The 57671-nt window shown below is 32.6% G+C and carries 51 protein-coding genes (2 of these 51 running past the window's edge); 12 read left to right on the top strand and 39 right to left on the bottom strand.

Annotated elements, in window-relative coordinates; genetic code table 11:
- The 13 genes from thrS to PYW35_RS05460 form a co-directional block, all read right to left on the bottom strand.
- A protein-coding gene (gene thrS, locus PYW35_RS05520) for a threonine--tRNA ligase (RefSeq protein ID WP_016910910.1) crosses the window boundary here: on the bottom strand, positions 1-1815 show its 5' portion. Its footprint begins 114 nt before the window's first position; only the first 1815 of its 1929 coding nucleotides appear in the window; it begins with the start codon at positions 1813-1815; its stop codon lies beyond the left edge, outside the window.
- Positions 1816-2128: 313 nt separating this feature from the next.
- Positions 2129-3049, bottom strand: a complete 921-nt coding sequence (gene dnaI / locus PYW35_RS05515; RefSeq protein WP_016910911.1) for a primosomal protein DnaI — start codon at positions 3047-3049, stop codon at positions 2129-2131.
- Positions 3049-4428, bottom strand: coding sequence for a replicative helicase loading/DNA remodeling protein DnaB (locus PYW35_RS05510; protein WP_103322807.1), 1380 nt, complete (start codon positions 4426-4428; stop codon positions 3049-3051). The genes dnaI and PYW35_RS05510 overlap by 1 nt, the downstream gene beginning before the upstream one ends.
- An 11-nt stretch (positions 4429-4439) precedes the next feature.
- Entirely contained in the window at positions 4440-4898 is a 459-nt protein-coding gene (gene nrdR, locus PYW35_RS05505; RefSeq protein WP_016910913.1) for a transcriptional regulator NrdR, read from the bottom strand.
- Between the two features lie 192 nt (positions 4899-5090).
- On the bottom strand, positions 5091-6125 hold the full coding sequence (locus tag PYW35_RS05500; protein WP_103322806.1) for a glyceraldehyde-3-phosphate dehydrogenase: 1035 nt from the start codon (positions 6123-6125) through the stop codon (positions 5091-5093).
- A gap of 231 nt (positions 6126-6356) precedes the next feature.
- Positions 6357-6947: a dephospho-CoA kinase gene (gene coaE, locus PYW35_RS05495; RefSeq protein WP_103322805.1), complete on the bottom strand. Its 591-nt coding sequence runs from the start codon at positions 6945-6947 to the stop codon at positions 6357-6359.
- Between the two features lie 8 nt (positions 6948-6955).
- Positions 6956-7828 carry a bifunctional DNA-formamidopyrimidine glycosylase/DNA-(apurinic or apyrimidinic site) lyase gene (gene mutM, locus PYW35_RS05490; RefSeq protein WP_103322804.1) on the bottom strand — a complete coding sequence of 291 codons (873 nt, stop codon included), beginning with the start codon at positions 7826-7828 and terminating at the stop codon, positions 6956-6958.
- Between the two features lie 21 nt (positions 7829-7849).
- Entirely contained in the window at positions 7850-10471 is a 2622-nt protein-coding gene (gene polA / locus PYW35_RS05485) for a DNA polymerase I (RefSeq protein WP_103322803.1), read from the bottom strand.
- Positions 10472-10662: 191 nt separating this feature from the next.
- Entirely contained in the window at positions 10663-12369 is a 1707-nt protein-coding gene (pnpS, locus tag PYW35_RS05480) for a two-component system histidine kinase PnpS (protein ID WP_103322802.1), read from the bottom strand.
- Positions 12362-13072: a response regulator transcription factor gene (locus PYW35_RS05475; RefSeq protein ID WP_103322801.1), complete on the bottom strand. Its 711-nt coding sequence runs from the start codon at positions 13070-13072 to the stop codon at positions 12362-12364. The genes pnpS and PYW35_RS05475 overlap by 8 nt, the downstream gene beginning before the upstream one ends.
- A gap of 142 nt (positions 13073-13214) precedes the next feature.
- Positions 13215-14147, bottom strand: coding sequence for a malate dehydrogenase (gene mdh / locus PYW35_RS05470; RefSeq protein ID WP_016910920.1), 933 nt, complete (start codon positions 14145-14147; stop codon positions 13215-13217).
- 61 nt (positions 14148-14208) lie between these two features.
- On the bottom strand, positions 14209-15477 hold the full coding sequence (gene icd / locus PYW35_RS05465) for an NADP-dependent isocitrate dehydrogenase (protein ID WP_016910921.1): 1269 nt from the start codon (positions 15475-15477) through the stop codon (positions 14209-14211).
- Positions 15478-15525: 48 nt separating this feature from the next.
- Positions 15526-16644, bottom strand: a complete 1119-nt coding sequence (locus PYW35_RS05460) for a citrate synthase (protein ID WP_103322800.1) — start codon at positions 16642-16644, stop codon at positions 15526-15528.
- Positions 16645-17072: 428 nt separating this feature from the next.
- Between PYW35_RS05460 and PYW35_RS05455 the strand changes: the two genes are divergently transcribed.
- Positions 17073-18434, top strand: a complete 1362-nt coding sequence (locus PYW35_RS05455; RefSeq protein ID WP_016910923.1) for an amino acid permease — start codon at positions 17073-17075, stop codon at positions 18432-18434.
- 230 nt (positions 18435-18664) lie between these two features.
- Here the strand turns inward: PYW35_RS05455 and pyk are convergent, their stop codons facing one another.
- The 8 genes from pyk to PYW35_RS05415 form a co-directional block, all read right to left on the bottom strand.
- Positions 18665-20425 (bottom strand): pyruvate kinase, encoded by a 1761-nt coding sequence (gene pyk, locus PYW35_RS05450; RefSeq protein ID WP_016910924.1) that lies wholly within the window; start codon positions 20423-20425, stop codon positions 18665-18667.
- A gap of 30 nt (positions 20426-20455) precedes the next feature.
- Entirely contained in the window at positions 20456-21421 is a 966-nt protein-coding gene (pfkA, locus tag PYW35_RS05445; RefSeq protein WP_016910925.1) for a 6-phosphofructokinase, read from the bottom strand.
- Positions 21422-21660: 239 nt separating this feature from the next.
- A complete protein-coding gene (locus PYW35_RS05440) occupies positions 21661-22605 on the bottom strand; it encodes an acetyl-CoA carboxylase carboxyltransferase subunit alpha (protein ID WP_016910926.1) in 945 nt (314 codons plus the stop codon).
- The gene (gene accD, locus PYW35_RS05435; protein ID WP_016910927.1) at positions 22598-23467 is read right to left on the bottom strand and encodes an acetyl-CoA carboxylase, carboxyltransferase subunit beta; all 870 of its coding nucleotides are present in this window, start codon (positions 23465-23467) and stop codon (positions 22598-22600) included. The genes PYW35_RS05440 and accD overlap by 8 nt, the downstream gene beginning before the upstream one ends.
- Before the next feature lie 18 nt (positions 23468-23485).
- On the bottom strand, positions 23486-23941 hold the full coding sequence (locus tag PYW35_RS05430; protein WP_016910928.1) for a FadR/GntR family transcriptional regulator: 456 nt from the start codon (positions 23939-23941) through the stop codon (positions 23486-23488).
- 20 nt (positions 23942-23961) lie between these two features.
- Positions 23962-25191 carry an NADP-dependent malic enzyme gene (gene ystJ, locus PYW35_RS05425; protein WP_103322727.1) on the bottom strand — a complete coding sequence of 410 codons (1230 nt, stop codon included), beginning with the start codon at positions 25189-25191 and terminating at the stop codon, positions 23962-23964.
- A gap of 134 nt (positions 25192-25325) precedes the next feature.
- Positions 25326-28517, bottom strand: coding sequence for a DNA polymerase III subunit alpha (locus PYW35_RS05420; RefSeq protein ID WP_103322684.1), 3192 nt, complete (start codon positions 28515-28517; stop codon positions 25326-25328).
- A 12-nt stretch (positions 28518-28529) separates the two neighbouring features.
- Positions 28530-29456, bottom strand: coding sequence for a DHH family phosphoesterase (locus PYW35_RS05415; protein ID WP_103322685.1), 927 nt, complete (start codon positions 29454-29456; stop codon positions 28530-28532).
- 74 nt (positions 29457-29530) lie between these two features.
- Between PYW35_RS05415 and PYW35_RS05410 the strand changes: the two genes are divergently transcribed.
- On the top strand, positions 29531-29881 hold the full coding sequence (locus tag PYW35_RS05410) for a YtpI family protein (RefSeq protein WP_016910931.1): 351 nt from the start codon (positions 29531-29533) through the stop codon (positions 29879-29881).
- Between the two features lie 30 nt (positions 29882-29911).
- Here the strand turns inward: PYW35_RS05410 and PYW35_RS05405 are convergent, their stop codons facing one another.
- Both PYW35_RS05405 and PYW35_RS05400 read right to left on the bottom strand, forming a co-directional pair.
- Complete coding sequence (locus PYW35_RS05405) at positions 29912-31207, bottom strand: DRTGG domain-containing protein (RefSeq protein WP_103322686.1); 1296 nt, start codon at positions 31205-31207, stop codon at positions 29912-29914.
- 607 nt (positions 31208-31814) lie between these two features.
- Complete coding sequence (locus tag PYW35_RS05400) at positions 31815-32504, bottom strand: metal-dependent hydrolase (RefSeq protein WP_103322687.1); 690 nt, start codon at positions 32502-32504, stop codon at positions 31815-31817.
- Positions 32505-32615: 111 nt separating this feature from the next.
- Here PYW35_RS05400 and PYW35_RS05395 point away from each other — a divergent pair, with 111 nt between their 5' ends.
- Together PYW35_RS05395 and PYW35_RS05390 are read left to right on the top strand one after the other, a co-directional pair.
- Positions 32616-33671, top strand: coding sequence for a M24 family metallopeptidase (locus tag PYW35_RS05395; protein WP_103322688.1), 1056 nt, complete (start codon positions 32616-32618; stop codon positions 33669-33671).
- The gene (locus PYW35_RS05390) at positions 33668-34297 is read left to right on the top strand and encodes a copper homeostasis protein CutC (protein WP_103322689.1); all 630 of its coding nucleotides are present in this window, start codon (positions 33668-33670) and stop codon (positions 34295-34297) included. The genes PYW35_RS05395 and PYW35_RS05390 overlap by 4 nt, the downstream gene beginning before the upstream one ends.
- Positions 34298-34622: 325 nt before the next feature.
- Here PYW35_RS05390 and ald read toward each other — a convergent pair whose 3' ends face one another.
- Positions 34623-35735 carry an alanine dehydrogenase gene (ald, locus tag PYW35_RS05385; protein WP_016912736.1) on the bottom strand — a complete coding sequence of 371 codons (1113 nt, stop codon included), beginning with the start codon at positions 35733-35735 and terminating at the stop codon, positions 34623-34625.
- Positions 35736-35968: 233 nt separating this feature from the next.
- Here ald and PYW35_RS05380 point away from each other — a divergent pair, with 233 nt between their 5' ends.
- Complete coding sequence (locus PYW35_RS05380; protein WP_016912737.1) at positions 35969-36475, top strand: universal stress protein; 507 nt, start codon at positions 35969-35971, stop codon at positions 36473-36475.
- Between the two features lie 63 nt (positions 36476-36538).
- Here the strand turns inward: PYW35_RS05380 and PYW35_RS05375 are convergent, their stop codons facing one another.
- The 6 genes from PYW35_RS05375 to sppA form a co-directional block, all read right to left on the bottom strand.
- Entirely contained in the window at positions 36539-36667 is a 129-nt protein-coding gene (locus PYW35_RS05375) for a hypothetical protein (RefSeq protein WP_016912738.1), read from the bottom strand.
- A 99-nt stretch (positions 36668-36766) separates the two neighbouring features.
- The gene (locus PYW35_RS05370; RefSeq protein WP_016912739.1) at positions 36767-37963 is read right to left on the bottom strand and encodes an acetate kinase; all 1197 of its coding nucleotides are present in this window, start codon (positions 37961-37963) and stop codon (positions 36767-36769) included.
- A gap of 75 nt (positions 37964-38038) precedes the next feature.
- Positions 38039-38983, bottom strand: coding sequence for a class I SAM-dependent methyltransferase (locus PYW35_RS05365; RefSeq protein ID WP_016912740.1), 945 nt, complete (start codon positions 38981-38983; stop codon positions 38039-38041).
- A 61-nt stretch (positions 38984-39044) separates the two neighbouring features.
- A complete protein-coding gene (tpx, locus tag PYW35_RS05360; RefSeq protein WP_103322690.1) occupies positions 39045-39545 on the bottom strand; it encodes a thiol peroxidase in 501 nt (166 codons plus the stop codon).
- An 80-nt stretch (positions 39546-39625) separates the two neighbouring features.
- A complete protein-coding gene (locus tag PYW35_RS05355; RefSeq protein WP_016912742.1) occupies positions 39626-40177 on the bottom strand; it encodes an RDD family protein in 552 nt (183 codons plus the stop codon).
- Positions 40178-40190: 13 nt separating this feature from the next.
- Positions 40191-41186, bottom strand: coding sequence for a signal peptide peptidase SppA (gene sppA, locus PYW35_RS05350; protein ID WP_016912743.1), 996 nt, complete (start codon positions 41184-41186; stop codon positions 40191-40193).
- A gap of 85 nt (positions 41187-41271) precedes the next feature.
- Here sppA and PYW35_RS05345 point away from each other — a divergent pair, with 85 nt between their 5' ends.
- On the top strand, positions 41272-42075 hold the full coding sequence (locus tag PYW35_RS05345; protein ID WP_016912744.1) for an NAD kinase: 804 nt from the start codon (positions 41272-41274) through the stop codon (positions 42073-42075).
- 218 nt (positions 42076-42293) lie between these two features.
- Here PYW35_RS05345 and PYW35_RS05340 read toward each other — a convergent pair whose 3' ends face one another.
- The 4 genes from PYW35_RS05340 to ezrA all read right to left on the bottom strand — a co-directional run bounded on the left by PYW35_RS05340 (position 42294) and on the right by ezrA (position 47461).
- Positions 42294-43067: a sulfite exporter TauE/SafE family protein gene (locus PYW35_RS05340; protein WP_103322691.1), complete on the bottom strand. Its 774-nt coding sequence runs from the start codon at positions 43065-43067 to the stop codon at positions 42294-42296.
- 46 nt (positions 43068-43113) lie between these two features.
- Positions 43114-44331 carry a tRNA uracil 4-sulfurtransferase ThiI gene (thiI, locus tag PYW35_RS05335; RefSeq protein ID WP_103322692.1) on the bottom strand — a complete coding sequence of 406 codons (1218 nt, stop codon included), beginning with the start codon at positions 44329-44331 and terminating at the stop codon, positions 43114-43116.
- Positions 44321-45466 carry a cysteine desulfurase family protein gene (locus PYW35_RS05330; RefSeq protein WP_103322693.1) on the bottom strand — a complete coding sequence of 382 codons (1146 nt, stop codon included), beginning with the start codon at positions 45464-45466 and terminating at the stop codon, positions 44321-44323. Before PYW35_RS05330 ends, thiI begins: the two co-directional genes overlap by 11 nt.
- A 300-nt stretch (positions 45467-45766) precedes the next feature.
- The gene (gene ezrA, locus PYW35_RS05325; RefSeq protein ID WP_016912206.1) at positions 45767-47461 is read right to left on the bottom strand and encodes a septation ring formation regulator EzrA; all 1695 of its coding nucleotides are present in this window, start codon (positions 47459-47461) and stop codon (positions 45767-45769) included.
- A gap of 137 nt (positions 47462-47598) precedes the next feature.
- Here ezrA and PYW35_RS05320 point away from each other — a divergent pair, with 137 nt between their 5' ends.
- Positions 47599-48063 (top strand): GAF domain-containing protein, encoded by a 465-nt coding sequence (locus PYW35_RS05320; RefSeq protein WP_103322694.1) that lies wholly within the window; start codon positions 47599-47601, stop codon positions 48061-48063.
- A gap of 225 nt (positions 48064-48288) precedes the next feature.
- The gene (gene rpsD / locus PYW35_RS05315; RefSeq protein WP_016912204.1) at positions 48289-48891 is read left to right on the top strand and encodes a 30S ribosomal protein S4; all 603 of its coding nucleotides are present in this window, start codon (positions 48289-48291) and stop codon (positions 48889-48891) included.
- Between the two features lie 108 nt (positions 48892-48999).
- Here rpsD and PYW35_RS05310 read toward each other — a convergent pair whose 3' ends face one another.
- Positions 49000-49752 (bottom strand): glycerophosphodiester phosphodiesterase, encoded by a 753-nt coding sequence (locus PYW35_RS05310; RefSeq protein ID WP_103322695.1) that lies wholly within the window; start codon positions 49750-49752, stop codon positions 49000-49002.
- Between the two features lie 73 nt (positions 49753-49825).
- Between PYW35_RS05310 and PYW35_RS05305 the strand changes: the two genes are divergently transcribed.
- The 3 genes from PYW35_RS05305 (at position 49826) to serA (ending at position 53126) form a co-directional block, all read left to right on the top strand.
- Positions 49826-50269, top strand: a complete 444-nt coding sequence (locus tag PYW35_RS05305; RefSeq protein ID WP_103322696.1) for an SACOL1771 family peroxiredoxin — start codon at positions 49826-49828, stop codon at positions 50267-50269.
- 111 nt (positions 50270-50380) lie between these two features.
- On the top strand, positions 50381-51538 hold the full coding sequence (locus tag PYW35_RS05300; protein WP_103322697.1) for a pyridoxal-phosphate-dependent aminotransferase family protein: 1158 nt from the start codon (positions 50381-50383) through the stop codon (positions 51536-51538).
- The gene (gene serA, locus PYW35_RS05295; protein WP_016912200.1) at positions 51531-53126 is read left to right on the top strand and encodes a phosphoglycerate dehydrogenase; all 1596 of its coding nucleotides are present in this window, start codon (positions 51531-51533) and stop codon (positions 53124-53126) included. The genes PYW35_RS05300 and serA overlap by 8 nt, the downstream gene beginning before the upstream one ends.
- A gap of 175 nt (positions 53127-53301) precedes the next feature.
- Here the strand turns inward: serA and PYW35_RS05290 are convergent, their stop codons facing one another.
- Together PYW35_RS05290 and PYW35_RS05285 are read right to left on the bottom strand one after the other, a co-directional pair.
- The gene (locus tag PYW35_RS05290) at positions 53302-54417 is read right to left on the bottom strand and encodes an HAD family hydrolase (RefSeq protein WP_016912199.1); all 1116 of its coding nucleotides are present in this window, start codon (positions 54415-54417) and stop codon (positions 53302-53304) included.
- A gap of 166 nt (positions 54418-54583) precedes the next feature.
- Positions 54584-55222 (bottom strand): lysophospholipid acyltransferase family protein, encoded by a 639-nt coding sequence (locus tag PYW35_RS05285; protein WP_103322698.1) that lies wholly within the window; start codon positions 55220-55222, stop codon positions 54584-54586.
- A gap of 167 nt (positions 55223-55389) precedes the next feature.
- Between PYW35_RS05285 and PYW35_RS05280 the strand changes: the two genes are divergently transcribed.
- A complete protein-coding gene (locus tag PYW35_RS05280) occupies positions 55390-56643 on the top strand; it encodes a S1C family serine protease (RefSeq protein WP_103322699.1) in 1254 nt (417 codons plus the stop codon).
- A 114-nt stretch (positions 56644-56757) separates the two neighbouring features.
- On the opposite strand, the gene PYW35_RS05275 is transcribed toward PYW35_RS05280, so the two are convergent.
- Both PYW35_RS05275 and PYW35_RS05270 read right to left on the bottom strand, forming a co-directional pair.
- Positions 56758-57600 carry a TPM domain-containing protein gene (locus PYW35_RS05275; protein ID WP_016912196.1) on the bottom strand — a complete coding sequence of 281 codons (843 nt, stop codon included), beginning with the start codon at positions 57598-57600 and terminating at the stop codon, positions 56758-56760.
- Positions 57600-57671, bottom strand: partial view of a LemA family protein gene (locus PYW35_RS05270; RefSeq protein WP_016912195.1) — the 3' portion only. Its footprint extends 507 nt past the window's final position; 72 of the gene's 579 nt are visible here — the last part of the coding sequence; the start codon falls outside the window, past its right edge — the gene reads right to left on this strand; it ends in the stop codon at positions 57600-57602. The genes PYW35_RS05275 and PYW35_RS05270 overlap by 1 nt, the downstream gene beginning before the upstream one ends.

Genomic DNA, 57671 nt, shown 5'->3' with positions numbered 1-57671 from the left:
TTTGTCACCAACAACGAGTTGATATGGAACTTTTTTCATTTGAGCTTCGCGTATTTTATAACCCATCTTTTCATTACGATCATCGATGTGAACACGTACGCCTTGAGATTTCAATTCATCATGTAATGTTCTAGCGTAATCATAATGTAAATCAGCATTAACAGGAATAATTTCTACTTGTTTCGGCGCTAACCAAATTGGGAACACGCCTTTTGTTTCTTCTATTAAAAATGCAGTGAATCTTTCCATAGTTGAAATAACACCTCTATGGATGACAACAGGACGATGTTCTTCACCGTCATTACCGATATAAGTTAAATCAAATTTTTCTGGTAATAAGAAATCAAGTTGCGCAGTAGATAAAGTTTCTTCTTTACCCATTGCTGTTTTCACTTGAACATCTAATTTAGGACCGTAGAATGCCGCTTCACCAATTGCTTCTTCATATGGTAACTCCATTTCGTCAATAACTTCTTTAAGAACAGCTTGCGCTCTATTCCACATATCATCATCGTCAAAATATTTCTCTTTATCTTCTGGGTCACGTAAACTTAATCTAAATGTATAATCTTCGAATCCGAAATCATCATATACATCAAGAATCATGTTTACAACGCGTTTGAATTCTTCTTTGATTTGATCAGGTCTAACAAAGATATGCGCATCATTTAAAGTCATACCGCGGACACGTTGCAAACCAGATACTGCTCCACTCGCTTCATATCTATGCATCATACCTAATTCTGCAATTCGAATTGGTAATTCTCTATATGAATGACGGCTATTTTTATAAATCATCATATGGTGAGGACAGTTCATCGGTCTAAGAACAAGTTCTTCGTTTCCTAAGTCCATTGTAGGGAACATATCTTCATGATAATGATCCCAGTGACCAGATTTTTTATAAAAATCAACATTTGCCATAATTGGTGTATAAACATGGTCATAACCCATTGCGACTTCCTTGTCCACGATATAACGCTCTAATTCACGTCGAATTGTTGCACCGTTTGGTAACCATAATGGTAAACCAGCACCAATATCTTGATTCGTAGTAAATAACTCTAACTCTTTACCAATTTTTCTATGGTCACGTTCTTTTCTTTCTTCTAATACTTTTAGATAAGCTTTTAATTCTTTTTTATCGAAGAAAGCAGTACCATAAATACGTTGTAGCATTTTGTTATTAGAGTCGCCTCTCCAGTAAGCACCTGCAGTTGATAAAAGTTTAAATTCTTTAATTTTTGAAGTTGAAGGTACGTGAACGCCTCGACATAAATCAGTAAATTCACCTTGAGAATAAAGTGTTACGTTCTCATCTTCAGGAATTGCATCTATTAATTCTAATTTGTACTCATCATTTGTAAAGAAATCTTTTGCTTCATCACGACTTACAACTTTACGCGCAATCTTAAAGTTTTCATTCACGATTTGTTTCATTTCTTTTTCAATTGTTTCGAAGTCGTCACTAGATATTTTATGTTCAGTGTCTACGTCATAATAGAATCCACCTTCAATAACAGGACCCACACCAAACTTCACGTCACCATACAATCTTTGTAAAGCTTGAGCCATTAAATGTGCAGTAGAGTGTCTTAATACTTCTAATGCCTCATTGCTACCTGGTGTAACAATTTCTAATTCTCCATCATTTTCTAAAGGTCTTGTTAAATCTACTAATTGGTTATTAAATTTACCGGCAACAGCTTTTTTTCTTAAACCTGGACTAATAGATTGGGCTATTTCTTCTGTAGTTGTGCCTTGCTCGAACCCTTTCACACTACCATCTGGAAATTTAATGTTTATTTCACTCATAACGACTTCCTCCTCATTTTTTCTATTAAAGAACATAAAAAAGAGACCTCATCCAAAGGGACGAAATCTCTCGCGGTACCACCCTCATTAACGCGCTTATTTAAGCACGATAACTCTACATAAGATAACGGTCTTGAGCCGAATGCGGATTAACGCATCATGTATGAGGGAGTAACCATTTATATTGCATTATCTCAATTCCAGCGATATGAGACTCTCTGTGAATGCTTTATAGACGTCATGTCCTCTAAATTTTTATATTCATTTAAGATAACTCAATTATACAACTCTAATCTAAAATATCAAGCTAAAATTAAGCTCTATAGTTTTTGCCTTCTAGTTCATAATCTTCAGTAATGGTTTTGATTCTTTCCATAATACGACTCGCTTTCGTAATTTCAGCACCTTGTCTTGTTTTACTAAGGTGAAACTCTAATTCGTCGAAGTTAAAATTAGAACTGAAAAATGTAGGAAGTTTATGAACCATCCTATAGTGTAATATAGGTCCTAAAATTTCATCTCTTACCCACGGTGTTAATTCTTCTGCCCCGATATCATCTAGCATGAGCACTTTCGCTTCACGAGCGGACTCAAATCGTTCACTAAACGAACCGTCATTAAAACCATTTTTCAACACTCTTATAAATTCAGGTAAGTAAATAATTGTAGAAGCTTGCTTTTTCAACTTAAGCTGGTTAGATATCGCTCCTAAAATATATGATTTACCCGATCCAAATGGTCCATGAATATAGAGGCCTTTAGTGTCTTCGCCTGAAACGATTTTATTACATATTTCCATAGCTTTTTTAATAATAACCATTCTAGATTCATTATCAACGTATATATCTTTAATCGTTGCCTTCAACGTTTCTTCAGGCATTTGGAATGATGTCACAAGATTTGATTCAAATTTACGTTCATCATATTCAATTTTGTTCGGACAAGGTAAATACCTTGTCTTTATGTGATCATTTTGAATATATAATTCCGGGACATGCCCTTTAACAAAATTAATGCAATTACGGTAACTACTGCATTTTTCGCAGCATTTTGATTGGTCTTTATAGGCTTGTAACTGATCTAAATCTGTTTCAATTATTTCATTCGTTAATTCTGATCGATGCTCATCTAAAAATGCTTTAACTTCTTTATGCGTTAACGTTTCTCTTTTTATTTTTTCTAGTCTCTTTTGAAAATCTTTATTTTGTTTCAAATGTTGGCCTAGTGGTTCCATTAATGATCACCTTCTTTCCAAAAAGCTTCCATTTCTTTTTGAAGCTCTTGTTTTCGTTTTTCAAAAGCAGCATCAGATTCATTATTTTTCTGTTCTTCTTTTGGCGTTTCAGCTGACTTTTGTTTTAATAACCATTCAGGTGTTTTTTCAATTGATTTCAATTTAAATGTGTTATTTGCTTTATTATTTCGTTCTTTTTTCTTTTCAGCTGTTTGTTTATCAAGATTTTTAATATAATGATACGCTTCTTCAGCAGATGTTAGTTTTAACTTCTTCCAATTTGAAGCAATTTCTTCAATGTATGCTTTAGGTAATTGCATATTATTTTTAAACATTACATACTGCAATAATATGTTCATGACACCATATGGCAATTTTTCTCTCGTTACAACGTCTTCTACAACTCTTTTTTGTGAAATAGTTGGTTCTGACTTTGTAAATGACGCCAACATCTCAATTGGACTTGTAGTGTCTAACAGCTCAAACCACGATAATAAAGAATCTACTTCTTGTTTAGCATCATTTTGTTTAGCTTTCACGCTCTCTTTTTTCAAATCTAATGTTGGAAGTTCTCCCTCATGTTCAATTTGATAAATGGAGCGTGCGTGCTTTCTTAAATCTTGTAACGAAATGGTTTGGTTTTCCGTAATAGATTTTAGAATAATTGATTTCATTTCTACAGGCGTAATGCCATATAAAGTTGCAATTTGAATAATGACTTCTTTCGTTTGTTTATTCAATATTTCTTTAGATATCAAATGATTGTTTAATAACAGCTCTAACATTTCAAAGTCAAATCGCACATCTGATAAATCTAGTCCTTTATTTTTCACATCCGGTTTGATTTGAATATCATCTTGCTGTTCTATTTCTGATAGTTTAGGCACTTTAAACACATCTGTAAAACTTTTTGTAACTTCATGATATGCAGATGTTGAAATACTGCTATCCTTATATCTATTTTTCAGTGAAAGATATCTAGATTTGCCAATTTGTTGATATAAAAATACAGATAGCAAAGGATCATTGAAGAATTGCTCAGTAGTTGCAGGTTGTTCCAACATATATATAAATGTTTGCTCTTCTTGATTAGTCTTAAAGTAAGTCTTGAGCAAACCAATACCCTCTAATAAATCTAATGAATCTCTAAAGCTAGATAAATTTATTTTCAAATCATTCATTATTGTGTAATGATTATATGCTTCTGTCTCATTATGAAAATTAAACTGTGATAAATATAAATAAACACCAATCGCATCTGTCCCAATTAATGGCGTGTATAAGCTGATTAATATATCTTGATGGACATGTGTATAATTATAATTTGATTTAACGTAAAATCCATCGCTAGGTTTTACGCCATTAAAATATTCCGCCATTAATACTCACCTTACTTTCGGTCTTTCAATATTCCTTGCATCGATTTTAATAATTGATCTACATCTTTAAATTCTCTATATACTGAAGCGAACCTTACATATGAAACTTGATCCACTTCCATTAAGTGTTCCATTACTTTTTCACCTATATCGTTAGAAGATACTTCTGTTATACCTTCAGATCTCAATTCTTTTTCTACTTGATTTGTAATTTCTTCAAGCTTTTGGTAAGCCACAGGTCTTTTTTCACATGAACGAACGAGTCCGTTCAATATTTTATCTCTATTAAAAGTTTGTCTAGCACCATCTTTTTTAACAACAATTAAAGGTGTTAGTTCTACTCTTTCAAAAGTTGTGAAACGAAATCCACATGATTCACATTCTCTTCTTCTTCTAATCGCAGTTAAATCATCAGCGTGTCTAGAGTCTACTACTTTAGAATTTTCATATTTACAATTAGGACACCTCATTCGTTTCACCTCTTATATACTTTTATTATTCATATACAAATTATACAGTAGTTTCGTATTTTTTTAAATGCTCACTATTTTACATATGGTATACATTAATACATTTACGCTACAAAAGATAATTTTTAAGCAAAAAGAACGTAACGTGGCATTAAATTTACCACATTACGTTCTTTGCACAATCTATATTCATTATGAAATTTTTTGTTCTTTAACTTCTGATAGTATATTAGCAACTTGTTCAGCTAATTCAACAACTCTCATTGAGTAGCCCCACTCGTTATCATACCAAGCTAACACTTTAACTTTATTTGAGCCAATAACCATTGTAGATTGTTCATCAACAATTGCTGAATGAGGATTTGTGTTGAAGTCTATAGAAACAAGTGGTTCATCACTCACATCCATAATACCTTTTAATGCACCTTTACTTGAACGACGTAAAGCATCATTTACATCTTCGACAGTTACATCTGTTTTCAAATCTACAACTAAATCTACTAGAGAGACATTCGAAGTTGGTACTCTTAATGCCATACCATGCATCTTGCCTTCCAATTCAGGAAGTACTAATGATAAAGCTTTCGCTGCGCCTGTCGATGTAGGTATGATACTATCTGCACAAGAACGTGCTCTTCTTAAATCTTTATGAGGATTATCTAGATTTTTTTGATCATTCGTGAAAGCGTGCACTGTTGTCATCAATCCATTTTCAATACCAAATGAATCATTAAGAACTTTTGCAACTGGGCTTAAACAATTTGTCGTACATGACGCATTAGAAATAATGTCATACTCTTTTAAATCAAGCGAATCATCATTCACCCCTCTAACGATTGTTTGAACTTGTCCACCTTTAGAAGGTCCAGTTAGTATAACCTTTTTAGCACCAGCATCAATATGAGAGATAGCTTTATCTCCATGATTAAACTTGCCAGTCGCTTCAATAACAATATCAATACCTAAAGTTCTCCATGGTAATAATTTAGGATCTCTTTCAGAAACAAGTAATATTTTATGACCATTTATAACAATACCATCTTCAACCGCTTCAATATCGCCATCTAATTTACCATGTGTTGAATCATATTTTATTAAATGTGCAATTGTTTCAGGTGGGTAAGAAGCATTAATAGCCACAATGTTTAAATAATCTGATTTAAGTGAACCTCTTAATACCATTCTTCCAATTCTTCCTAAACCATTAATTGCAATATTTTTCTTCATAGTCGAGAACCCCTTTTAATGTGATATACTATTTATTGCAATTAGTATATCACATTAAAAGTTTATTGAAAACGTTTTCTATTATGTTTTTGAGAAAATTTTTAAATAGCTTATCTATGTATACATAAAGCAGCATCTCTACATATACACTACAAAATCCACAACATAAAAACGCCTAATCCGTATGATAATTCAAACAGATTAGGCGTTCTATTTTTTAACAAAAGTGCATCATAAATGCTTGCTTTCAATTAATGTTTCTATATTTTGTGCTAATTCTTCTAATGTTCCATTATTATCTATTATTTCATCTGCTAATTGTTTTTTTTCTTCAATTGGCATTTGTGATTGTATTCTAGAAGTTGCTTCGTCGTCACTCAATTGGTTGCGTTGTTTCAGACGAGAAATTTGCGTTTCTTCTGTAGTATAAACTAACCACGTTTCATCTACTGTATCTTGTAATTTGTTTTCGAACAGTAAAGGTATATCCATAATTACCTTTTTACCTTTTTCTAATCCGAATTTCTTTTCTGCATCCATAATGTCTCTAACAATTGGATGGATGATATTATTGAGCTTTAGTCGCATCGCTTCGTCTTTAAAAACTACCGATCCTACATATTGCCTATTCATTTCTCCATCTATTATTGCTTGATCACCGAATACTTCTTGTACTTGTTTAAGTCCTGTACTACCTTTTGCGACAGCTTTTCGACTTGCGATATCTGCATCTACTATATAAAATCCACGCTCTTTTAATATGTTTGAAGCGGTCGATTTTCCAGTGGCAATTCCACCTGTTAACCCTATTACACTCGCCATTGTTTCACCTACTTTTGACAATTTGGACAATAATGCGTATTTCTAGTTGCGATCACTTTTTGTTCTACTGGGCCTCCACATTGACCACAAACCTTTTTACCGTATATATTATGCTTATCTTGCATCGTTCCTTTTTCACCATCAGCATTATAATAATCCGATATACTCGATCCACCGTTTTCTATACCTTCTTGTAAAACATTGACCACTTCATCAAATACATTTTTTCGCTCTTCTTGACTTAAATCTTTTACCGTTCTCGTTGGTAACACACCTGCTCTTAGCAAAGCTTCACAAGCATAAATATTTCCACAACCAGCAATAACTGTATGGTCTAAAATAGCAACTTTGATTGGCTTGTTCATAAATTTCTTTGATGTGATTTTGTCGAGATAATGTTCATACGCCTCTTGAACAAAAGGCTCTGGTGCGATTTTAAGTACAGATGGATATTCAGTTAACTCATCCAATGCTCTTAACTCACCAAATCTGCGTATATCTGTATAAATAAGTTGTAAACCATTATCTAGTTCAAAAATGACATGCCAATGCTTTCTATGATTATCTATTTCAATATTAGATAAGTCAGGAACGGTAAAGAAAGCGCCAGTCATACCAAAATGACACATAATAATTTTGTTATCTTGTTCATTCTCAATTTCTATAAAAATATATTTACTTCTTCTATATACACTGGCAATTTTATAATGTTCAGTTCTTTCTTTAAATAATTCTAAAGAAGTTCCCTTAACAATTGTTTCTTTACCGATTTCTTTTCCAATTTTAACTTTATCTGAAAAAGTTACTTTTTGTATCGTCGCACCTAATATTTTAGGTGTGATGACTCTTTTAACACTTTCAACTTCTGGTAATTCTGGCATATTCAGTCTTCCTTCTATTACTTATTTTGCATCGTACCAAGTTTCACCATAACTAGACTCTACACTTAAAGGTACAGATAATTCGAGAGCATTATCCATGATGTCTTCTACAAATGGTTTAAATGCTTCTAGTTCCTCTTCAGGTACTTCAAAAATTAATTCATCGTGCACTTGTAATAATAATTTAGCATTAAAGGCAGTTTCTTTCATTTTATTAGAAAATTGAACCATAGCTAATTTGATAATATCAGCTGCACTACCTTGAATAGGTGTATTCATTGCTGTTCTTTCAGCAAAACTTCTTAAATTAAAGTTTCTATTCGTAATATCTGGCGTATATCTACGTCTATGAAGCAATGTTTCAACATAACCTTTTTGTTTAGCATCTTGAACAATAGTATCCATATATTCTTTTACTTTAGGAAAACTATCTAAATAATCATCTATAAACTTCTTAGCAGCTTTTCTCGTAATGCCTAGACTTTGGCTTAAACCATAATCACTGATGCCATATACAATACCAAAGTTTACTGCTTTTGCTTGTCTTCTCATATTCGACGTTACTTCATCTTTATCTACGTTAAACACACGCATTGCAGTAGTTGTATGAATATCTTCATTTGCAGTAAAGGCTTCTTTCATATGTTCGTCACCAGTTATATCAGCTAAGACACGCAATTCAATTTGTGAATAGTCGGCAGCGAATATAACGTGATTTTCTTTGCTAGGACGAAATGCTTTTCTAATCTTTCTGCCTTCTTCTAGTCTTATCGGTATATTTTGTAAGTTAGGTTCTATTGAACTTAATCTACCAGTTTGAGCCAATGTTTGGTTAAATCTCGTGTGAATTTTACCTTCAGAAGTAATCATTTTTTGTAAACCTTCGATATAAGTCGATTGCAACTTAGCAAGTTGTCTATACACTAAAATATCTTCAATAATTGGGTGTTCATTTCTTAATTGTTCTAAAACATCAACTGCTGTAGAGTACCCAGTCTTTGTTTTTTTAATAATAGGTAATTTTAAATCTTCAAATAATACGACACCTAACTGTTTAGGTGAATTTATATTAAATTCAGTTCCAGCATGACTGTGAATTTGTTCAATTAATTTATCAAGTCGTGTTTTTAAGTCTTCTTGCATTTCTTTTAACGTCTCTTTATCGACTGTAATACCGATATGTTCCATTTCAGCTAACACTCTAGCTAATGGCAACTCTAAATCATCATGAAGACTAAATTGATCTCTTTCTTTGAGCAATTCAATCATTTTTTCTTTTGACTCATATATTGCAGTCACTTTTTTGGCAATACTTTCAAAAAGAAATTCGTTTTCAGGAACATGCAATTTCTTACCTTTGCCATATATACTTTCATCGTTAGGTACGTAATAAACACCAAATTCTGATACAACAGAATAAATATCTTCAATTGTTCTTGAAGGATCTAATATATAACTCGCTAACATCGTATCAAATTGAATGCCATTCACTTTAATACCTAATCTTTCACACAATATAATCGTCTTTTTAGCATCATAAACTGAAAAATGAACATTTTCATTTTCTAACCAAGCATGTAATGCTTTATTTTCTTTTAATTCTTCTGCCGAAACAACATAAGCTTGATCGTTAGCATGAATCGCAAAGCCAAGAACATCAGCTTTTAAATAGTTATTTTCATTAGTTTCAAAATGTATAGCAGCTTCAGTAATATTTTCAAAATCAAAATCATTTAAATGTTCTTGATATTCTATTACGCGATCATCATAAGCTTCAGTACTTGCATCCATTTGATCAAGCAACTGTTTGAATTCTAAAGTTTTAAATAGTTTAATCTTTTCTTCATCGTTATCGTCAGTTAACTTTAAGTCTTCTATCGTTACTTCTATTGGACTATCTCTATTAATTGTTGCAAGCTCTTTACTTAGCTTCGCATTATCTTCATTATCTATAAGTTTTTCTTTCATTTTAGATGTTTTTAATTCATCAATATTTTGATAAACACCTTCTACTGTTTCATACTGTTTCAATAATTTAATAGCAGTCTTTTCTCCAATTCCAGGAACACCAGGAATATTATCAGACTTGTCTCCCATGAGACCTTTCATATCAATAATTTGGTTTGGTACTAAACCATCATATTTTTCCGCAATAAAATCAGGCGTATAATGATCAATGTCAGTTACACCTTTTTTAGTATAATAAATCGTTACATTTTCACTCGCTAACTGTGTTAAGTCACGATCACCCGTAATAATGATTGTCTTTAAATTTTTCTCGTCAGCTTGTTTAGAAAGTGTACCAATGATGTCATCCGCTTCATAATTTTCTAACTCATAATGTTTAATATGATAGCTCTCTACCAACTGACGGATATATGGTAATTGGCTTCTTAATTCATCAGGTGTCTTCTCACGACCACCTTTATATTCGCTATACATATTATTTCTAAACGTTGTCTTCCCTGCATCAAACGCAACCATGAAATGCGTAGGCGCCTCTTCTTTTATAATTTTATCTAAAATCATCGTAAAGCCGTAAATTGCATTTGTATAAACGCCTGCTTTATTTGTTAATAAGGGCAATGCAAAAAACGCTCTAAATGATAAACTATTACCATCGATAAGTACCAATTTTTCCACTGTAGGATACCTCCATCACTATATTGATTTCATTTTATCATATCTCACACTATAATCAGATTGTTTAGCATAAAATAAAAAAAGCGAAATACACATGTATTTCGCTCAATCATCAAAATGAAGGGGTCTATATTTATTCTATCTATCAATGATTAATTCAGTATGAATAGATTGTAAATTTTGTATGAAGATTATTCGTTAAATAGCTTCACGATAAAATGAGAACCTTGTCCAACTTCTGATTCCACTTTAATTTGTCCATTGTGTGCTTCAATTATATGCTTTGTAATCGATAATCCAAGTCCTGTTCCACCTGAATCTCTACTTCTTGCTTTATCCACTCTATAAAATCTTTCGAATATTCGTTTTTGTTCATCTTCTGATATTCCGATACCATTGTCTTGAACTGAAATAATTTGTCCATCTCCTACATCCTTAACCGTTAAGATGATTTGGCTTGATCTCGGTGAATAACTAATAGCATTTGATAATAAATTAATCATAACTTGTGTCATTTTATCTTTATCACCTAATGAAACAACATTTTGATCTATTTTGTTAACCAATTCTATATCTTTTTTCGTTGCAACGGTTGAAACCGTATTTATGGAATGTTCAGCTATTTCTGTTAAAGATATAGGTTCTTTAGGTATTTCGTCATTTTGTTCTATTTTTGACAAATCTAATAAATCTTGAACAAGCGATTGAATCCTATTAGACTCATCAAGCATAATATTTAAGAACATATCTAATGATTCTGGATCATTTTTTGCACCGTCCAACAATGTTTCAGCAAACCCTTTTATAGATGTGATAGGTGTACGCAATTCATGAGAAACGTTAGCAACAAAATCTTTTCTCATATGCTCTAATTTTTTCAATTTTGTTATATCATGCATAACAACTACTAAACCTAACAAGTTTCGTTTTTTTCTAGATAATACAGGTATAACTGAAACTTCGAAGAATTTATTGTGAACATTGTTAATATAGAGTTCAACTTGTTCAAACATAGGTTTTTCTAATTTTAATGCCTCGTTCATCATTTGTGTGATTTCAACGTTTGGCATAACATCTTTAAACAGTTGACCTTCAGCATTTCTTACTCTATCAAATAAATCATGATACGTTTTGTTCGCAATGACGATTACGCCTTCTCTATCTACCATCAAAGTGGCACTAGGTATATTTTCTAATGTTGTTTCTAATCTATTTCTTTGTAATTTTTGTTCATTATTTAAATCGTCTAAAGTTCTAGCAAGTTCGTTTGTATTAATAAACAATTCTTTAGTTTCTTTAACATTACTTTCAGGAACTCTAACTCGATATTTTCCAGACGCTAATAATTTTGTGGCATATGTCACTTCTTTAATTGGATGAATATAAGATGTATTGATATACCTAACTACGAAATATATAAGTGGTAACGTAAAGAATAGGACAAGCAATAAATACTTCCAAATATCTTTTTGAATAATGGATATAGTGTCAGTATGTTTAGCTATAGCTATAGTATAATCACCATATTTTTTAGCAAACATAACTTCAGAATCTGTTTTATCAACAGCAAAATACTCATCAAAAGTTTTTGCATCTGAAAGTGCTTGTTCTTTTTCATTTTTAAATAGTTTTGTATCAACATTATTAGAATGGTAAATCATTTTATCATTTTTTTCTAAAATAATATCTTGATTAAACACATCTAATATTTCATCTATATTTTTCGGATTTTTTTTAGCAATATCATATATATTTTTAGATTCAGTCTTTAATGATTTTTGTTGCTGTTTAGAAATTAAATCATAACTAGAATTATGTAGGAAAAACCCTAATATAAGAAAACTTACAACAGTGACCGTTGTAAGTATAATTAATAATTTATTATAAAATTTAATCATTGTTCTTTGGTCTTTCTAACTTATAGCCTAAACCCCTAACTGTTTTAATAAATTGAGGTTGTTTAGGGTTTTCTTCAAGTTTATCCCTCAAATGACTAATATGTACGTCGACTATTCTAGAGTCACCAGCAAATTCATAATTCCACACTGAATTTAACATATGCTCACGTGTTATGACACGACCTTGTCTTTCTATTAGATAAAGTAAAAGTTCAAATTCTTTCGGTGTTAATTCTAATAATTCTTCGTTTCTGTATACTTCGAAAAAGTCAGGTCTAATTCTAATAGATCCCAAAACAATATCTTCATCGTCATCTGAGTTACGGCTTTCAACTAGACCGACACGTCGTAAAATAGCTTTAACACGTGCAACCACTTCACGAGGTGAAAAAGGTTTCGTCATATAATCATCTGCACCTAATTCTAGACCTAATACTCTATCAAACTCGTCATCTTTTGCAGTAAGCATTAAAATAGGAACTTGATTTTTATCAGAACGAATCGTTTTACATACTTCAATTCCGTCTTTCTCAGGTAACATGACATCTAATACGACTAAATCAGGTTTCTCTTCGTTCACTTTCTCTAATGCTTGAACACCATCATAAGCTACGATTACTTGGTAACCAGCTTGTTCTATATTATATTTCAGCAATGTGACGATTGATTGTTCATCGTCTACTACCAATACTTTTTGTGACATGCAAGGTCCTCCTTAAGCGATTTAATACAATTATAACTTAAATTATTAAAAAAATAATGCATATTTAGAGAACTTTACAAAAAGTTAACACTATCTACACATAAAGGCCGGTTCTTTACAGAACCAGCCTTTATCTTATTGTTTATTGCAAAATATCTCTAACAGTTTTGACGGATTCTACAGATTCGTCCAATAACTGTTTCTCATCGTCAGTTAAGTCTAATTCAATAATGCTTTCTATACCGTTGGCACCTAAAACTGTAGGTACACCTAAATATATATCTTCGTAGCCATACTCACCTTCTAAATAAGCTATTGATGGCAACACTCTTTTTTGATCTTTCAAAATTGCTTCAGTCATTTCTATTAAAGCTGCACTAGGCGCATAATATGCTGAACCATTTCCTAGAAGGTTTACGATTTCAGCGCCACCTTTTCTAGTTCTATCTACGATCTCTTTAATTTTGTCTTGAGATAATAATTTTTCTAATGGCACACCACCAGCTGCAGAATATCTGATTAGAGGCACCATTGTATCTCCGTGTCCACCTAATACAAAACCTGTAACGTCTTTGACAGATAAACCTAAAGCTTCTGCAACAAACGTTCTAAATCTAGCAGTATCTAATACACCAGACTGACCGATAACGCGTTCTTTAGGGAAACCTGATGCTTTATATACAGTATACGTCATCGCATCTACTGGATTTGTTAATACTAAAATAATCGTGTTAGGCGAGTATTTCACAATCTGCTCTGTTACTGATTTCATAACTTTTTGATTTGTTTGTACTAAATCATCACGAGACATACCAGGTTTTCTCGCTATACCAGCAGTAATAATGACAACATCAGAATCTTTAGTATCTTCATAATTAGATGTACCAATCACTTTAGAATCAAACCCTAAGACAGGTGCACTTTCAGCAATATCGAGCGCTTTTCCTTTAGTTGGATCTTCTGATTGTGGCATATCGACTAGAACAACGTCACCCAACTCTTTTTGAGCTGCAATAAAAGCTGCTGTTGCACCAGTGAATCCCGCTCCTATTATTGATATCTTTTTTCTTGTCATATTGATCATCTCCTTATAATAAAAGGAAGGTTATAAATAACCTTCCTCAATTAACACTATATTATGGTAAATTTTTAATTAATTCGTCAGCAAACTCTGAAGATTTAACTTCAGTAGCGCCATCCATTAAACGAGCAAAGTCATATGTTACTACTTTAGAAGCAATCGTTGCTTCAACAGATTGAGTTATTTTATCTGCAGCTTCTTGCCAACCTAAATGTTCTAACATTAATACGCCACTTAATAATACTGAAGATGGATTCACTTTATCTAAACCAGCATATTTTGGAGCTGTACCATGTGTTGCTTCAAAAATAGCATGTCCAGTTTCGTAGTTAATATTCGCACCTGGTGCAATACCAATACCACCAACTTGAGCTGCTAACGCATCAGAGATATAGTCACCATTCAAGTTCATAGTAGCAACAACATCAAATTCAGCTGGACGAGTTAAGATTTGTTGTAAGAAGATATCTGCAATAGAATCTTTAACAAGTAATTTACCTTCTGCTTCAGCCTTCTCTTGTGCTTTATTCGCTGCATCTTTACCTTGTTCTTCAACAATTTTATCATATTGTTGCCAAGTGAATACACGATCTCCGAATTCACGTTCAGCTAAATCGTAACCCCATTGTTTGAATGCACCTTCAGTAAATTTCATGATATTACCTTTATGAACTAAAGTAAGATTTCTGCGATTATTATCGAACGCATAGTTAATAGCTGCTCTTACTAATCTTTCAGTACCTTCTTTAGAAACTGGTTTAATACCGATACCTGAAGTTTCTGGGAATCTAATGTTTTTAGCTCCCATTTCATTTTGTAAGAAGTCTACAACTTTTTTAACATCATCTGAGCCTTCTTGGAATTCTATACCAGCATAAATATCTTCTGTATTCTCACGGAAGATAACCATATCTGTATCTTCTGGACGTTTCACTGGTGAAGGAACACCTTTAAACCAACGTACAGGACGTAAACAAGTAAATAAGTCTAACTCTTGACGTAAAGCAACGTTTAGTGAACGAATACCTCCACCGATTGGAGTTGTTAATGGCCCTTTAATAGCGATTAAGTATTCTCTAATTGATTCTAAAGTTTCATTTGGTAACCATTCGCCAGTTTCATCGAATGCTTTTTGACCAGCTAAAACTTCTTTCCATTCGATTTTCTTTTCGCCGTTATACGCTTTTTCTACTGCTGCATCTAATACTCTACTTGCTGCATTCCAGATATCTGGTCCGATACCGTCTCCGATAATAAACGGTATGATTGGGTTGTTTGGAACATTTAATACGCCTTGGTTTGTAGTGATTTTTTCTGCTGTCATTATATTATTCCTCCATCTAAATGTGTTATTTATATTATATTAACTATATTACCTTTTTTCAATCGCTTCGTATTTACGGTTGCGTTCACCAGTATATTCAGCTCTTGGTCTCATAATTCTATTCGTTCTGTATTGTTCTAAAATATGAGCTGTCCAACCTGACATGCGGCTAATTGCAAAGATTGGTGTAAATAAATCATGATCAATACCCATGCTGTGGTATACAGTAGCACTGTAAAAGTCAACGTTAGGTAATAAGCCTTTTTCTTCTTTCATGATCTCAGCTATACGTAATGAAATTTCGAATAATTCTTTTTGACCTGATTCGTCCGTTATTCGACGACTCATTTCTTTTAAATATTTAGCTCTAGGGTCTCCGTTTTTGTATACTCTATGTCCAAAGCCCATAATTTTTTCTTTGTTTGCTATTTTTTCTTTAATATAATCATCTGTTTTATCTACAGTACCAATTTCAGTTAACATTTTCATAACTTGCTCATTTGCACCACCATGTAATGGTCCTTTAAGCGCGCCTGCTGCTGCAGTTACCCCTGAATACATATCTGATAATGTTGAAACGGCAACTCTTGCTGTAAATGTAGAAGCATTAAATTCGTGATCTGCATGTAAAATTAACGCTTTATTGAAACCTTCAACTTCAACATCACTAGGAACTTCGCCTTTTAACATATACAAGAAGTTTGCTGCGTATGTTAAGTCTTGTTTAGGTTTCACAATTTGCTTACCTTGTCTTACTCGTGAAAACGACGTTACTAATGAAGCTATTTTCGCTTGAATACGAATTGCACGTTCATAATTAGATTCTTCATCAAACACTTCTGCTTCTGGATCAAAGTGCGCTAAATATGATAATGAAGTACGTAACCCTGTCATTGGGTGAATTTTATCCGTTGCATAATCTTCAAAATGACTATACATTCTTGGATTTAAAGTCATATAATCAAATAACTTCTTGTTCAATTCTTCTAATTCTGCCTTATTAGGTAATCTTAAATTCCAAAGTAAAAACATTACCTCTTCAAACAATGCATTTTCAGTTAGATCATCTATTTCATAACCTGCATAAGTTAATTGATTGTCTATTATTGAACTAATTTGAGTTTCAGAAGCAATGATACCTTCTAACCCTTTTGCTACTTGTGCCATAAATTTATCCCCCTTACTAAATAATTGCCCATATATGTAATGGCTTTCATATTACATTATATATAATTTCTGGTCATTTGTGAATGCGAAGACCTTTGAAACTTTAAAAAAGTTAGTAATTGTATATGAATAAAAATAAACCAATGTAAATTTATCATTTTTATAATATTCATATAATAAATTAAATACGCCTTCAAAACGTGAACAATACAGGATTTTTAAGTTAATTATATCTTACCATATAAATCAGATTTATACATAATTGCTCATTAACCATTCATTTTTATTATTATATATGATAAAAATAATAAATCACTCTTATAACTTATTTATACTCGATTTTAGCTCAATTTTTAATTGCTATTTTCTGACAGTAAGCGCATAATAAAAACATAAAAAATTGAATATGAAAGAAGGTATTTTGATTTATGTCTAACAATTTACAAAGAGAATTAAGCAATAGGCATGTACAGCTTATTGCAATTGGTGGGGCAATTGGTACTGGTTTGTTTTTAGGCGCAGGCGAAACCATTCATTCAGCTGGTCCCTCAATACTACTTACCTATATTATTATAGGATTAATTCTATTTTTATTTATGAGAGCTTTAGGTGAAATACTACTTTCAAATACTGATTTTCACTCATTCGCAGATGTTACGCATACATATATAGGTCCCTTTGCTGGATACGTAACAGGATGGACTTATTGGTTCTGTTGGATTGTTACAGGTATGGCAGAGGTTACAGCAGTAGCAAAATACATAAGTTTTTGGTTTCCAGACATTCCGACATGGATTACAGCATTATTTACAATACTCGTTTTAATGACGATGAACTTAATGACTGCTAAACTATTTGGAGAATTAGAATTTTGGTTTTCAATCATCAAAATTACGACAATCGTAGCATTAATAATTGTAGGTGTTATCATGATTGTCATGGCTTATAACACACCATATGGTACAGCATCTATCACGCACATATGGGACCACGATGGCATCTTTCCAAATGGTATGAATGGATTCTTCCTATCATTCCAAATGGCTGCATTCTCATTTGTAGGAATTGAATTAATCGGTGTAACAGCCGGAGAAACGAAAGACCCTCACAAAACAATTCCTAGAGCGATTAATAGCGTACCTATCCGCATTATGATTTTTTATGTGGGGTCATTAATTATCATCATGTCTATTACACCATGGGATCAAATAGATCCTGCAGAGAGTCCATTTGTTAAATTATTTGGTCTTATAGGCATACCAATTGCAGCAGCAATTATTAATTTCGTTGTGCTTACAGCTGCAGCTTCATCTTGTAATAGCGGTATATTCTCTAATAGTAGAATGCTGTATGGTCTCTCTCAAAATGGACAAGCTAATAAGAGGTTTGGGCAAACAAATAAATCAGGCGTCCCTTATAAAGCAACATTTTTCAGTTGTTTCTTATTAATGATATCTGTTCTTCTAAACTATATGATTAAAGATGCTGGAGAAGTATTTAAATATGTAACTTCTGTATCAACAGTATTATTTTTAGTCGTATGGTCATTGATTATTATTGCTTATATTAGATATCGTAAAATTTCTCCAGAGTTAAATAAATCATCAAAATTTAAATTACCTGGTGGTGTTCCAGTAGCATGGATAACTTTAATCTTCTTTATATTTGTATTCGTACTATTAATGACGAATAAAGTTACTTTAATTGCTATATTGATTACACCTATTTGGTTCATCTTTTTAACTTTGATGTATTTTAATCAGAAGAGAAAAGGGTTTAAACCTCAATAATACAAAACGTCTCATTCCACTGATTTATTCAGTGAAATGAGACGTTATTTTTATAAAATCTTACGATTTTGAAAGTGCATGCTGTATGTTGCAAGACTACCCAAACTAATATGCTGTTTCTTGTATCATTATAGTAAAAAGAGCGTAAATTCTTGAAAACCAAGAATTTACGCTCTTTTATATTAATCTAAGATGTTAATGTCCTAGACGCTTTTATTTTTGATATGAAATTATAGTACGTTAGCATATCCTTCATAAATTTTATGTTGTTTTGGATCTAATGTGATTAATGTGCCATCTACTATTTTTTGACGAGCTTCTTCTACGCCAACGATCGTTGCAACACCTAAGTTAAGTCCAACTACAGCTGCGTGAGATGTTAATCCACCTTCTTCAGTTACAATTCCTTTAGCATTTTCTAAATAAGGAACCATTTCTGCATCAGTTGATTGTGTTACGACGATTGATTCACTTAAATCTTTACCTTTTAAGTCTTCTGCTGAATTAACAACGACAGCTTTACCTACTGTTGAATTATGACCAATTCCTTGACCTTTAGCTAATTCATCACCAACTAAATGTATTTTCATTAAGTTAGTTGTACCCGATTCACCAGTTGGTACACCTGCTGTAATGATGATTAAGTCACCATTATCAACTAATCCAGTATTAACTGCTGTCGAAACTGCATTATTTAATAATTCATCAGTCGTTTGTTTACCTTTTTTAACTACTGGTAATACACCCCATACTAATGTCATATGACGAGCAGTTGTTTCGTTTGGTGTAACTGCAATAATATGTGATTGTGGTCTATATTTAGAGATTGTTTGTGCAGTAGCACCACTTTCAGTAGCAGCAACGATTGACTCTACATTTAAGTTTAAAGCCGTATGTGCAACTGATACACCAATAGCATTAACTAAATTCGTATCGATCATTTTAGAACGATCTGATAATAATTTTTTGTAATCTTGTGCTTCTTCAGCTGCAACTGCGATATTTTGCATAGTACGTACCGCTTCTTCTGGATATAATCCAGCTGCTGTTTCACCAGATAACATAACTGCATCTGAACCGTCATAAATTGCGTTTGCAACGTCACTCGCTTCAGCTCTTGTACAACGAGGATTTCTTTGCATTGAATCTAACATTTGAGTAGCTGTAATAACAGGTTTACCTAATTTATTACATTTTTGGATTAATTGTTTTTGAACCATAGGAACTGCTTCTGGTAAAATTTCAACACCCATATCACCACGAGCTACCATTAAACCATCTGAAACTTGAAGGATCTCATCAATGTTATCGATACCTTCTTCATTTTCGATTTTAGGAATAATTTTAATTGTGTTATTTTCTTTTTCTTCTAAAATTGAACGAATATCTAAAACATCAGATGAACGTCTAACGAAACTTGCCGCAATAAAATCAACATTTTGGTCGATACCAAAACGAATATCACTAGCATCTTTATCAGTAATACCTGGTAGATTTACTTTAACACCTGGTAAGTTAACGCCTTTTTTATTTTTTAATTCTCCTGTATTCTCTACATGACAAACTACATCGCCTGTATTAACGTCAACAGATTTTACAGTTAGTTCAATTAAACCGTCATCAAGAAGAATTGTTGAACCAACTTCAACGTCTTCAGCTAATTTCTCGTAAGTAACAGAAAATGCTTCAGGTGTACCTTCTATTTCAGTTGTTTTAACTGTAACTTCACTACCTTTAGTAAGCTCAATTAAACCATTTTTCATATTATTAGTTCTGATTTCTGGGCCTTTAGTATCTAATAAAATACCAATGTTTTTATTTAATCTTGCACTTACTTTTCTAATTGTATCGATACGACCTTTATGTTCTTCATGACTACCGTGTGAGAAGTTTAATCTCGCAACGTTCATACCTGCAAGCATTAATTTTTCTAACATTTCTTCTGATTCTGATGCTGGACCTATCGTACATACAATTTTTGTCTTTCTCATTTTAAAATGACCTCCGTAAATTTTCTTTATTTAAATAGATAATTGATGCGCTAATTCATACATTTTGTTATCAATACTATGTTCAGCTTGGAATATTTCATCAAAATGTGTGCAAGTTAGCTTGTTTTGCTGGATACCAACTGCTTTTGCACTATCTCCTTGCATAAGCAGTTCCACTGCATATCCACCTAACCTTGAAGCTAACACTCTATCCATACCAGAAGGTGTTCCACCTCTTTGAATATGTCCTAGACATGAAACGCGCGTATCAATGTTGATGAATTTTTTCAACTCTTCACCACATTGATTGCCACTCATAACACCTTCAGCACATACAATAATAGAGTGTTTTTTGCCTCGATCCATACCTTGTTGGATTTTTTCAGCAATTTCTTCAATATCAGCTTTAACTTCTGGAATTAAAATTGTTTCAGCTCCAGCAGCAAGTCCTGACCACAATGCTAAATCTCCTGCATCTCTTCCCATAACTTCGATAATAAAAGTACGTTCATGACTTGATGCTGTATCCCTAATTTTATCAACAGACTCAATAATTGTATTAAGAGCCGTGTCAAATCCGATTGTAAAGTCTGTACCATTTATATCATTGTCGATTGTACCTGGAACACCGATAGTTTGAAGATTTTTAGCTTCTTCACTTAATCTTTGTGCACCTCGGTAACTCCCATCGCCGCCAATAACAACTAAACCTTCAATACCTCTTTTTTCAAGGTTCTCGATAGCTTTAGCACGAACTTCTTTCTCTTTAAATTCTGGACATCTTGCAGAATAAAGGAATGTTCCACCTCTTTGAATCATGTCACCTACTGAACCTAATTCAAGCTTTTCAATATTATCATTTATTAAGCCTAAGTAGCCTTGGTAAACACCATAAACTTCAATGTCATGATAAATAGCTTTACGAACAACCGCACGAATTGCTGCGTTCATCCCTGGTGAATCTCCACCACTCGTCAATACTGCAATTTTTTTCATAAATATACAGACCTCTCTTGTTATATGTTTGTTAATTTAAAAATAACACAAATAATTGCTTGATTCCATTAAAACTACTGTTATTTAAATATGTAAACGTCTTCTTGTACAAAGATTTCAACTTTTGTAATTTTTCAAAAATTGCAAACGCTTAATATTCATTTCTATTATGCATATATACATATAACAAAGAAAAAGAAAAGTCTTGTTAACAAGACTTTTCTTTTTCTAATATATTATTAATCAACATAACTTCCTATATTACGATACTTATTAAAGCGGTCTTCAACTAAACTTTCACCAGTTAAAGCTTTCAGTTCAGATAGATGATTTTCAAGTGACGTTTTAATAAGCGTAGCTTGATTTTCTAAATGTTTATGCGCACCACCAAATGGCTCTTCTACAACTTCATCAACTACACCTAATTTGAATAAATCAGGAGCTGTAATTTTCATCGTCTCTGCTGCCATTTGAGCTAAACCAGAATCTTTCCATAACAATGCTGCTGCACCTTCTGGAGAGATTACGGAATACGTACTATTTTCCAACATTAGTAAACGATTTGTTACACCTAAACCAAGTGCTCCACCGCTTCCACCTTCGCCTATCACGATTGATATAACTGGAACTGATAAAGAAGCCATTTCAACTAAATTTTTAGCGATTGACTCACTTTGACCTCGTTCTTCAGCAGCTTTACCTGGATAAGCACCTTTAGTATCAATAAATGTGATGATAGGACGGTTGAATTTTTCTGCTTGTTTCATAAGGCGTAAAGCTTTACGATAACCTTCTGGATGAGCCATGCCAAAGTTTCGGTAAATATTATCTTTCGTATCTTTACCTCTTTGGTGACCAATAACGGTTACTGGTAAGCCATTGAAATAAGCCAATCCACCTATTAAAGCAGGATCATCTCTAAATGTTCTGTCACCATGTAGTTCTATGAACTCATCAAATATGTATGGAATGTAATCCAAAGTTGTTGGTCGTTCTTGTAACCTAGCAACTTGTACTCTATCCCAAGGCTTTAAATTTTTATAGATTTGTTCTGTTTCTTTAGTTAAAGTCGCTTCTAATATTTCAATTTCATCTGCTAAATTGACACTATGTTTTTCTTGATAAGCTTTTAGTGAAACTATTTTTTCTTTAATTTCTTCTAAAGGTTTTTCAAATTCAAGCATTGTTACTCACCTCGTTATAATGCATCTTAAGAACAGTACTTAAAGTTTTATACATATCTTTACGATGTACAACTTTATCTAGCTGTCCATGTTCTAACAGAAATTCTGCAGTTTGAAAATCATCAGGTAGTTTCTCACTTATCGTTTGTTCAATAATTCTTCTACCAGCGAATCCTATCAATGCTTTTGGTTCTGCAAAATTCAAATCTCCAACTGATGCGAAACTTGCTGAAACGCCACCTGTTGTTGGGTGTGTCATATAAGAAATAAAGAGCAATCCTTTATCGCTATGTCGTTTAATTGAAACGCTTGTCTTAGCCATTTGCATAAGCGAAATAATACCTTCTTGCATTCTAGCGCCACCACTGGCTGTGAATAATACAAAAGGCAAGTTATGTTCTGTACAATAATCTACAATTCTACAAATCTTCTCTCCTACTACTGCACCCATACTACCCATTCTAAATCTAGAATCCATAACACAAATACCATAAGGGATACCTTCTATTTTAGTAACACCTGTTACAACGGCGTCATTTAGACCTGTTTTTTGTCTATCTTTTTCAAGTTTATCTTCATATCCAGGAAATTCTAATGGATTGGAAGCAGTCATACCTACATCAAATTCTTTAAATGCATCTTCATCACTTACAGCTTTAATTCTGTCATGAGCGGTTAAAGAAATATGATGATCACAATTAAAACAAACATTTAAATTTTGTACGAGTTCTTTCGTGTACATAATTTTTTTACATTTGGGACATTTAGTCATAATACCTTCAGGCACGTCATTATCTTTACTGTTTTGAACAGTTACATATTTCTTCTTTTTTTGGTTTCGATTGAACAAGTCTTTAAACATGTCACTATCCCCCTGATCTTATTTACAATTGTCTCTTTCAAATCTATCACTATATTGAGAGAGTAGTTTCCAAATCATATACATAATTTGATTATTATTAGAAGAAACAAGTTCTTCTTTTGACTTCGCTTCAGTAGTACTATGTTCTTCACAAAAGCTTTCTATCATCCATTTAAGCTCATTTATTTCATCTAATTGCGATTCGTTATGAATCAAAAATCTTCCGATTAAATCAAAAAGTTGGTGTTGGTACATATCACTTAAAAATGTACCTTCACCTCTTCTTGTGTGTATCACACCTAAAAGTTCTAAAGCTCTAAGTGCTTCTCTAATACTTGAACGTCCTACATTAAGTGCCTCACTTAAAAATCTTTCAGAAGGTAACTTTTCGCCCACTTGAATATTTTCTTCAACAATAATTGATTGAATTTGTTCAACAATCTTGATTAATCCTTTTTGCTTTTCTTTATCCAATGTGGAGTCTCCTTCCGAAATTATGATAAATCTGCTAATTCATAAGTTTTACGTTCAATTTCATCTAAATCGACTTCGATACGTGCTACACCTGATTCCATACCAGCTTTAGCAACAGCTCTAGCGACATATGGTGCAACTCTCGGATCAAATGGTCCAGGAATAACATAATCAGAACTCAATTCGTCTTCTGAAATTAAATTAGCGATCGCCTCAACTGCAGCACGCTTCATTTCTTCGTTAATATGAGTTGCTCTAATATCTAAAGAACCTCTAAAAATGCCAGGGAATGCTAATACGTTGTTAATTTGATTTGGAAAATCTGAACGTCCAGTACCAATTACTTTTGCACCAGCTTCTTTTGCAATATTAGGCATAATTTCAGGAACTGGATTAGCCATAGCAAATATAATTGGGTCTTCTGCCATAGTCTCAACTAAATCTTTAGTGAGGGCACCTTCAACTGATACGCCTACAAAAACATCAGCATCTTTAATCACATCTTCTAATTTTCCTTCGACGTTATCTTTGTTTGTCCATTTAGCTACGAAATCTTTTGTTGGATTCATTCCATATGGTCGTTCCTCATAAATTGCACCTCTGGAATCACACATAATCATATTTCTTACGCCATAACTATATAATAATTTTATAATCGCGATACCGGCAGCACCAGCACCATTTAAAACAACTTTTATATCGGATAATTTTCTGTCAGTAATTTTGAGTGCATTTATTAATCCAGCAACTGTTACAATGGCTGTACCGTGCTGATCATCATGAAATACAGGTATTTTAGTTTCTTTTTTAAGTCTTTCTTCAATTTCAAAACATCTTGGAGCTGAAATATCCTCTAAGTTAACGCCACCATAGTTTGGCTCTAAAAGTTTAACAGTATTCACAATTTCATCTACATCCGTTGTGTTTAACGCAATTGGTATACCATCTACGCCAGCAAAGCTTTTAAATAATACAGCTTTACCTTCCATTACTGGGATACTCGCTTCAGGACCAATATCACCAAGCCCTAATACGGCTGTTCCATCAGTTATAACTGCAACAGCGTTAGATTTCATCGTGTAATCATATACTTTGCGTACATCTTCATGGATATCTTTACAAGGTTCAGCTACTCCTGGTGAATAAGCAAGACTTAATTCTTCTTTGTTTGTAACTTTAACTTTTGCGTAAACGCCTAATTTACCTTGTTTTTCTTTATGCATATATAAAGCATCGTCTCTTAATGACAAAATAATCATCCCTTCATAATATGTATCTATCCTATTATTATACATGAAATTTTATTATTTAAATTAAAAAATTCTCCACAGTGGTCAGACCACCATGAAGAATACTATATCATACATTATTTAATTAATAAAGACTATAAAAGACGCACATTTTCATATCCTACTATATTAATAAATTCTTCAAAATTACCCTTGTTTAAATTTAAATATCCAAGTGATTTTGAAGTATAATTATCATCATTAAAGTATGTGACTTTAATATCACTCGCCTCTGAACGTGTTACCCATTCATCAAGCGTGGTAATATTTCGAACGACAACTTCTTTTGTCGTTTCTAATTTTTGTTGCTTAAATGCGTCTAAAGTTTCAATACCATTTATGATAATTTGAGTTTTGCCATTTCTTTTCTCAAACTTACCTCTAATAATAATCGGCACATTTGTAATTTCAGTTGATTCAATCAGTTTATACGCATCAGGGAATATGACACCTTCCACTTCATTGACACCATCTATTAAATTGACAAAAGCCATATTTTGACCCTTTTTAGTTCTGATTTTTCGTAATGAAGATATCATGACCAACATAGGTACTTTATCATTTTGTATGCCAATTGGATAAATGGATAAGTATTGATGTTGCTTAAATAAAGAAAGTATTGGATGCTCTGTTGCATAAAATCCTAAATACTCTTTCTCATATTCACTTTTCATGAGATCAGGCATTTCTTCAACTTCTTTAAATTCTTTTTTTACATTCAATCCTAATTCAGCAAGTAAATTATTGGCATCTCCAACTGATTCACTCCTTTCATATATATCGTCAATCGACTGAAGCATAGTAGCTCTAGTTTGGCCAAAATCATCTAATGAACCAGCATAAATCAGTGCTTGTATCATCTTTTTGCTTTTCACTTTACTAGGTAGCCTATGGACGATATCATACATATCTTTATACTGACCATTTGTCTTTCTTTCATCAACGATACTTTTAACACTTTGATAACCGACGCTTTTTATAGCACCAAGTGATGTGTAAATACCGTCTGAAGTAGCTTTATAGAACCATTCACTATGATTAATTGATGGTGGATAAATTTTAACACCAATTCTTTTTAATTCAGTAACCATCTGTTCTGTTTTCACTTCGTTACCTACTACATTCGACAAGATAGCAGCGTAAAAATATGTCGGATAATGGACTTTTAAAAATGTCATAATGTAAGCTATTTTACTGTATGCAACAGCATGCGCTTTCGGATAACCATAGTCAGCAAATTTAAGTATTAAATCAAATATTTTAATTGCTGTGGATTCCTCGTAACCTCGTTTTATATTTCCATTAACGAAATGCTTTCTTTCATTTTCTAATGCCGCTCTATTTTTCTTACTCATCGCTCTTCTTAAAATATCCGCTTCACCATATGAAAAACCTGCGAACTTACTCGCAATCTGCATAATTTGTTCTTGATAAATAATAACACCATAAGTTGATTTCAAAATACTTTCTAAATCAGGATGTAAATATTCGATTTTTTCATTTTGTCTACGTCTCTTAATATATGTCGGAATTTCTTCCATTGGACCAGGTCTATATAAAGAAGTTACAGCGACGATATCTAAAAAATGATCAGGCTTTAATCTTTTTAATACACTTCGCACACCTTGAGACTCAAGTTGGAATATACCTGTCGTTTCCCCTTTTGATAAAAGTTGAAATACTTTAGGATCGTCAAAAGGTATTTTTTCAATATCAACGCTTTGCTTTTCTTGATATTTAACTTGATTAACAACTTGCTGGATGATGGATAAATTTCTCAATCCAAGGAAGTCTATTTTCAACAAACCAATTTTTTCAGTCTCTGTCATTGTCCATTGTGTTAACACACCTGTATCACCCATCATGGTAGGTATAAACTGATGTAATGATTGATCATTTATAATAATACCCGCGGCATGTGTAGAAGTATGTCTAGGTAATCCCTCAAGCTGTTTGCTAAGTTCAAACCACTTTTCATGTAAATGATTTTGACTAACAAATTGTTGAAATTCCTCATTCTCATATGCTTCATCTAAAGTAATGCCGAGTTTATGAGGTATCAATTTTGAAATATAATTTAACGTTGCATCATCAAATTGGAGTATTCTTCCAACATCTCTAGCAACCGCTCTTGCTTGTAAGTGACCATATGTAACTATCCCTGCTACACGATTATCTCCATACTTTTCTTGAACATATTGAATGACTTTATCTCTTTTTGTATCTTGAAAATCAATATCAATATCAGGCATTGTTACACGTTCAGGATTTAAAAATCGTTCAAATAACAAATCAAATTCTATAGGGTCAATAGTTGTTATATTTAAAATATAACTCACAAGAGAACCACCCGATGATCCACGTCCAGGACCAACAAGTACACCTTGTTCTTTCGCATATTGAATTAAATCACTAACAATTAAAAAGTAATCTGCATACCCCATTGAAATAATGATGTCATATTCATATTTTAATCTTTTTTCATATACTTCATTAAACTGGGGATATTTTTCTTTGTTAATTAAGAGCAATTCCCATAGATAGTCATTACTCGTCTTATTCTCTGGTGTTTTAAACTTTGGTAATAAATCTTGGTGATATGTAATTTCAACATGACACTTTTGCGCTATTTCATCACTGTTTTGGATGTAATCGTCTGCAACATCGAGTGCGGCTATCTCATCGTTCGTTAAAAAATGGTGGTTCAAATTTTTATTAAAGTCACTCATTGTTAACTTTTCATTATTTTTAATAGCTTTTAACCCAATCAAACTATCTCCATCATTTTGATTTAAATATAGCGTAGATTTTATATAGACGTTTTTATGCATTGAATCAACTGTAGAATCATGAGAAAGGTATTTATCTTCATCATCTATACTAATGGCGTTGAATAAATAAGCATTATCTGGGCCAAGATGTTTTGCAATAATGATTAATCCTTCTGAATAAGTATTTAACCATTCAACAGGTGTTGAGAAACGCTCTTTTATAGATAAGGCTGACGATAGCTTAATGAGGTTATGATAACCAATATTATTTTTGGCTAATACAACACATTCAACTTGATTAAGTTGGTCATCTAAATATATCGTTAAACCAAAAATCGGTTTTATATTTTCTTTGATACATTCATCATAAAATTGTAATGCGCCGTGCATGACATTTAAATCTGTTAAAGCAAGCGCTTGATAATTTTCATTTTTAGCTTTTTTTACGACATCCGAAATTCTAATGCTTGAATTTAACAAATCATAAGACGAATGAATATTTAAATGACTTACCATGCGCTATACCTCCTATATTTCAGATTTAATGTCAGCTGCTAATGCTTCAAATTCTTCCCAACTATACACTGATGCGCCAGAAGCATTAGGGTGTCCTCCACCGTTATACTTAGCAGCTATATGATTAATTTGAATACCCTTAGAACGGATTCTACATCTAATTTCTTTACCTTCATCTACTGCAAACACCCAAGCTTTAAGTCCTTTAATGTCTGAAACAGTATTAACAAATAATGATGCTTCGTTAGGTTTTAAATCAAATTGTTCAAGAATGTCTTTCGTAATTTTAATAGAACAAAAACCTTCGCCATCGTATTTGAAGTTTTGAAGTATATAACCTTGAAAATGTAATAACTCAGGATCACGTTCGCTTAATTGATTGAGTAGTTTATTGCGTTCAAATTCTTTAGTCATTAATTGAGCGGCTACTTCCATCGTATGTGTCGTCGTATTGTCGAATAAGAATCTTCCAGTGTCACCGACGATACCTAAATATAATACTCTACTTGCACGTTCACTTACGTTTGAATCATTCAAATTCCACGCTGTATTTAAATCAAATATCATTTCACTTGTAGATGATGCACTTGTATTCACGAAATTAATGTCCGCATATGAATCAACTGGTGGATGATGATCAATTTTAATTAATGCTTCACCTGTACTATAGCGCTCATCGTCAATTCTAGGAGCGTTAGCCGTGTCACATACGATAACTAATGCGTCATGATAAGTATCATCAGATATATCATCTAACTCACCTATAAACTCCAACGTAGGTTCCGATTGTCCGACTGCGTATATTTTTTTCTCAGGGAAAGTATCTTGTAAAATATATTTCAATCCTAATTGTGAACCGTAAGCATCAGGATCTGGTCTCACATGTCTATGTATAATAATTGTTTCGTATTGCTTAATTTTATTTAATATTTCTTCCATTGTTATCCTTCTTTCTATATATTTACTTATATTTTATTAATTGATATAATTCGACTTGGTAGGAGGAATCGAAAATGTCACCTGAAATTATGTCTACATTCGTTGCTTTAGCAGTAACAGTCATGATACTAGCTTTAATATTTGCTATTTTAAATCTTGCTCGTTCACTTAGAACTAAGCGCGACGTTAGAAAAGCTTATCATAAAGCTCGCTCAAGGTTTTATTTTGGTATATTTATGATTGCATTTGCAGTTGACCAAGTATTGTTATTTCCAACTTTAGTAACGTATATTATTGTTTTAGTATTATTATTCTTTGGTATTTTGAATATGATTTATGGTTATAAAGCGAGCAAATACTTTAAAGGTAACTTACCCATCGAAAATAAAGCATGGGAAGAGTTCGAACAACAAAAGCATAAATAATACATTTAAAAGCGTTATTATAACGCTTTTTTATTTTTCGAGAATTTGACACATGAGCAACGCTTTAGCTACAGTCGCACTTCCACTCACCATCGTTACTTCAAATTTCGCGAACAACCGACCTATATCTAATGTCGTAACCTTAACTTCTACATCATCATCAATTTGTACGGTTTTTAAATAATATATATCTATATGTTCAATCATAAATTCTGATTTTTTCATTTTCCTTATTTCATAACGCAAAGCTTCTTCTATAACTGCGAGGTATACTGATTTCGTCATCATCCCAAACTGATTTGTCAGTTGAGGAGAAATGTTTACAACAACGTTATCATTATTCATCGTTATTTGTTTTGCAATTTGATCATGAATCGTTTCACCGATTTGTGGCTGTCTACTCATTAACTGCATCGTTTTTAATACACCTTCTCTTGAAATGATACCAATTAATTCTTTAGAATTTGAAACAACCGGTAATAATTCAATACCTTCCCAAATCATTAAATGTGCACATGTCGCAATAGTTGTATTCAAATGTGCAACTATTGGTGTTTTAGTCATTAATGTTTTAACACTTTTATCTGGCTCTTCATTTACAATATCTTTACTCGTTAAAATACCAACAACTTTCGTTTCATTATCAACTATAGGAAAACGAGTATGTGAAGTAAGCTGTGATAATTCATTCCAATCTTTAACTTTTTGTGTGTCATCAAGATAAGATGTGGATTCTATCGGTATCATAATATCTTCAACCATGAGTATTTCTTTTTTAATCATTTGGTCATATATAGCTCGGTTAATTAAATTTGCCACTATAAAGGTATCGTAATTTGATGAAATAATGGGCAGTTCATATTCATCAGCATATTCAATGATTTCCTCGTTTGCTTCAAATCCTCCAGTGATAAGTACAGCAGAACCTCTTTTTAAAGCTTCCATTTGCACATCAGCTCTGTTACCAACTATAAGCAAAGTGTTCTTCGTTAAATATTTTACAACATCATTGAGCTCCATCGCACCTATTGCGAATTTGGATAGCGTTTTATATAAACCTTGCTTTCCACCTAATACTTGTCCATCTACTATTTTAACGATTTCGTTAAACGTTAAATTTTCAATTTGCTCTCGAGTCTTGCGTTCAATTCTAACAGTACCTACTCTATCGATTGAAGCAACAAGTCCTTGGTTATCCGCTTCTTTTATTGCACGATAAGCTGTTCCTTCTGATACATTTAAATCTTTTGCAATCTGCCTGACAGAGATTTTATGTCCAACAGATAACGACTCAATGTACTTAATAATTTGTTCATGTTTCGTCATGTTTATACCCTCTATCAAATTTTAATGAATTACTTACTATTATACATTCTTAAGCACTTAAATGATATGTTTACAAAAGAAAAATGACTGCTTATATAAGCAGTCATTTTGGATATCTCAGACTGTCAACAAAGTCACTTAAAGTGAACTTGTTGACGATTTTTTAGTAAATGGCATGATATGTTTTAAAATCTACGATTTTGTTCGTGCATGCTTGCCTAGGGGTATGGCTCGAGCCTGTAGTCTCTCACTCATACTATTCCCCTGGGCGTCAGCACTTTACAAAATCGTGGAGAATAGTATAAAGATTTATTGCTATTTATCATGTGGACCTTCACTTGATAAATTCAAAATAAAATTTAACATAGAATCAACTCCTAAATAAAATTTAATCATTTTTATAATATGATTTGCTAATATTCGGTATTTTTTTAGCGCTGACTCCTGCGGGAACAGCATGATTCGAAGACTACAGGCTGAGAACATGCCCGCGGAAAGCATGCGCATAAAAAAATGCCAGCAAAGTCTAAAACTTTATCGACACTCTGTGATATGTTTACAAAAGAAAAATGACTGCTTTTATAAGCAGTCATTTTGAATATCTATATTATAATTCAACGTATTCACCAGGTTTTAAAATACTTACTTCCGCTTCGGTTACAGCTTTTTCAAAATCTTTTGGATCTTGTTTAATATAATCGAAAGTATCATAGTGTATCGGAACGACTTTTTTAGGTTTAATAAACTCATTAATTGCATAACTAGCATCGTCAATTCCCATTGTGAAATTATCTCCAATCGGAATAAAGCATAAATCTACTGGATGTCTGTCAGCGATTAACTTCATGTCACTAAATAACCCAGTATCTCCTGTGTGATAAATGGTACCAGCTTCCGTTTCTAAAACAATACCAGTTGGCATACCTAAATATACAATTTCACCATTCTCTTCTGTGAAACTATTACTATGAAATGCTTGTACATATTTAACTTTACCGAAATTAAATTCAACGTTACCACCAATATTCATTGGATGTACGTTTTCAAGACCATGTTTATTTGATAAATAATCAAGTGCTTCTGGTAACGCAATTACTGTTGCACCAGTTCTTTTTGCAATACTTGCCGTATCACCTAAATGATCTCCGTGACCATGAGTTAAAATGATATAATCAACTTCTACTTCATCTGCCTTTAAATCCGACAGTGGATTTCCTGTAATAAATGGATCCACAATCACTTTATATCCTTTACTTTCAAAATAGATTACTGATTGTCCATGAAATGATACTTTCATGAATCTCCCTCCTCACATTGTCTTTTCCGTATATTATATACCCTAAATTTGAATTAATGAATCAAGAAGTCTAAAATAATATTGTAAGAAAGAGAACTGGGAGGCAAAATTATGAAACGTAATGAAATCACAACATTTTTAAATGAAAAAGGTGCTGATGCAGCATGGATAACAACACCATTAAACATATTTTATTTAACGGGATATTTATCAGAACCTCATGAACGTCTATTTAGTTTATTAATTAGTAAAGATGGCGATGAAACTTTATTTTGTCCAAAAATGGAAGTTGAAGAAGCTAAAAATGCTGGGTTTACAGGCAATATTGTAGGTTATTTAGATACTGAATCAGCTTTTGATTTAATCGATCAGCAATCTTATAAAACATTCGCAATTGAATCTGAGCACTTATCAGTAAAAAGACTTCGCGAAGTTGAAAAAGCTTTTAATGTAGAAACAATCATTGATATTGACCAAGTAATGAAAGACATTAGAAATGTTAAAGCAGATAATGAAATTGAATTGTTACAAGAAGCGGCTAAGTATGCAGATTTAGCTATTCAAGCTGGTGTAGATAAATTAGAAGAAGGCGTAACTGAAATCGAAGTATTAAACCACATTGAAACAACAATGAAACAACATGGCATTTCTAAAATGAGTTTCGATACTATGGTGCTATTTGGAGATCACGCAGCTGCCCCACACGGTACACCTGGAGATAGAACATTAAACAACAATGAATATGTACTCTTTGATTTAGGTGTCATTTATAAAGGTTATTGTTCTGATATAACGAGAACAGTTCCGTTTGGTACACCATCAGATAAAGCTAAAGAAATATACAATATCGTACTTGATGCTAATAAACAAGCTATAAAAATGATTAAACCTGGCGCTAAAATTTCAGATTGCGATAAAGTAGCAAGAGACATTATAAGCAATGCTGGATACGGTGAATACTTCCCTCATCGACTTGGTCATGGACTTGGATTAAGCGTTCACGAATTCCCTGACATTTCTAGTACAAATGCAGATGAATTCAAAGAAGGAATGGTATTAACGATTGAACCTGGCATTTATGTTCCTCGTGTTGCTGGCGTTAGAATTGAAGACGATATTGTTGTAACTAAAGATGGTCATAAAATTTTAACGAGTTATCAAAAATGATCAAAGAATCTTGTGTAGAAACAATCTCTCAAATTGAGCACGCTATTAAAAATGGTGCAAATAGAATAGAGCTATGTGACAACCTATCAGTAGGAGGAACAACGCCAAGTTACGGTATAGTTAAAATCGCAGTAGAAATGTGTCATCAGAACAATGTAGAAGTCGCAATTATGATTAGACCACGCGGCGGAGATTTCAACTATAGCTACTTTGAATATGAAGTTATGAGACAAGATATTATTCAGCTAAAGGAATTAAATGTAGATGCATTTGTATTTGGCTGCTTAGATGAAAACGGACGCTTAGATGAATGGAAAATGAAAGCTTTAAAAGAAACATCTGGCAACGTTCCAGCCGTTTGTCATATGGCATTTGATACAATTAATCCTTACAATCAGCTTAAATCATTAGATTGGTTAATTAATCAGCAATTCGAACGTTTATTAACACATGGAGGACCAAGTGAAAGTTCGATATTTGATAATCTAAATCATCTTGGCAAATTGTTAATTCACTCTAAAGGAAATATCACAATCATGCCAGGTGGCGGATTAAATAGAGATAACCTATCAACACTTGTAGAAGACATCCCTTTCGATGAAGTACACGGTACACAAATCGTATAGAATTGCTAACATCCATAACTATTCGTTTACAAATCTTGCGATTTTGAAAGTGCATGCTTGCCTAGGGGTATGGTTCGAGCCTGTAGTCTCTCTCTCATACTATTCCCCCGGGCATCAGCACTTTACAAAATCGCGAGGAATAATTAAGTAAAATTAGGATTACAATGTTCAGTGAGCGATTCGGACGAAATCTAAAGTAAATAAATTGGTTTAACTTTAATGGCTACCAAATTTAATCATGATAATAAAAAGAGCGTAGATTCTTAAAAAATAAGAATTTACGCTCTTTTATATTAATCTAGGTTATTTATGTCTAGACTTTGTTTTATTTTAATACTTCTTGATAAGGTGTATATTCTTTATCAAATGCTTTCGCTACTTCTTCATAAGTTAATTTACCATGAATCGTATTTAAGCCTTTTGCTAAAGCTTCGTTATCTTGACAAGCTTTCACATAGCCTTTGTTTGCTAGTTGAATTGCATATGGTGTAGTTGCATTGTTTAATGCAATTGTAGATGTTCGAGGTACAGCTCCAGGCATATTAGCAACTGCATAATGAACAACACCGTGTTTAACGTAAGTTGGATCATCATGTGTTGTAATTCTATCTGATGTTTCGAATGAACCACCTTGGTCAATTGCGATATCTACTAATACTGAACCTGGTCTCATTTTTTTAACCATATCTTCAGTTACAAGCTTTGGTGCTTTTGCTCCTGGAATAAGTACTGAGCCAATTACTAAATCACTTTCCACTACTGCTTCTTCAATATTTAATGGTGATGACATCATTGTTTGTACACTAGAACCAAATAAATCATCTAATTGTTGTAAGCGTGTTGGATTTAAATCGATAATCGTTACATCTGCACCTAGACCAACTGCCATTTTAGCTGCATTTGTTCCAGCTTGACCGCCTCCGATTATTGTCACTTTGCCTCGTTTAACACCCGGAACACCCGATAATAGTATACCAATTCCACCATTAGTTTTTTGAAGAAATTGAGCGCCGATTTGTGTCGACATTCTACCTGCAACTTCACTCATTGGAGCTAATAATGGTAATGAACGATCGCTTAACTGTACAGTCTCGTATGCTATTGATGTCACTTCTTTTTCTAACAATGCATTTGTCAAAGATTCTTCTGCTGCTAAATGTAAGTATGTAAATAAAATTAAATCCTTTTTGAAAAATTGATATTCTTCTTTAAGTGGTTCTTTAACTTTCATAACCATATCTACATTCCACGCTTCTTGTTGGTTAACAATTTCTGCGCCAGATTGTTTATAATCTTCATCAGTAAATTGTGAACCAATTCCAGCTTCTGTTTCAACTTTAACCACATGTTTTTGTGCTATTAAACTAGCTACGCCACTAGGTGTTAATGCCACCCTGTTTTCATTATTTTTAATTTCTCTTGGTACCCCTATAATCATTTTACATTCCTCCTTGATTCAATCTTAACGCCACTAATTTGAAAGCGCAATCATTATTATTCAATTTTTATATTATCAATATTTTCTTAATTTTCTAAATCTTCTTACTACATTGATATCTTAACACATTTTTCATAAAGTTGGACAAGAAATTCTATTATTTAAAAGTTTATATTGTTATATTTTCAGAAAATTATGATATAATTAAACAAAAGAACTAGGAGGCGGTTTCAATGTTAAGTTACAAAAATATTTTAATAGCTGTAGATGGTTCAACTGAGTCAGAATGGGCATTCAACAAAGCTGTAGCTGTCGCTAAGCGTAATGATGCTAAATTAACAATCGTCAACGTTGTAGACTCTCGTTCATATGCAAGTGTCGAAGCCTACGATACTCAAATAGTAAATAAGGCAACAAGCTTTGCTGAAAGTTTATTATCTGGATATAAAGAATTTGCTGAAAAAAATGGTGTAAATAATGTAGCAACTAAACTTGAATTCGGTTCACCTAAAACTGTTATTCCAAAAAAATTAGCCGTTGAATTTGATGTAGACCTTATCATGTGTGGTACTTCAGGTTTAAATGCTGTTGAACGATTTATAGTCGGTTCAGTTTCTGAATCAATCGTAAGAAACTCACCATGTGATGTTTTAGTTATTAGAACTGAAACAATGCCTGATGATTTCGAACCAGTTGTAGCTACTAAAGAATTATTCGATGAACATCACGAAGGTAAATAATTTAATACAATTACAAAAAGCGTTCAGCCCATTAAGCTGAACGCTTTTTTATATGCAAACAACTTATTTGTTATCTCCATTTTGATCTTTTGAATTTTGATTATTTTTTTGCTTTTGTTTTCTCGATTGTTCTTTAACGACTCTTCGTGTGACTATTCTAACTAATCGCATTAGCGCTCTTTCTGGTCTCATAAGTACCCTCCTCAATATAGGTATTAATTAGTTATATCCACTCGAATTAACTTTAAACATAAAAAGAGAGCCTCACATTGATATGTGAGACTCTTTTTATTATGCTAATTTACCAAATTTCAATACGTCACGTGCAATGACAACTTCTTCATCAGTTGGAATTACAATAACTTTAACTGGTGAGTGTGGATAGTTGATAAATCCTTCTTCACCGTGTAATCCAGTGTTTAAGCGTTGATCCCAATAAACACCCATAAACTCTAAACCTTCTAATACTTTAGCGCGCACTGTATCAGAGTTTTCACCTACACCTGCTGTAAAGACAATCGCATCTAAGCCGTGCATTCTCGTTGCATAAGAACCCATGTATTTATGAATTCTAGATGCGAATACATCTAATGCTAATTTAGCACGTTCATTACCTTCATTTGCATCTTGTTGAATATCTCTTAAATCACTTGAAGATCCAGATATACCTAGTAGTCCAGATTCTTTGTTAAGAATGTTTAATACTTCTTCTGCATTTTTCCCGGTTTTCTCCATGATATATGGAATTAAAGCTGGGTCAAGGTTACCTGAACGCGTTCCCATTGTAACACCTGCTAATGGTGTGAAGCCCATTGATGTATCTACTGATTTACCACCATCTATCGCTGCGATAGAAGCACCATTACCGATATGACAAGAAATAATTCTAAGCTGATCTAAAGGACGATCTAATAATTCTGATGCTCTTTGTGATACATATTTATGACTTGTACCGTGGAAACCATATTTACGAATACCATAATCTTTATAAAAGTGATATGGCAAACTATATAAATATGATTCTTCAGGCATCGTTTGGTGGAATGATGTATCAAATACAGCTACATGCGGAATATTTGGTAGCAGTTTTCTGAAAGCTTTAATACCCATTATATTGGCAGGATTGTGTAATGGCGCTAAATCCGTTAATGTTTCCATTTCAGCCAATACTTCGTCTGTTACAAGGGCTGAATCTGGGAATAGTTCCCCACCATGTACGACACGGTGTCCTGAACCTTGAATATCATTAATATCATTGATGATATTATGTTCTTTTAATGCATCTAACATAATATTAACTGCAACATCATGATTTTCAATATCTAATGTTTCAGTTATTTTTTCTCCATTTACCGAAATTGAGAAAACTGAATTTTTTAACCCGATACGCTCGATTAGCCCTTTAGTTATAACTTTTTCTTCAGGCATTTCAAATAATTGAAATTTCAAAGATGAGCTACCGGCATTAATTGCTATTATTTTTGTCATTTAGACTTCCTCCTGATAATACTTTTCTATACTATTTAAACACTAATACAGATATGAATCAAGCATTAATACAGTTTATAGAGAATGATTTTCTTTCATCCATTCATCTACTTCAGCTAAAAAGGTTTGCAACTGAGTTTGTGCCTTGAAGTCTGGGATGTTTGCTAGCAATACCTCAACACTCTTAGTATTTCCAGGATCTTTCTTTTGTAAAATTAAGAGTGATTTACGAGATTGTTCTGTTTTAAACAATGAGTTAGGAAAGTTTAAAAATGCTTGCATTTCTGTCTCTGTAGCAATATATTTTTGTAACTGTTTCACTTCTTCGCCTTCAAATAATTTTGTAGGAACAATTAAAAATACATACCCTCCTGGTCGAGTTGCAGTAACTGCTTGCTCTAGCAATAAGTAATGACTATAACTGTGTCCTTCACTAAAGCCTAATTTCATCTCTTTACTGCGTTCATCGACTGGATAATAACCAACTGGTAAATCACCTACTATAACGTCTGCTTCTTCTAATGGTAACGGCATAATGGCATCTTGTGGATATACATCAAATGGTATTTCTAAAAAGTTAGCTAAATGGATGCTCAAACGTTGTAAGACAGGATCCACCTCAACGAGATGATGCATAACCTTTTTCTCTTGATTTTGTTCATTTATAGTTGCACTTAAGTGCCCTGTTCCACTTGCGATATCGACTATATTAAGTTCCTTTTTGTTTTTGTTAAACAAGTTTACGAGATAACTTAATATAAACCCGATAGAATCAGGCGTCATTTGGTGATTTGGCTGAATAACTTCTTCCTTTAATAAGCTTAAATAAGCAAACTGGAAGGCTTTTCTACGCTCTTGTAAAGTAGATTGTTCTAATAAGTCTCTTTGATTAGTATAAATTTCTTCCAAAGCCAAACCTAAGTTTTCAATATAGCTTTGACCATTTTCATCGTGGAGGTCTTTACTTTTTACATCAAGTTTTTCAAATAATACTTCCATTATATTCTTTTCTTCAGTCATAATTGCCCTCTTTCGTATAAAAAGCTGCCCAATGTAATGGACAGCGATTTATGGTTGTTAATTAGTTTAAATTTCTATAAGCTTCTAAAGCTTTATCATAGTCAGGGTGGTCAGTACCTTCACTCACTACTTCAGCATAAACAACTTTATTATCTTTGTCCAAAACAAATACTGAACGCGCTAATAAACGAAGTTCTTTCATGATAACACCAAAGTTTTCACCGAATGATAAATCGCGATGATCACTTAATGTAATAACATTTTCTAAACCTTCTGCTGCACACCATCTTTTTTGTGCGAATGGTAAGTCGTTAGATATTGTTAAAACAACACCATCTTGTTCATTTGCAGCTTCTTCATTAAATTTACGAGTTTGTTGACTACATACTCCTGTATCTATAGAAGGTACGGCACTAATAAGTTTCTTTTTACCTTCATAGTCTTTTAAAGTCTTTTCAGATAAATCATTTGCTAATACAGTAAAATCTGGTGCTACTGAACCTACTGTAACTTCCTTACCTAATATCGTAACTGGTTCATTCTTGAATGTAACTTGCGCCATAAAAAAAGGCCTCCTTAATCTTGATAAATATATTTTATCATGATTAAAGAGACTTTAAAATTCTTTTGATTATAATATGATTATCTTGCTGCCTTTTGGAAGTCATTTCTCAATTGAATATATTTGTTTTTGAGCACAACAGTGTCACCAAAATAGTCGTGTATACCTTTATGTTTTTTAGTAAAAGCAACTACTAAATATGGTAATCCTAACAATGCACCTGAAATGATTCTTCCAATCCATTCTCTAAATAACACATCTGTAAATTTGAGAGGTTTTGCATCTTCACGATAAACACTCAATCCTAAGCACATTTTACCGAGTGTTCCTTTAAACTTGTAAGTCATAAGTACAAAATATAAATAAAATATTAAAGCACTTATGATATTTTCAACACTGAAATATGGTACAAATAAATATTCATCTTGAATGTTCGTTAATGCAAATAAAGGACTTAAGACGATACCTTTAAATCCTGCTAAAGCTAATATATCGATGATATACGCGAAAAAACGAATCCAGAATCCTGCAAATACGATGGATTTTATTTCAGACATATATTTATTTACTGTACGCTCAATATCACTTTGTTCACGCGTTGTAGCGATTTGCTCGTAACTTGCTTCAGTCATTTAAAATCCCTCCTTACTCACCATACAAGTACATTGGTTGTGGTGAATTATTTGCTTTAACTAAAGATTCATATTTACTTAAATCATCTAAACCTATCATAGAAGACAATTTACTTTTCGCTGCCATTGGGAAGTTTAAAAATCCAGATGATGCACCATAAGTTACAACTTGTGCGTTTTTAGATTTTATGTCGCCTCTTAAAGCTTTAATCGCATCATCTTCATAGCCAATTTCATCAATTAAGCCATTAGATTTAGCTTGTTGCGCTGAATAAATTCTACCATCAGCTAATTTCTTAACATCTGATTCAGACATATGTCTACCATCTTTAATGACATTTACGAATTGCTTATAGCTATCGTCAATAATGGATTGCATTATGTTACGTTCTTCTTTAGTCATATCTTTCATAGGATTTAATATTTGTTTATGCTTACCTGATGTAACAGATTCATCTTTAACACCTAATTTATCAGCTAATTCCGCATAATTCGTACTAGAAATAATAACACCTAAAGAACCTGTTAATGTTTGAGAACCTGCATAAATTTTATCTGCTGGTGTCGAAATGTAATAACCACCTGAAGCAGCCATATTCTTCATTTGAACATACACTTTTTTATCTTTAGCTTTTATTTCTTCTAATTTCTTATGTATTTCATCACTTTCATATGTTCCTCCACCTGGAGAATTCACTTCTAGAAGTACACCTTTAACATCTTTATCTTTTTTAATTTTATCTAATTGTTTTAAAAATGATTGATGATTGTATCCTCCACCGCCGAACAATGATTCTTCTTGGCCTGTATCTTCAATGGTTCCATTTACGGATAGTTTAACAATTTTACTACTGCTATCGCTACCAGATTGAACAGATTCACTAATCCCATCTGAATCAGTCGCTGTTTTCTTCCATGAATCATCCATAAATATGCCAACAGCACTCACAACTATACCGCCTATTACTAAAATAGCTGCTATGATGATGGCTATAATTCTTTTAGACATACTATCTTCCTTTCTATTTTATATATTTACATATATAATAATAACAGACTTTAATAGTAACTGTAACATTTGGGAGGAACAAATTATGACTTCTAGTAAACGAATTTATCTATTCACTTCAAAAGATCGGGACGTGTTAGAGACTCGAGAAAAAATTCAAAATGAAATGGAACCACATGGATTTGAATTTGTTTCAAACTATGATCATGCAGATATTATTGCTTCAGTCGGAGGTGACGGGAGTTTTTTACAAGCATGTAGAAAAACGAATTTCAGCAAAGACAAAGTATACATTGGTATAAAGACAAGATTAGATCAAAACTATTTATATGTTGATTTCAGTGTAGATGATATTCCACATTTAATAAACTCTATAGATTCAGAAGAGGTTATGGTAAGAAAATACCCAATCTTAGAAGTGAATTTAAACGATCAAATGTCTTATATGTGTTTAAATGATTTTTATATTAAATCCAGTGTCATTAAGCCTATGAAAATGGAAATATTTATCGATGATGAGTATTTTGAAGCATTTAACGGCGATGGTTTGTTAATATCTACACCTACTGGTTCAACAGGGTATAACAAATCTTTAGATGGCGCAATTATAGATCCTAAAATAAGAAGTATGCAATTGACAGAAATTGCATCTTTAAATAATAATAATTTCAGAACAGTTAGTAGTTCAGTTGTTTTAGGTGATACGAGAACACTGAAAATTACACTCGACAAAGAAGGTAATTATTACCCGATAATGGGTCTTGATAACGAAGCACTAAGTATTCAAGAAACTGACTTTATAACATTAAAAATTCAAGATAAATATATACGAACGCTTAAATTACCTCAAAACTCATTTTGGAGTAAAGTCCAACGAAAATTCTTATAAATATTTAGTCAACAAAGTCTTAAACTTTGCCGGCATTTTTTATGCGCATGCTTTCCGCGGGCATGCACGAGCAAAATCGAAGATTTCACTATAATATTGTTATATATACCAATAAATATATTTTTCTCCACGATTTTAAAATAAAAAAACTGCCAACAAGTTCACTTTAAGTGACTTTGTCGACATAAAAAAACCAGCGATTCTATTCGCTGGTTTTTTTATAGGAAGTGACTGCTAACATAGTCATACACATTTTTAAGTATTAATGAAATTGTAACGACGATAAATAAAACTTTAACGTAAGAAACACCTTTTCTAATAGCAAAAGTAACACCTAAGTATGATCCTATGACCATTGAAGCAGCCATGCTAAATCCATAAACATAATTTACTTGACCTAATACCATAAACAAGAGCAATGCACCTAGATTAGAAGCTAAATTTAAAAATTTCGCATTACCCGCTGCATGTAAATAGTCTAGACCTATTAGTAACAACATAAATAAGAAAAATGACCCGGTGCCACCACCTATAAATCCATCATAATACCCTATAATAACGACGCCTATAATAAATAAAATGGCTTTTTTAAGTGACAATTTCTTATATTTATTAATATCGCCCCAATCTTTCTTAACAATTGAGTAAATCGTTACTAATGCTAATATTATAATTGCGAGCGGCTTTAAATATTCTGGCGGTAAATATGTAGCAGTAATCGCACCAAATATTGAACCTATAAAACTTAACGGAAATAGTTTGCCTACTATATCAAAATCTACTTTTTTAGCTTTTATAAATTTCATAGTACTTGTAAAAGTACCAAATGAACTCGCTAATTTATTTGTACCTAATGCTGTAGCAGGATCCATACCTACAGCTAACAGCGCTGGCAAAGAAATGAGTCCTCCTCCACCAACTACTGAATCTATAAATGATGCTATTAAACCAAATATAATGACTATGAGTAAAATATTTAAATCAAATTCCATCTGGATATCTCCTCTACTTTAAGATAACGACATCCCAACGTTAATATTAAAGTAGTTCATCCATCCATTCATCTTTTTGTTGTTGCATATCATCATGCTTGGAAATTGTAATGGTTTCTACATTTTTAACCGCTTCTTCAATTAAATCTTCAAAATCAAATTTAGACTCGAAGTATTCAACTTTTTCAAGTTTCGGATTAGTTTTCGGATTTTTAGGTGTAAATATTGTACAACAATCTTCAAATGGTTGTATTGATAAATCAAAAGTATTAATTGCTTTCGCTTTTCTAACTATGTCTTCTTTATCAAATGTAAGCAACGGTCTTAAAATCGGCATAGATGTCACACTATTAATTGCATACATACTACCTAACGTTTGACTCGCAACTTGGCCAAGATTTTCTCCATTAACAATTGCTTGAGCACCAATCTCATGTGCTAATTTTTCAGTAACTTTTAACATCATTCTTCTAGTACTCGTCATCGTATAGCTTTCTTCTACTACTTTATGAATTTGTTTCTGCAATTCTGTAAAAGGAACAATATGAAGTTTAATATCATTTGTTAAATTTGCAAGTTGTTTTGTTAAATCAATAACTTTCTGTTTCGCTTGCTCACTTGTATATGGTGGACTATGAAAATGAATAGCTTCAATTGTTACGCCTCTTTTCATAACTTCCATACCTGCTACTGGTGAGTCAATACCACCCGATAACATGAGTAATGTTTTACCACCTGTTCCAACTGGTAATCCTCCGACACCTTCAAGCACACGATTATACATATAAATTGCATCTTTACGAACTTCAACTTTTATTCTATGATCTGGCTGTTTAACATTTACAGTTACATTTTCAGTGTTTTGAAGAACATGTCCACCTAATTCTTGTTGCAGTTGAAATGTATCAAGCTCAAATGTTTTATCAGCTCTTTTTACTTCAATTTTAAATGTATCGCCATCTTTAAAGTCGTCAGCAAACTTTGAAGCTATTTCTTTCATCGCATCTAACTCTTTTTCAATTCTTACAACTGGGCTTACAGAGTGTACGCCAAATACAGTCTGAATACGGCTCATCATTTCTTCAATATCTGCACCTTCATGTACATCGATATACATTCTGTCACGATTAGCACGAACATTATAGCCTTGAAGTGGCATTAACCTACTTTTTAAATTTGCTTTTAATTTATTAACAAACATATTTCTGTTACCTGTTTTTAAAGTCAATTCACCATATCTAACTAATATGTGATCATAATTCATATTTTAATAACTCCTTTACCTCTTTATATACTTTGTTAAAGGCATCTTTAAATGCTTCTATTTGTTCATTTGTTAAATCAGGTGCGATACTCAATCTTATGCTTCCTTCGATGATCATATTACTCAAACCCATCGCTTTTAACGTTTCATTATGAGAGCTTTTTTTAGAAGAACATGCACTCGTCGTAGATAAATAAATTTCATATTTAGAAAACGCATTAACTAATACTTCACCTTTTACGCCTGGAAAAGATACATTTAATATATATGGAACAGCATCTTTAGGTGAATTAATGCGCACACCTTCATATTTTTCAATAAAGCTTCGTATTTCAGTGCCCTTTTGAGTTAATGCTTTTATATTTTCATCTTTACGATCATTCATTTGTCTCATAGCTTTTGCTAAAGCGATATTTACTGGTGCGTTTACAGTACCACTTCTTACGCCATACTCTTGTCCACCACCAAAAATAATAGGTTGAATCATCTTGATTTGCGTAATGGCTAAAATGCCAGATCCTTTCAAACCATGAAATTTATGTGCACTCAAACTATAACTATCTGCTAGATTTATATTCAAAGGTACTTTACCGAAGCCTTGAACCCCATCTACATGGAAATGAACTTTAGGATATTTCTGTAGAATTTCGCTAATTTCTTCAATTGGTTGAATTTGCCCCATTATATTATTCACATGCATACATGTAACAAGTACAACATCATCATTGAGTAATTTTTTTAAAGATTCAATATCCAGTTTGCCATCTTTTGTTGTATTGATATATTTCAAATTAAACCCTTGATCTTCAAGCGCTCTCATCGTTTCCAATACAGAAGGATGTTCGATTTTAGTTGTTAATATCGTTTTACCAAACCTTTTTTTCATTTGAGCCATGCCTTGCAATGCTATATTATTCGATTCAGTAGCACCACTTGTAAAAATTATGTCGAACTTGTCGTTCAAGTTTAAATATTGTTTAATATTTTCTCTTGCTTTATCAATTAAATGAGCAATTTTCACACCTGCTGTATGAGGACTATTAGGATTAAAATAATATTGTGTATTCATCTGCGTATAAGATTGAATAACATCCTCATTAGGCTTTGTAGTTGCAGCATTATCAAGATATATCATACTGTCACCTCTTTTTTTCATTATATAATGATACCACAACTCATTTGCTATAGATATACCTATCAGCTCATAAAAAAGGAGTGGAACAAGAATCGCACAATATCAATTCTTCGTGCGTTTTGCCCAGATTTCACTTGGATTATTCTCCACGATTTTGCAAAGTGCTGACGCCCGGGGGAATAGTATGTGAGAGAGACTACAGGCTCGAACCATATTTATAAGGCAAGCATGCACTTTCAAAATCGAGATATAAAAAAATCTCTTCATTAGGCCGTAACCTAATGAAGAGATTAACTTTTATTATCGTTTATTGACATCTTCTTCAATTTTATTACTAATTCCAGGTTCAACTTTTTCAAGTGCTGTCTCTGCAATTTCTATTGCTCGTTTATATCTATTGTTAGCAAAGAGTCTTTCTGCTTCATTAAGACTCTTATTCAATTCATTATTTTCTTTTCTATATCTATTACCGTACTGAATTAAAGTCTCTGCATGAACTGCGTTGATTAACACATCCGTAGTTTCATCTTCGAATTTATTCATTTGTAGTACAATATTGCTGACTTTATCTTTAACATATTGTACATTGATCGGTCTTTGACTGAAAATTTTATTAACCTCACGAATTTCATGATCGATTTCATTCTTCATAATAACAAATCTTTCAGGTACACTTGGTAAATTCGAAGCCAATAAATTTCGATATATTTCTTCTTTTTTAGTTTGAACACGTAACGTATTTTGTTGAGCCGCCGCTTCATCTTCTCTAAGTGATACTAAGTGATTTTGAATTTTTTGTTGATTATCATTTATCACTTGAACATGTTCTTCTATATATAGTAAGTTGTCTTCCACTTCACTATAACGAACATTAGTTTTAGCCATTTCTCCTAAGATTTCATCATACACGCTAATAAGATTTTGAATTTCATTTTCATATTGTCTTACTTTATGAACATCTTCCTCGGAAATGTAGTAATTTTCTTTAACATACTCAATTTCAGTTTGAAGTGTGTAGTTCATATCTTTAGCGTGGAATAATTCATCTGTAATGATTTCTTTAGATTGTTCTACTGTATTTTTAGATTTAACTTCATGTTCAATCAGATCATACATATCATCTAAAGTATCATTGATTTCATTAATAATCCTGTCAGCTTTAGTTAACTCTAGTCTACCAATTAATGGTTCAACTAAGTTAAGTTTGCCACGTAAAGTTTGTAATGTACCTTCCACTTTAACATGTTCAAGATTATATCCTTCAACCTTTAAATCTCTGCAACCAAATTTCAAGTCTTGGAATTGACCTGGCAATTCTTTTTGGACATCCTTGATTAACAATGGAATTTCATTCATATCTTCTTGCATGCGTTTCATATCAGTGTTGAGTTGATCTATATGGCCGCTCGCTTTAATATAATGTCCATCTGCAACAAGCTCCTCATATTGCTCAATTCTAGGTAGGAATGCTTCTATATTTTTCTCGATAAGCTCTGCAGCATCTCCAAATTGATGTCTGTTGGCCAATACTTCTCTTTTTGTTTCTCTATAAATTTGTTTAGATTCGTCATATAATCGGTCGCTTGTTTCTACTGTTGTCATTAATTCTGTAACACTCTGAGCTAAACGCGTATATTTCTTCTCTATACCATCCATGATTTTGTTAGCATCTGCAATGCTTTCTTCTGATTGAGAAAACTTAAATTTATCCAACTCTGTATCAGCGTCTTGAATTTTTGCATCTACAACTTTTAAATCTTCTTGTAAGACAGTTTGCCACTCTCTTTTAAACTGGTCATACTTATCCTTAGCTTCACCATGTATGTTTAATTTTTTAAGTTTAGCTAATTCATCTTGAAAAGGTAATTGTTTAATTTTTTGCTTACGCTGCTCGGTTTCAGTAATCAAATTTCGCTTTGATGTACGTAACCATAACATTATACCAATACCAATTAATATAATGATAATAATTGCAAGTGTTATATAAATTGCCATTATGTATTCTCCTCCTAAATCGTTCTCTTTATTATAACGTAAAATAATTATCCAACAAACCTTTTTCTATGCAAAATATATCCAAAATTATAAAATAGATATATAATTCAAAAAAATGATGAAATGAGGAATAAAAAATGCCGGAAAATCAACCAAATTATACATTACTTAGTAGACAACTTGACGGCTTATTATCAGGTGAGAAAGATTTAATTGCTAATTTAAGTAATTCATCAGCATTTATTAATCAATTCTTACCTAATATAAATTGGGTAGGTTTCTATCTTATAAAAAATAATGCACTAAAGCTTGGGCCATTTCAAGGATTACCAGCATGCGTTGATATTGAAATCGGAAAAGGTGTTTGTGGTACAGCAGTTGCTGAAAAGAAATCCCAACTTATAGAAGATGTTAATGCATTCCCCGGACATATAGCTTGCGATGCTAACAGCCAATCTGAAATCGTTATACCTATATACTATAACAAAGAAATTATTGGTGTGTTAGATATTGATGCGCCGATTAAATCAAGATTTGATAAAGCGGATCTTGAAGGTTTAGAGTTACTCGTTCAAATTCTTGAAAAGCATATTCATATATAAAATATAAATTGACATCACCTTGCCAAAAAGGTATAATATCGTTTGTGTGAATTAACGAAAGTAGCAGTTAAATATTATAGGGCTCTATGTTATTCCCAAAGAAGGTGTGTTGTGTAACCGCGGCTGCAAGGTGAAGACACAAAAACATAACATATCCTTATGAGCATTTAACATTCTTTCTTGTTTCTTCATAACATTTAAACAAGAAAAAGGAGGAACTTCATTATGTCACGATTTAGAGGTTCAAACTGGAAAAAATCACGTCGTTTAGGTATTTCATTAAGCGGCACAGGTAAAGAATTAGAAAAACGTCCTTACGTACCAGGACAACACGGTCCAACTCAACGTATTAAATTATCTGAGTATGGTCAACAATTACAAGAGAAACAAAAATTACGTTTCATGTACGGAATTACTGAACGTCAATTCCGCAGCACTTTCGATAAAGCTGGTAACATGAAAGGTGTTCATGGTGATAACTTCATGGCACTATTAGCTTCTCGTTTAGACGCAGTAGTATACGAACTAGGTTTAGCTCGTACTCGTCGTCAAGCTCGTCAATTAGTTAACCATGGTCACGTAACTGTAGATGGCGCTCGTGTAGATATCCCATCTTACTCTTTAAAACCAGGTCAAACTATTGGTATTCGTGAGAAATCACAAAAATTAAACATCGTGTTAGAATCAACAGAATTAAGTAACCACGTTCCTGATTACTTAACATTCGATGCTGACAAATTAGAAGGTACTTTCGTACGCGTTCCAGAACGTAGCGAATTATCAGCTGAAATCAATGAACAATTAATCGTTGAGTACTACTCTCGTTAATCGTTATTGTGAAAACCACTTTCATTTTGAAAGTGGTTTTTTTGTGTCTAAATTTATAAAAAGCTTTTTTAATATGTTCATATTTCAAAGGTCTTCTATCAACCTCACCTACTCTTCTAACCATTCTTCTAAACTTTGAGCGTAATCTGTTATAATGCCATCGACATGTATCGCAAGCATATCGTGAGCTGCCTGCTTATCATTTATAGTATATGGTAATACTTTCATGTTGGATTGATGTGCCGCTTCTACAAATCTTTTTGTGACGATTTTGTAATTTGGATTGATATAGTTCGCATACGCCCCTATTTTTCTTATAGTACTTTTACTTATAAACTTATCTTTCTTTTTTATGAGGACGCCTAATTTAATTCCTGGTCTTAATGCTTGGAATTTCTGAATTGATTTTTTGTTAAAAGACTGTATGATAATTTGTTCTTCATTGATGCCATTTTCATCTATAGATTTAAGAATTTGTTCTTCTATACCTGGATATTTTTCCGGTTGTTTGACTTCTATTAATAATTTAATATCTACATTTTTAATTAACTGTAAAACATCTTCAAAAAGCGGTATGCGTTCTCCTACAAAAGATTCCCCTTTCCATTTACCTACATCGTATTTTTCCAGTTCTTTATATGTTAAGTTCTTGATTATGCCTTTTTCTAATGAAGTACGATCTGTTGTAGGATCATGAATAATAACGAGTTTATTATCTCGCGTTCTATGTATATCTATTTCGAGCATATCGATATTTAATGTAAGTGCATGTTTATAAGATGCGATTGTATTTTCTGGGACTAGCGATGGCACACCTCTATGTGCTACTTTAATTATAGAATGTGGATTATACAGATTCATTGTTTACTCCTTAATAATCAGTCATACTATAGATTATACCCAAATATTTTTATTTAAAGAAAGGAACATGACTATGACAACACATATTTTTAACTTAAAAGGAACTTGGACTAAAGGCAGAAATGCTTCTGGTCATATAACTACAAATAACTTATCAACACGCGTATCTATTCCAGAAGTAATGGATGGACCAGAAATTGGTACTAATCCAGATGAAATGTTACTTGGAGCTGCTTCTACTTGCTATATGATTACTTTAGCAGCTATGATCGAACGTTCAAAAATTGAAATCGAAAGAATTGAAGTAGAATCTAAAGGTCATGTTGAAGTTGAAAATGACATTATTACTTATAAAAAAATTGAACATTTCCCTATTATTTATTTAAGTGAAGAACCGGACGAAAATTTACAAAAACGGTTAAATAGGCTTGTTCAAAAAGCAGAAGAATCATGTATGGTTACACGTGCTTTAGCTGGAAATGTTCAAGTTGTAGCATCAGGTGAAATAAGATTTTAATAAGTTTTCAAAATGAAAGCGTTTTAATCTGAATTTTCAATATATTCACTATTATTTTATTATTTTCTTTGCTACAATATAGAACATAAATTCAGTAAGGAGTGTATATATATGTATCAGCACGATTCTTTATTACTCGCACCAGGTCCTACCACTGTTCCAAGGGAGATTTTAGAAAGAATGAATCTACCTATGACAGGGCATAGAACGAAAGAATTTAGTCAAATCATTCATCAAGCATCAAGAGATTTACAAATAATTTTTGGGGCCAAGCACCCTGTAGCTATTCTTACTTCGTCAGGTACGAGTGCTTTAGAAGCAGCTATGGTTAATACAGTTAATCCAGAAGATGATATTGTCATTATCGTTTCAGGCGCTTTTGGCGATAGATTCAGAAAAATAGCTTCTTCTTATCCTTTCAATGCACATATTTTTGAAGTTGAATGGGGAAAAGGTGTCGATTTAGAAGAATTTGAAACATATTTAAACTCACTTAATGTGGATATTAAAGCGGTATTTACACAATTCTGTGAAACTTCAACTTCTGTAAAGCACCCTATTCATGAATTAGGAAAATTAGTAAAAACATTTAATCCTAATACATATTTTGTAGTAGATGGTGTAAGTATTATCGGCGCAGTTCAAGTAGACATGGAAAAAGATCTTATCGACGTACTCGTTTCAGGTAGTCAAAAAGCAATTATGTTACCTCCTGGAGCTGCTTTTGTAGCGTATAACGATAGAGCAATTGAACGTTTTAAAGAAGTGACGACTTCAAGATTTTATTTAGATTTAAATAAATACATAACTTCTTTAAATGATGATTCAACACCTTTCACACCAGCTGTATCTCTTATAAGAGGTGTTCAAGCTTATTGTGATTTAATTAGTGAAGAAAAATTTGAAAACACAATTAAAAGACATGAAGTTTGTAAAACAGCAGTAAGAGAAAGTTTAAAAGCTTTAGATATGGAATTATTAGTTGAAGATCAATTTGCTTCTCCAACAGTAACTGCTTTTGTACCAAACAAAAATGAAGTTAAACAAATTAAAGACGAATTACTTAGTAGATTCAACATAACAATCGCAGGTGGTCAACAACATTTAAAAGGTACAATTTTAAGAGTTGGTCATATGGGTAAAGTTTCTCCAAATGATATGCTGCAATTTATAAGTGCATTAGAAGTGATACTTACAGAAATACGTGAAGAATCAGTACTCGGTAAAGGTGTTACAAAATTCCAGGAGGTAGTTAATCAATATGTTTAAAGTAATCGTAGTAGATCCAATATCAGAAGAAGGTTTAAAAAGTTTAACAGACCATGAACAATTCGAAGTAGATATCAATACCGGTCTAAGTGAATCAGAACTTATTAACATTATAGGTGACTATGATGCTTTAATCGTAAGAAGCCAAACACAAATAACACCACCTATTTTAGATGCAGCGAAGAATTTACGCGTTGTAGCAAGAGCTGGTGTTGGTGTTGATAATATCGACATCGACCACGCTACTAAACAAGGTATTTTAGTTATTAATGCTCCTGATGGAAACACAATATCAGCTACTGAACATTCAATGGCAATGATTCTATCAATGGCTCGTAACATTCCAGAAGCACACCGCTCTTTACAAGAAGGCAATTGGGATAGAAAAAAATATCGCGGAACTGAATTATACAAAAAAACACTTGGTGTAATCGGTGCAGGTAGAATCGGACTTGGCGTTGCTAAGCGCGCTCAAAGTTTCGGTATGAACATCCTTGCATTTGATCCATATTTATCAAGTGATGATGCGAAAAGATTAGATATTACGAGAGCAACAGTTGAAGAAATAGCTGAACAAGCTGATTTCATAACTGTTCATACCCCTCTTACACCTAAAACAAAAGGTCTTGTAAATGAAGATTTCTTCAATATTGCTAAACCAAACTTACAAATCATCAACGTTGCTAGAGGTGGTATCATCGATGAAGATGCACTGATTAAAGCACTTGATGAAGGTAAAATAGCAAAAGCAGCACTTGATGTATTTACTGAAGAACCAGCAAATAATACACCTTTAACACAACATGAGAAAATTATTGTAACACCACATTTAGGTGCTTCTACTATCGAAGCTCAAGAAAAAGTTGCTGTATCTGTTGCTAATGAAATTATAGATATTTTTGAAAACAACAACGTTTTTCACGCAGTTAATGCTCCGCAAATGACAGGTGAAGTTGAAGAAGAATTAAGACCTTTCGTTGAATTAAGTAGAACTACCGGTGAAGTTGGTATTCAACTATTCGAAAAAGGACCACGAGAATTAAAAATTAAATATCATGGTGAAATAGCATTGGATGATACGAGTTTAATTACAAGACAACTTGTAATGGGCGTCTTAAAACAAGATTTAGGAGATCACGTTAACTTGATCAATGCACTTGTACTTCTGAATGAACAAGGTGTAACTTACCAAATTGAAAAAAATAGTAAAAAACACGGATTCAGTAACTATATTGAATTAGAATTAGTGAATAAAGATCATTCTATAAAAATCGGTTCTACTGTATTAAATGGATATGGTCCGAGAATTGTCCGTATCAATGATTATCCTGTAGACTTTAAACCAGAAAAACATATGTTATTAATACATCATAACGACCGTCCAGGTATCGTAGGTAAAATGGGACAAATCTTAGGAGAACATGGTATTAATATCGCTTCTATGCATTTAGGAAGACATTCTATAGGCGGAGAAGCATTGATGATATTATCAATCGATGATGAAGCTTCAGACGAAACAATCGCTGATTTATTTGCGATAGATGGATTCCAAAGTATTAAAAAAGTAGAACTTAATAATTCATTGTAATTCAAACAAAATATCTCTTCATTAGGTTATAGCCTAGCGAAGAGATATTTTTATTAGGTTAAAATCTTGCGATTTTGAAAGTGCATGCTTGCCTAAAGAAATATTATATATCATAAAAAGAGCGTAAATTCTTAAAAGAATAAGAATTTACGCTCTTTTACATTAATCTAGCTTATTATAATAATACGCTTCTAATATCTAATACATTATCTACAATATGTTCAGCATCATTTGCTTCCAATTCTGCTTTAGCTGCTTGGCCTTTTAAGCCTGTTAATGTACCTATAAATGTAGCGCCAGTCTTTTTAGCACTTAATAAATCTGCTAATGAATCACCAACAATATATATGTCTTCATTTTCAAAGATATTTTCTTGGTTCTCTATATACGTTAAGTACTTGTCTGGATTGTTACCACTATTTGCAATAAGGTAACTAAATGGATTAGGTTTACCTAATGGTTTAAGTTCTGGGTATGTTGTTTCAGCTTCTAACACTTCTGAAGCAGTACCGATATGGAACTCGTCAAATTGCTTTAACCACCCTATTGTTTCGAATGGTACTAATGTTTCTGTTCTAGGTCTACCAGTAGCTATCCCTATTTGATAACCAGCTTGTTTTAAATCTTCAAGTAGTTGTGTGACTGCGTCTATATCTGCCAACACGACTTCTTCTTTAATATAACCGTTTTTGTATGTTGTTCTAGGTGTCTTATGCTCAACTTCTTTGTACAATTCAGTACCTAAATACCACTCTTGATATACTTCTTGAGCAATATCCCAGAATTTACTTTTGAGTTCAAAAATTGAAGCATCATTTACATTTAATTGATCTTTTGCATAAGCGATCAAATCTTGATAAATATTTTCTTTACCTGATGTTGCTTTAGATAAAAATTGAAGTGGTGTTTCAAAATCAATTTGTGCTCCTTCTAAATCTTTTGCGAAGCTTTGTAATGTTTCTTCATTAAAATTGTCATGACTCAAATCTAAATTTGTAACATTTTCTTTTTTTAACAATTCAATTAAGTGTGTGCTAATAACAATGAAAAGCATATCCCAATTTGAATTTAAGCCTAATGATTTAAGTTGATTTAAAATTTTATCATCAATAAATATATCTTTTCTTATTTGCTCGATATCATTTTCTTTTAAATCATTTAAGTGGATAGACCCTTTTAAATTTAAAAATGATTCACTATGTAACAACTCATAAACTGTTAATGCTGATACATCAAAACATCTTTCTTCACTCAAAAACACACCATCTACATCAAATAATACTTGTTTCATAATATGCCTCCATTTTTTGAACATTCTGATTATAATTTTAGCATAGTTTCTCAGTGAAAACAGTAGAATTATAGTAACTCTACAATGTAAACGCTTTATAAATATTCACGCTCTAAAAAGAAAAAAAGCTCATACACTTCAGAAAGTATATGAGCTTTTCCCTATATTATTTTAATGATTTTTGCTGCGCTTTACTTGCTATATATGTAACTTCTTTTTGTAATGTATTCGTTCTTTCTTCTAATAACTCCATTACTTTTGCAATCTTTTCGCTTTTCTTTAAATCACTTGAAAAAGTACTTGGATCAATCGGATCTCCGAATTTTATAAATGATTTTTGTCTAAAGCCAAACATTGATTTCACTTGGTTAGGACCTTCAAAAGCTGCAGGTACAATCGGTTTATTGCTTAATACTGCTATTGTTGCTGCACCTCTTTTTAATGGTGCTCCTCCTGCTTCAGCTCTATGACCTGAAGGGAAAATGCCAACACTTTTACCTTTGTTAAGTAGTTTCACTGGAATTTTTAATGTACTTGGTCCAGGCTTTTCTCTATCTACAGGAAAAGCATTTACAGAATGAAAGAACTTATTTGACCAGTCTTTAGAAAACAATTCTTTTTTAGCCATATAATTAATTTCAGTTGGATACAAACTTAACGCTAACATGATGACTTCGACATAACCTGTATGTGTACAAGTTACGATATACGGTTCATCTGGAACCTTCTCTTTATTGATTGTTATAACTTGTTTACCAAACTTTTGGAAAACAATATGTAAAACAGTACTAGCAAATTTATACATTTATTGACCACTCTCTTCTTAATGATATTCATATTTTATCACTCTACTACTATAGTCTCAAGTTTTCATACAAAATATTGTAACAATTAAAAAACATCATATCATTGGCAATTTAATGCAATATCTATAATAATTATTTTATGGACAATGTTTAAGGAGGCATGTAAATGGATCAGAATCATAATGGGGATAACCAAAATCCAAAATTAAATCAAACAACTTCTAATGATTATTATTATAAGAAGAAAAATAAGATTCCTTGGTACCAAAGTTGTCTTATACCATTTTTATCAGGAATTGTTGGTGCCGTTTTAATACTTGCTTTATATATCGGCGGTACTAAAATTATGGATGTCGTCAATAATTACAATGACGAAGCAAAAATAACGAAAGCTCCAGCGAATGAAAAAGGCGGTAATATTAAAGATAATAAATCGAGTAATAAATCCGTATCCAAAATGATTGAGGAAGTATCTCCGTCGATTGTTGGTGTGATTAACAAGCAAAAAGCAAGTGGATTAGAATCATTCTTCGGAGGTAAAAGTTCAGGTGAATCTGGCGATTCTCAAGAAACAGGTACTGGTACTGGTGTCATTTATCAATCTGATAAAAACAGTGCTTATATCGTTACGAACAACCACGTTATCGAAGGTGCAAACGAAATTGAAGTACGACTTCACAATGATAAGTCCGTTAAAGCTAAACTTGTAGGTACTGATGTCATGACAGATTTAGCTGTTTTAAAAATAGAAGGAAACTATAACATTAAACCACTTAAATTCGCAGATTCTTCTAAAGTAAAAGCTGGCGAAACAGTGTTTGCTTTAGGTAATCCATTAGGCTTAGAATTTGCTAACAGTGTTACACAAGGTATCATTTCATCTGAAGAACGTACAATGAACGTACAAACTTCTGAAGGTGTTACTGAAGCAACTGTTATACAAACAGATGCAGCCATCAACCCTGGTAACTCTGGCGGTGCATTAATTGATTTAAATGGTAACTTAATTGGTATTAACTCAATGAAAATATCTCGCTCTGATGTAGAAGGCATCGGTTTTGCAATACCTAGTAATGAAGTAGACAATATCATTAAAGACATAATGGATGATGGTAAAGTGACAAGACCTTATATTGGTATAAGTATGATTTCTATTAATGATATTCCAAGCCAATACAAAAAAGAATTAAAATTAACAACCGATAAAGGTGTATATATTTCGGAAGTTGATGAAAAGGCAAATAACGGTCTTAAAAAAGATGATGTTATTATTGAAGTAGATGGGCATAATGTTTCAGATGTGTCAGATATCAAAAATTATATATATAAAGAGAAGAAACCTGGAGATAAAATCACAATTAAATATATAAGAAATGGTAAAGAACATAATACAAATATAACTTTAAAAGAACAAAATTAAATATATACCTAATATTTCAGAACGTAAAAAGATCTCTTCACTAGGCTATAACCTAATGAAGAGATCTTTTATTTTGAGATTGGATAATGATGACCTAAACTCATTTATAGCTTGCTAGAATCCTCTACCGGCTCCGCCGCCAGAGAATCCACCGCCACCACCGAAGCCACCACCTCCGGAGAATCCACCACCAGAACTACCTGATGATCCTCCAAATATAAATGGTCCTGCCATTCCACGTCTTGTTCCTCTTCCACTACCACCACGAGGCGGTTTTCCGCCTCCATTTTTCAAGTATATAATGAAGAACACAATGATGAATAATATGAAGAATACAAATGGAATTTTACCTAAACCACTACTTTGAGGTTCATCTTCAGTAAATTCTTTACCGTCATAACCATAACTTTTAGCAATTTCATCCCAAACAGCATCATATAATTTCGTTAATCCTTGACTATAATAAGCTTTCGCTTTTTTTGCATCGTTTGTTCTAGAAGCTTTTTCTTGATAAGGCATAAAGTTAGTATCAATTAATTCACCGACTTTAGCATCATTAAGAACACCTTCTAAACCATCTCCAACTGCAATATCGATGCCTCTATTGTTATATTCATTACCGTTGTCCATATTCAAAAGTATCACAATACCTCTGTTATGTTTTTGATCACCAACTTTGTAATGTCTACCCGCTTCTAAAGCATAATCTTGTCTAGGTGTTTGTCCGACAGATTTCATTGTCATTAACAAAATATCTGCATCCGTACCATCTTGCAATTTTTGACCCTTTTTGCTGATTTTATCTTTATCCTTATCATTGATTAAATGCGCATGATCTTGGACAAAAACAGGTTGTTCTAACTTAGGAAACTTGTCATCTGCTGCTTGTACAATTGAGCTTAGTGAAAAAAAGCTTATGATAAGCAATACGCAAAATCGTTTAAACATTGACTTCATTAAGATTCATCTCCGCCAAAGTCTACCTTAGGGGCATCTTTAGCTTCACCTTTAGCTTGGAAATATTCTTT

Origin of the sequence: Mammaliicoccus vitulinus (assembly GCF_029024305.1) — a bacterium.
Classification (GTDB): Bacteria; Bacillota; Bacilli; order Staphylococcales; family Staphylococcaceae; genus Mammaliicoccus; species Mammaliicoccus vitulinus.
Note: the sequence above shows the minus strand (reverse complement) of the source record. Positions and strands in the feature narration are given on the sequence as shown.

Excerpts from the sequence above, each read along its gene's own strand:
- dnaI (WP_016910911.1), bottom strand. The coding sequence starts at position 3,049 with ATGGAACCACTAGGCCAACATTTGAAACAAAATAAAGATTTTCAAAAG.
- PYW35_RS05510 (WP_103322807.1), bottom strand. The coding sequence starts at position 4,428 with ATGGCGGAATATTTTAATGGCGTAAAACCTAGCGATGGATTTTACGTT.
- nrdR (WP_016910913.1), bottom strand. The coding sequence starts at position 4,898 with ATGAGGTGTCCTAATTGTAAATATGAAAATTCTAAAGTAGTAGACTCT.
- PYW35_RS05500 (WP_103322806.1), bottom strand. The coding sequence starts at position 6,125 with ATGAAGAAAAATATTGCAATTAATGGTTTAGGAAGAATTGGAAGAATG.
- coaE (WP_103322805.1), bottom strand. The coding sequence starts at position 6,947 with ATGGCGAGTGTAATAGGGTTAACAGGTGGAATTGCCACTGGAAAATCG.
- mutM (WP_103322804.1), bottom strand. The coding sequence starts at position 7,828 with ATGCCAGAATTACCAGAAGTTGAAAGTGTTAAAAGAGTCATCACACCT.
- pnpS (WP_103322802.1), bottom strand. The coding sequence starts at position 12,369 with ATGATTAAATTTTATAATAAATTATTAATTATACTTACAACGGTCACT.
- PYW35_RS05475 (WP_103322801.1), bottom strand. The coding sequence starts at position 13,072 with ATGTCACAAAAAGTATTGGTAGTAGACGATGAACAATCAATCGTCACA.
- mdh (WP_016910920.1), bottom strand. The coding sequence starts at position 14,147 with ATGACAAGAAAAAAGATATCAATAATAGGAGCGGGATTCACTGGTGCA.
- icd (WP_016910921.1), bottom strand. The coding sequence starts at position 15,477 with ATGACAGCAGAAAAAATCACTACAAACCAAGGCGTATTAAATGTTCCA.
- PYW35_RS05460 (WP_103322800.1), bottom strand. The coding sequence starts at position 16,644 with ATGGCACAAGTAGCAAAAGGGTTAGAAGGTATCATTGCTTCTGAAACT.
- PYW35_RS05455 (WP_016910923.1), top strand. The coding sequence starts at position 17,073 with ATGTCTAACAATTTACAAAGAGAATTAAGCAATAGGCATGTACAGCTT.
- pyk (WP_016910924.1), bottom strand. The coding sequence starts at position 20,425 with ATGAGAAAGACAAAAATTGTATGTACGATAGGTCCAGCATCAGAATCA.
- pfkA (WP_016910925.1), bottom strand. The coding sequence starts at position 21,421 with ATGAAAAAAATTGCAGTATTGACGAGTGGTGGAGATTCACCAGGGATG.
- PYW35_RS05440 (WP_016910926.1), bottom strand. The coding sequence starts at position 22,605 with ATGCTTGAATTTGAAAAACCTTTAGAAGAAATTAAAGAAAAAATAGTT.
- accD (WP_016910927.1), bottom strand. The coding sequence starts at position 23,467 with ATGTTTAAAGACTTGTTCAATCGAAACCAAAAAAAGAAGAAATATGTA.
- PYW35_RS05420 (WP_103322684.1), bottom strand. The coding sequence starts at position 28,517 with ATGGTAAGTCATTTAAATATTCATTCGTCTTATGATTTGTTAAATTCA.
- PYW35_RS05415 (WP_103322685.1), bottom strand. The coding sequence starts at position 29,456 with ATGGAAGAAATATTAAATAAAATTAAGCAATACGAAACAATTATTATA.
- PYW35_RS05410 (WP_016910931.1), top strand. The coding sequence starts at position 29,531 with ATGTCACCTGAAATTATGTCTACATTCGTTGCTTTAGCAGTAACAGTC.
- PYW35_RS05405 (WP_103322686.1), bottom strand. The coding sequence starts at position 31,207 with ATGACGAAACATGAACAAATTATTAAGTACATTGAGTCGTTATCTGTT.
- PYW35_RS05400 (WP_103322687.1), bottom strand. The coding sequence starts at position 32,504 with ATGAAAGTATCATTTCATGGACAATCAGTAATCTATTTTGAAAGTAAA.
- PYW35_RS05395 (WP_103322688.1), top strand. The coding sequence starts at position 32,616 with ATGAAACGTAATGAAATCACAACATTTTTAAATGAAAAAGGTGCTGAT.
- PYW35_RS05390 (WP_103322689.1), top strand. The coding sequence starts at position 33,668 with ATGATCAAAGAATCTTGTGTAGAAACAATCTCTCAAATTGAGCACGCT.
- ald (WP_016912736.1), bottom strand. The coding sequence starts at position 35,735 with ATGATTATAGGGGTACCAAGAGAAATTAAAAATAATGAAAACAGGGTG.
- PYW35_RS05380 (WP_016912737.1), top strand. The coding sequence starts at position 35,969 with ATGTTAAGTTACAAAAATATTTTAATAGCTGTAGATGGTTCAACTGAG.
- PYW35_RS05375 (WP_016912738.1), bottom strand. The coding sequence starts at position 36,667 with ATGAGACCAGAAAGAGCGCTAATGCGATTAGTTAGAATAGTCACACGA.
- PYW35_RS05370 (WP_016912739.1), bottom strand. The coding sequence starts at position 37,963 with ATGACAAAAATAATAGCAATTAATGCCGGTAGCTCATCTTTGAAATTT.
- PYW35_RS05365 (WP_016912740.1), bottom strand. The coding sequence starts at position 38,983 with ATGACTGAAGAAAAGAATATAATGGAAGTATTATTTGAAAAACTTGAT.
- tpx (WP_103322690.1), bottom strand. The coding sequence starts at position 39,545 with ATGGCGCAAGTTACATTCAAGAATGAACCAGTTACGATATTAGGTAAG.
- PYW35_RS05355 (WP_016912742.1), bottom strand. The coding sequence starts at position 40,177 with ATGACTGAAGCAAGTTACGAGCAAATCGCTACAACGCGTGAACAAAGT.
- sppA (WP_016912743.1), bottom strand. The coding sequence starts at position 41,186 with ATGTCTAAAAGAATTATAGCCATCATCATAGCAGCTATTTTAGTAATA.
- PYW35_RS05345 (WP_016912744.1), top strand. The coding sequence starts at position 41,272 with ATGACTTCTAGTAAACGAATTTATCTATTCACTTCAAAAGATCGGGAC.
- PYW35_RS05340 (WP_103322691.1), bottom strand. The coding sequence starts at position 43,067 with ATGGAATTTGATTTAAATATTTTACTCATAGTCATTATATTTGGTTTA.
- thiI (WP_103322692.1), bottom strand. The coding sequence starts at position 44,331 with ATGAATTATGATCACATATTAGTTAGATATGGTGAATTGACTTTAAAA.
- PYW35_RS05330 (WP_103322693.1), bottom strand. The coding sequence starts at position 45,466 with ATGATATATCTTGATAATGCTGCAACTACAAAGCCTAATGAGGATGTT.
- ezrA (WP_016912206.1), bottom strand. The coding sequence starts at position 47,461 with ATGGCAATTTATATAACACTTGCAATTATTATCATTATATTAATTGGT.
- PYW35_RS05320 (WP_103322694.1), top strand. The coding sequence starts at position 47,599 with ATGCCGGAAAATCAACCAAATTATACATTACTTAGTAGACAACTTGAC.
- rpsD (WP_016912204.1), top strand. The coding sequence starts at position 48,289 with ATGTCACGATTTAGAGGTTCAAACTGGAAAAAATCACGTCGTTTAGGT.
- PYW35_RS05310 (WP_103322695.1), bottom strand. The coding sequence starts at position 49,752 with ATGAATCTGTATAATCCACATTCTATAATTAAAGTAGCACATAGAGGT.
- PYW35_RS05305 (WP_103322696.1), top strand. The coding sequence starts at position 49,826 with ATGACAACACATATTTTTAACTTAAAAGGAACTTGGACTAAAGGCAGA.
- PYW35_RS05300 (WP_103322697.1), top strand. The coding sequence starts at position 50,381 with ATGTATCAGCACGATTCTTTATTACTCGCACCAGGTCCTACCACTGTT.
- serA (WP_016912200.1), top strand. The coding sequence starts at position 51,531 with ATGTTTAAAGTAATCGTAGTAGATCCAATATCAGAAGAAGGTTTAAAA.
- PYW35_RS05290 (WP_016912199.1), bottom strand. The coding sequence starts at position 54,417 with ATGAAACAAGTATTATTTGATGTAGATGGTGTGTTTTTGAGTGAAGAA.
- PYW35_RS05285 (WP_103322698.1), bottom strand. The coding sequence starts at position 55,222 with ATGTATAAATTTGCTAGTACTGTTTTACATATTGTTTTCCAAAAGTTT.
- PYW35_RS05280 (WP_103322699.1), top strand. The coding sequence starts at position 55,390 with ATGGATCAGAATCATAATGGGGATAACCAAAATCCAAAATTAAATCAA.
- PYW35_RS05275 (WP_016912196.1), bottom strand. The coding sequence starts at position 57,600 with ATGAAGTCAATGTTTAAACGATTTTGCGTATTGCTTATCATAAGCTTT.